A 55,830-nucleotide genomic window follows, 5' to 3' on the forward strand; every position below is an offset into this window, starting at 1 on the left:
TGGCATATGGATTTAGGGACTCAGAATACTTTTTTCTGAAAATCAAGGCGGCCTTCCCCGGAAAGCCGCGATGAACCTTTTTTTATGGCTTGCAGGCAGCGCCCTCTTGGGGCGCGCCGGGATCAATGCTCGGCCAGCAGGGGCTCTCCCTCCTGGCGTTTGTCGTGGATGGCAAAGCGATCGACCAGGGTGGCACTGGCGTCGTTCAGGCCGATGACCGCCACCTCTTTCCCCTCACGGCGGAACTTGATGACCACCTTGTCGAGGGCCGTGATGGCGGTGATGTCCCAGAAGTGGGCGTGCGTCAGGTCGATGACCACCTTCTCCACTTCCTCCCTGAAATCGAAACCGGCCAGGAACTGCTCGGCGCTGGCAAAGAAGATCTGGCCCCGCACCAGATAGGTACGCACGGCGCCGCTGCGCTCGCTGTCGCTCTTGACCAGCATGACGCGGGCAACCTTGTGGGCGAAGAAGAGGGAGGCGAGCAGCACCCCCACGAAGACCCCGAGTGCCAGGTTGTGGGTCGCGACCACCACGGCGACGGTGGTTACCATCACCAGGTTGGTGGAGAGGGGGTGGCTCTTCAGGTTGCGTACCGACTCCCAGGAAAACGTGCCGATGGAAACCATGATCATCACGGCCACCAGGGCTGCCATGGGGATCTGACGGATCCACTCATCCATGAAGACCACCATCAGGATGAGCAGGGTCCCCGCCACGAAGGTGGAGAGGCGGCCGCGGCCACCGGATTTGATGTTGATGACGGACTGGCCAATCATGGCGCACCCCGCCATGCCTCCCAGCAGACCGGCGCCGATGTTGGCGATCCCCTGACCCTTGCACTCGCGGTTGCGATCGCTTGGGGTGTCGGTCATCTCGTCGACGATGGCTGCCGTCATCATGGACTCGAGCAGTCCCACCACCGCCAGCCCCGCTGAATAGGGGAAGATGATGGCCAGGGTCTCCAGATTGAGGGGCACGTCGGGCCAGAGGAAGACCGGCAGGGTATCGGGCAGCTCGCCCATGTCGCCCACGGTACGGATGTCGATGCCCAGGGTGATGGCCACCGCCGTCAGGATGACGATGCACAGCAGGGGGGAGGGGAGCAGTTTGCCCACCACGGGAACGAGCGGGAACAGATAGATGATGCCAAGCCCGGCCGCGGTCATGGCGTAGACCTGCCAGGTGACGTTGGTGAGCTCGGGCAGCTGGGCCATGAAGATAAGGATGGCCAGGGCGTTGACGAAGCCGGTCACCACGGAGCGGGAGACGAATCGCATCAGGCTGCCGAGCCTGAGGTAGCCCGCCGCTATCTGGAAGAGGCCGGTGAGCAGGGTGGCCGCCAGCAGATACTGCAGGCCATGTTCCTTGACCAGGGTCACCATCAGGAGCGCCATCGCGCCGGTGGCGGCGGAAATCATGCCGGGACGACCGCCGACGAAGGCGATGACCACGGCGATAGAGAAGGAGGCATAAAGGCCGACCTTGGGGTCGACGCCCGCAATGATGGAGAAGGCGATGGCCTCCGGGATCAGCGCCAGGGCGACGACGATGCCCGACAGCAGATCGCCCCGTATGTTGGAGAACCACTCTTGTCTTGCACGTTCCAGCATGGGGATTTTCTCGCTCGTTGAGGATCCATGGCCACAGGCCCGCAAATCAGGGGAAATGGCGGGGATCACAGGGTTGGATTGGCTGTTGATGGCCGGGTAAACCGGCCGGTCGGCATAACCGGAGTCAGGCGGCAGAAGCCGCACAGGGCAGGGTCAGGGCGGCGTGACGGCCACCCCAGAGCACATAACAGGCATAAGGGGCGCATGTTAACAGCCGGTGCCAGGCCGGGGAAGCCCGGATTGTTTTATCTAGCACAAGAGCAGCCAACATAGACCAAGCAAGGGGGCTCTGTCGCTTTCATCGGAGTGCCCGATGTGGTTATGGCGATAGCGAGGGGGGCAACACCATGGGACCGGCCACCGTACGGGCGGCCTCGTCACCTCGCAGTACCCGTACTATCTCGAGAGCGAACTCGATAGCGGTACCCGGGCCCTGGCTGGTGATCAGGCGATGGGCTTCATCGGTCACTACCCGCGCCGTGCTCAATTGTGTCGCGGGCAGACGGGCCTGAAAGCCCGGATGGCAGGTGGTGCTCGCATCCCCCAGCAAGCCGTGATGGTGCAGTACCACGGCGGGTGCGGCGCAGATGGCGGCGCGCCAGCGGCCGAGGCCTGCCTGCTCCCGTAGCAGGTCGATGGCGAGGGGGGTGTCGCGGATCACTTCGCTGCCGGGCAGACCGCCCGGCACGACCATGGCATCGAAGTCACGGGTGGTCAGCTCGTCGAGATGGCAATCCGCCACCAGTTGCACCCCGCGAGAGGCGAGGATCTGGCGCGCTCCGGTGGGGCAACAGGAGGCCAGCACCACATCGATGCCACCCCGAACCAGGGTATCGACGATGGCAACCGTCTCTATCTCTTCCGACCCGGGGGCCACCAATACCAGTACGCTCATCTAGCACTCCTTGCTTGCCAGCTGCTCTGCTCAGCGCTTCTCTTTGACGGCCTGATAGAGGCCCTGATTGACCGGCACCGCGATACCGTGAAGGGCGGCCTTGCCCAGCAGGAAGCCGGTGATGGCTTCGATCTCGGTCTCGCGGCCTTGTTCCATGTCTTGATACATGGAAGAGTAATTGTCGGCGGTGAGCTCCACCACCATCATGACACGGCGCAACAGCTCTTCGCTGCCGGTAGGCTGACCTTCGGCCCGCATGACGTCAGCCACTTCCACGCAGATTTGCTGCAGGGCATCGGCAAAACGCGGACCGGCCAATTCGCCGTTCTTGAGCTTGTAGAGCGCGGTGAGGGGATTGATGGCGCAGTTGACGGCGAGTTTCTGCCACTGGCGTGTCAGGATCTGCTCATCCCAACCGGCCTGACCCAGGGCGCTGGCCAGCTCGTCGGCGAGGTGGGCATGGGCACGGGCCGCTTCGTTGACAGGGCCCAGCCAGGTCTCCCCCTTGCCGGTGTGGCGGAACACGAAGTGGCCGCTCTGCATGGCGCCATGGCTGGTGACGCCGGCGATCACCGGATTGTCGGGGAAGAGTGCGACCACCTGATCGGCGATCCCCATGCCGTTGTGCAGCAGCACGATGGGCACCCCTGCCGCCAGTTGCCCGACCAGGGGAGTGAGGGCCGATATCACCTGCCCCGCCTTAGTCATCACCAGCAGGCGTTTGATGCTGCCCGGCTTGTCGATGAAGGCGCGTTCGATGGCCAGGAGCTGGGTATGCCCCTCAAGGGAGGTAAAGTCGACGCCGGGGTGCAAGGTGGCACGATGGCGCTCGCGCAGCAGGAGGCGGGTTGCTTGGCCGCTTTGGGTCAACAGGGAGGCGAAGACGCCGCCCAGGGCGCCGCAGCCCAGCAAGGTCCACTCGGGAGAGACAGGGTGACCGCGTGTTTTCAGGTTGTTGTCGCGTAATCCGCTTGGCATGAAGAGGCTCGATCATGGGAAGGGCTGCCATCCTGTCAACCGCCAACCCGGGATAAGGGAAGATGTCGCTTGGTGAATACCTGGAACCGGTGCATGAGCTGGCTGTCGGGTCGTGCTCAAGGCTCATGCGCAGCCAGGGAGCCTCATGTATGCATGACCATACGGGTTCCTGGGCTGCACTTCACCGAGTGTCGGACCTCTCGCGACCGCTCCTGGACGGGTTCTAACGGGTCTCACCATTCCTGTGCGCAGGGGATTCTAGCAGAGCAATCCCATCGAAATCAGCAAATTTGCCCGTTTTCTGGTAGATTTGCCCACCTGTCAGCACAACCTGAAGTACAGCATGAGGAGCCCGGCTATGCCGTCATTCGATATTGTCTCTGAAGTCAAAATGAACGAGGTGTTGAACGCCGTTGATAACGCCAACCGTGAACTGGCGACCCGTTTCGATTTTCGTGGTGTGGAAGCCAGCTTCGAATTGAACAAGGAAGAAGTAAAGCTGGAAGCCGACGCCGATTTCCAGCTCAAGCAGATGGTCGAGATCCTGCGCGGCGCCCTGCTCAAGCGCCAGATCGAGAACAGTTCCATGGACGTGGGTGACAGCGTCCACTCCGGCAAGCGTTTCCACCTGACCGTGAAGTTCAAGCAGGGGATCGACAAGGAAGTGGCCAAGAAGCTGGTGAAGCTCATCAAGGATTCCAAGATCAAGGTGCAGGCCGCCATCCAGGGCGACGAGGTGCGGGTCACCGGCAAGAAGCGCGACGATCTGCAAGAGACCATGGCGCTGGTGCGTGGCGCCGAACTGGGCCAGCCGATGCAGTTCCAGAACTTCCGCGATTGATGGCGAACGGGGAGGGCGCGGCTCTCCCCCCACTGCCAGCATGAGGGCATAAAAAAACCGGAGCAGCTGCTCCGGTTTTTTTGTGTCCGTGTGACGAGTTCGATTAGAACTTGTAGGTCACGGAGAAGTAGTGGCTGAAGCCAGAGCTCTTCCACGGGGTACCGTCGTAGGCGGTGGAACCGTCTTTGGTGCCGTAGGCATCCATGAAGTACTTCAGGCCGTAACCGACGGCGTAGCGGTCGGAGTGCCAGTAGATACCGTGGAAGGTAGCCAGGTTGTCGCTGGTACGGTCAGCACGGTTGTGGGTGTCCAAGTCGAAGGCGTAGTCCAGGTAACCCTGATAGGAGACGAAGCTGCCGTTGCTGAAGGTGTAGAAAGGCTTGAACCAGTTCATGGCGAACCAGTAACCGTTCCACTCACCCTCTTCTTCGGTGAAGAACTGGTTTTCGGTGGCGTGACGAGCATACAGGTTCATGCCCACTTTGCCGAACCAAGGCACTTGTACATCAGCACCCAGACCGATCATGTTTTCCATCTGGTTGTCGCCGATGTTGTTCAGAGAGGCGATGTAAACCTCTTGCACCGGACCGAAGGAGAGATCTTTACCAGTCAGCGCATCCAGAGACATACGCGGCGCAAACTTCATGAACAGGTTCTGACCCTTGTGCTTGTCGCTGTGACGGGAGTCGAAGATATCGAAAACGTCGACGTAACCGTACAGGTCAAACAGGCCGGAGCGACCACCAAACTCCATTTCGAAGTAGGTGTCGTTGTAATCTTCAGCACCTGCAGTGAAAGGACGTTGGTCGATGGTGTGCATCACGTTGAACTGCATCCACTTGTAGTCATTCTTGTGGATGTCACCGCTGTAGTCAGCAGCGAAGGCCGGAGTGGCGGAGGCAGCCAGCAGACCGGCAGCGATCAGAGTCTTGGTAAATTTGGCCATTTTATTGGTCTCTTGTGCGTTAGTTGAGGTTTTCCGTAGCCTGCCCACAAGGAGCGGAAGGGATTCTAGCCAAATAAATTCAGCGGATAAACAAGCACCAGGGAACTTTGTCAGGATTTGTGAATCTAATCACCCCCTAAAATGCGCAAACGCTTGCTATTTGTGCGTTTGTGGTGACAAGGTGCTGCCTCGTTTGGCAACCATGATGATCAGGAGCATCACCGGAATGCCGAGCAGACTGGTGCCGATGAAGAAGTGGCTGTAGCCGATCTGCTCCACCACGCGACCAGAAAACCCCGCCAGCAACTTGGGCAGCAACAGCATGATGGAGCTGAACAGGGCGTACTGGGTGGCGGAGAAGGCGACGTTGGTGAGGCTCGATAGATAGGTTACAAACGCAGCCGTCGCTATGCCGGCGCTGAGGTTGTCCAGCGAGATGATCAGAGTCAGCAGCTCCAGGTTGTGGCCCACTTCGTTGAGGAGAGCGAACAGCAGATTGGTGCTGGCGGTCAGCACGGCGCCGAGGAACAGGATGCGCAGGGTGCCAAAGCGCATCACCAGCACGCCCCCGAGCGCGGCTCCCACCAGCGTCATGATGACACCATAGACCTTGGTGATGGTGGCCACTTCCGTCTTGCTGAACTGCAGATCCACATAGAAGCTGTTGGACATCACCCCCATCACCACGTCCGAGATGCGATAGCAGGCGATAAGCCCGAGGATCAGCAGGGCCGAGGAGCCGTAGCGGCGAAAGAAGTCGGCGAAGGGACACCAGATGGCCTCGTAGGTCCAGGCCCCCAGCCCGGCCAGCGTGGGTGACCAACCCCGTGCCAGCAGGGTGGCCTTGCGCGCCATCTGCTGCTCGTCCTGACTCTTGAGATCGATCTGCGGCTCGTGACTCATCAGGGTGGTGAGGATGCCAAGAGACATCAGCCCTCCCATCAGCAGATAGGTGAGCTGCCAGCCGCGATAGTCATAGCCGCTGTTGCTGCCGAGCCAGGCCGCCAGCGCCAGCGCCCCCGCTCCCGCCATGATCATGGCGAGTCGATACCCCGTCATATAAGAAGCGGCCATGGCCGCCTGCAGCCGCTCGGGAGCGGATTCGATGCGATAGGCATCGATGACGATGTCCTGGGTGGCAGAGGAGAAAGCCACCAGCAGGGCGAAGAGGGCCAGCTGGGCGAGCTGGGTCTTGGGATCGCAATAGGCCATCCCCACCAGGGAGAGGGCGATCAGCACCTGGGAGAACAGCATCCAGCTGCGTCGTCGCCCAAGCAGCCGTGACAGCAGGGGCAGGGGCAGCCGATCCACCAGAGGCGACCACAGCCACTTGAAACCGTAGGCCAGCGCTACCCAGCTCATGTAGCCGATGTCGGTCAGGCTGACATCCGCCTCGCGCAGCCAGAACGAGAGGGTGCCAAAGACCAGCAGCAAGGGCAGGCCGGAGGAGAATCCCATGGCGAACAGGATGAGTACCCGCGCTTCCAGATAGACGGCGAGGGCATCTCGCCAGCGGGTGGCGCGGCCCGGTGTGTGACTGGGCGGGCGGAGATTGTTCAACAGCCTGACTCCTCTGGGAAAAGGGGGTCATTTTGTCAGGTTCGGCAGGCGTAGCCAAGGCAAGCCGAGTGGCGGGCGGCAGGTTTCAGGGACGTGGGCCGATGCAGTGGTGCGGGCAGGGGCCCTCGTCGGCGAGAAAATTGGCGCAGGCCATGAGTTGCAGGCGCAGCGCGTCATCACAGAGGAGGCGCTGCTCATCCCACAGGTGCAGGCTGTGAAGCAGATGCCAGAACACACCTTCCTGTGCGTTGGCGGGGGTTTTGTCCATGGGGATCACGCAGAGCGCCTGCCAATGGGAGAGGAGCTGCCAGCTCAAGTCTTCCAGCTGCTGGTAGGGAATCTTGCGTGCCAGAAAATGGCGAACCGCCTGTGCCAGCGGGTCGGCGTGTTGGGTTATGTAATCATGACAGGTCACCGGCTCCTCCTTCTGGTTCTGCTCCCCGATGCGTGGCACACATCGGGGAGCAGAGTATAGAAAAAGAGACCGGTGACCCGTTCAGGGACGCGGTGGAATGTGATCCGGGCCGCGTTATTTGTCCGCGAGCAGCACCACTTTCTTCAGGATGATGGGGCTGGTGGGGACGTCGTTGGCACGCAGGATGGAGCTGTAGCCGGTCTGGACCTGGGCCAGTTTGTCCAGCACCTCCATCCCCTTCACAACCTGGCCGAACACGGTGTAACCGGCGCCGGCATTGGCGTTGAGGTTGTCGTTGTCCACCAGATTGAAATAGAACTGGCGAGTGGCGCTGTCGACCGCCTGGGTGCGGGCCATGGCGATGGTACCGCGCTTGTTGGGCAGGCCGCCTCTGGACTCGTTGACCACGGGATCGAAGGTCGGCAGGGGCTGGAACTGCTGGTTGTAGCCCCCACCCTGCACCACGAAGTTCTGGATCACCCGGTGGAACAGGCTGCCGTCATAGCTGCCGTCTGCCACGTAGCGCAGGAAGTTCTTCACGGTCTGGGGTGCCTGTTTGGGGGCCAGCTCCACGACGATGGTGCCATGGTTGGTCTCCATCTGGACTTTTTGACCGGCAAAAGCCAGGGGGGCGATTAAGGTGATCAGTAACCAGAGTTTCTTCATTTATATGTCCTCGCTCAGCTCGGCTGGCCCTTGAGATAACCGCGCAGCGCCTCGTCGGCCATGATCTGCTGCAGCACGCTGCCCAGTTGCTGGTTCAGGGTGGATTCCAGATCGGCCATGCTCGGCTCGCCCGGGCTCTCTTTGCTGGAGGACATGTTGAACTGCTTGGTCAGCTTGCTGCCCTGGAAGTCGGCAATCACCTGCAGGCTGACGCGGGACTTGGTGACATAGGTGAAGGTCTTCTCTTCCACGGTGACGGCGGCAGTGGAGATGGCCAGCGTCAGGTTGGTGGTGCCGCTGTTGCCCACTTCCAGGCCCTGGCTGCGCAGCCCTTCCGCCAGTTTTTCAGCCAGCAGGCTGTTGAGAGGCTGACTGCTGTTCACCAGCACAGGCGCCTTCTCTTTCTTCTTGATGGAGAAGACATAGGCGGCTTCACGCTTGTCCACCCCTTCCATGGTGATGCGGTTGCCGGAGTAGTACTGCTGGTTGGAGGGGATGACTTGCGGGTTGAGCAGGGCGCTCTCGGGCCAGTGAGTAGCACAACCGCCCAATACCAGAGCAGCCAGCAGCAAGAGTGACTTTTTCATCATGGGTTTCCTTTAGCTTTATCTTTAGCGTTTGATGGCTTTCAAAATAACGAATTTGCTGTTCGACGCAACGACTTGTGCGTTGCCAAACAGGCGCTTGAGTTTGTTGTGATAGTCCAGATGACGGTTGCCTACTATCCAGAGTTCGCCCCCCTGAGGCAACACCCGGTGGGCATCGCTGAACATCTGCCAGGCGATGTGATCGGTGATCGCCTGCAACTGATGGAAGGGGGGATTGCAGAGGATCCTGTCCGCTGCCCCGACGGGAACGTCATCGAGACAGTTGTTGACCATGAAGTGGGCACGGGGCAGGGCATCGGGCTGGTTGTGCTCGACGTTGAGCCGTGCGGACGCTACCGCCATCCGGGATTCGTCGATGAAGGTCACCTCCACCTCGCTGTCGCGCGCGAGCAGGGAGAGCCCGAGCACGCCGTTGCCACATCCCAGATCGATCACTCTGCGGGCACTGTGGATGGGCAGGTTGTCCAGCATGAAGCGGGCGCCGATATCCAGGCTGGTGCGCGAGAACACGTTGGCATGGTTGTGGATGAGCATGTCGGTGCCTTCCAGCGGCCAGACGGTCGGGAAGGGACTGGTCAGGGACGGGCGCTCGGCGGCCGGGGTGCAATGAATGAGGCGCGCCTTCTTCCAGGCGAGCGAGGTGCGGGTCTCCCCCAGATACTTCTCGAACAGCTTGAGGGTGGAGGTGTGGATGTCCTTGGCCTTGCCGGCAGCAATGATGCGGGTCGCGGGGGTCACGACCCCGCGCAGGGAAAGCAGTTGCTGCTCCAGCAGCGCCTGATACTTGGAGACCTTGATCACCACCAGGGCGGGGGCATCGGGCAGGGGGGCCAGCGCATCCTGCAGGGTGATGGCGTGGGGATCCAGCCCGTTTTCCGCCAGGTTGGTCAGGGTGGCCCGCTCGCTGATGTGGGAGTCGGTCACGCAGACGGGGGCGTGGGCATGCAGATAGCCGGCCAGGGCGCCGAAGCCGTCGTTCATGATGATGACGGGGCCGTCAGGTGCCTGCTGCGATTCGGCAAGGTGGCTTATCAGGTACTCGTCCGCCGCATCCCAGGCCTGCAGGGGATCCTGGCTCTGCCGCGGGTAACGATACAGGGTCAGGCGGCAGTGGGCCGTGTCGAGCAGGGTTTGCATAGGCAAGAGTCCAACGTGTGATTGATGAATGGCGACCGTCTGCCCCGTGTTGCCCGGCAGCGGTGAAAGTGGCGCTATTCTAGCGGCGGCGGAGAAATTCACCAGTCCGGTGCGGCGAGAGCGAGCGGATCCTTCGTACCTGATGCATCGGGCGCACAACCCTGGCTACAATGGCCGGATATTCAACGAGGAGTCCTTACCGTGAGCATGCAACAACAGATAGAGGCCAAGCTGGCCGCCGCGCTCTCCCCGAGCCACCTGGAAGTGATCAATGAAAGCTACATGCACAGGGTGGCACCGGGCTCCGAAAGCCACTTCAAGGTAGTCGTGGTGAGCCAGGCGTTTGAGGGACAGCGTTTGCTGGGTCGCCATCGTCAGGTGAACGGGGTGCTGGCCGACGAGCTGGCGGGAGCCATTCATGCATTGGCGCTGCATACCTATACCGAATCCGAGTGGCAGGCCCGGGAGCAGGCGCCAAAGACGCCGGGTTGCGTCAGCAAATCCCCCTTTGCGTGAGCCGTTGGACCTTCTGATGGCGCCTTCCTCGGGCCATTAACAGCGCTATCACGAATGGTGTGCAGCCAGGGATGAGGGGGAGGAGCATTATTTTTTCTAATCCTTTTCCTCATGCCTGAAAAATACCCCTATATGGTTAGTTTTGCGAAAAGTCCTTTAAAACCACGGTTTGCAAGGACGTGCGCGAAATATTCAGTGAAGGTTAATTTTGTGATAGGGCGGGGATTTTCCCCATTTGGCGTGGCGGCTAACTCGCCTAAGGTGGTAAACTCAGGCGCTTTTGAATGATCCTGTATGTTGCTGATTTGTTTATTTCTTCGACAGCTTTCCGCGATGTTGACGGGCTCATTCAACAACTCGTCGTGATGTATTTCTCGGCGCTAACCAACCTGTCTTCCCTTAACGGTAGTGCAAGTGAGTATGATTACAATTAAAAGAGGACTGGACATCCCCGTGCTGGGTGCTCCGGAGCAAGTAATCTACGATGGCCCGGCCATCACCCGTGTTGCTACACTCGGCGAAGAGTTCGTGGGGATGCGTCCTACTATGTTTGTCAAAGTAGGTGATCGCGTCATTAAAGGTCAGGAGCTCTTCGAAGATAAGAAGAATCCCGGCGTTAAATTCACGGCCCCTGCCACCGGTGTGGTTTCTGAGATCAACCGTGGTGCCAAGCGTGTTCTCCAGTCCGTCGTCATCGACATCGATGGGTCCGACGAGCAGGTGACCTTTGCGCATTTTGCCTCCGCCGAGCTGGCACAGCTCGAGCGCAGCAAGGTGCAGGAGATCCTGGTCGCATCAGGCCAATGGACCGCGCTGCGTACCCGCCCGTTCAGCAAGGTGCCGGCCGTGGGCTCCACCCCGCGCGCCATCTTCGTCACCGCCATGGACACCAACCCGCTGGCCGCCAGTGCGGAGCTGATCATCAAGGAACAGGCCCAGGCCTTCCTCGACGGTCTGGCCGTGCTGACCCGCCTGACCGATGGTACCGTCCACGTCTGCAAGGGCGAAGCCAGCCTGCCGCACTCCTCCCTGGCCCAGGTCAAGGAAGCCGTGTTCGTCGGTCCGCATCCCGCCGGTCTGCCGGGCACCCACATCCACTTCCTGGATCCGGTCGGTGCCAACAAGGTGCAGTGGCACATCAACTATCAGGACGTGATCGCTTACGGCAAGCTGTTCACCACCGGCCAGATCTTCACCGACAAGGTGATCGCCCTGGCTGGCCCGAACGTCATCAAGCCGCGTCTGCTGCGTACCCGTCTGGGTGCCAGCCTCAGCCAGCTGACCAACAACGAGCTGCGTGCGGACGAAAACCGCATCATCTCCGGTTCCCTGCTGAGCGGTGCCAAGGCCGAAGGGGTCCATGACTACCTGGGTCGCTTCCACAACCAGGTGAGCGTGCTGGGCGAAGGCCGTGAGAAAGAGTTCATGGGCTGGGTCAAACCCAGTGCCAACAAGTTCTCCATCACCCGTACCACCCTCTCTCACCTGATGAAGGGCAAACTCATCAACTTCACTACCACCACCAACGGTAGTGATCGCTCCATGGTGCCTATCGGCAACTATGAGCGCGTGATGCCGCTCGACATCCTGCCGACCCTGCTGCTGCGGGATCTGATCTCCGGTGACACCGACAGCGCGCAGGCGCTCGGCTGCCTGGAGCTGGATGAGGAAGATTTGGCGCTCTGTACCTTCGTCTGCCCCGGCAAGACAGAGTACGGCCCCGTCTTGCGTGAGTGCCTGACCAAGATCGAACTGGAAGGTTAAGCGATGAGTTTCAAGCAACTTCTTGAAAATATGGAACATCACTTCGAGCCGGGTGGCAAGTACGCCAAGTACTATGCCCTGTTCGAAGCGGCGTACACCCTGTTTTATACCCCGGGTTCCGTGACCCGCAATGCCGCCCACGTCCGTGATGCGATCGATCTGAAGCGCATGATGATCATGGTGTGGCTGGCTGTGTTCCCGGCCATGTTCTGGGGCATGTACAACGTCGGCAACCAGTCTATCGCCGCCATCGCCCACATGGGCAGCGCGGCCGGTGCCGATTCCTGGCAATACGCCCTGGCCACCCTGTTCGGTGCCTCGCTGGATCCGGCCGTCGCCGGCATCGGCAGCAAGATGCTGATCGGTGCGGCGCACTTCTTCCCGATCTACATCACCGTCTTCATCGTCGGTGGTTTCTGGGAAGTGTTGTTCGCCATGGTGCGCAAGCACGAGATCAACGAAGGCTTCTTCGTGACCTCCATCCTGTTCGCCCTGATCGTGCCGCCCGAGCTGCCCCTGTGGCAAGCTGCCCTGGGTATCACCTTCGGTGTGGTGCTGGCCAAGGAAGTGTTCGGTGGTACCGGCAAAAACTTCCTGAACCCGGCGTTGGCGGGTCGTGCCTTCCTGTTCTTCGCCTACCCGGGTCAAATCTCCGGTGATGCGGTCTGGGTTGCCGTTGACGGCTTCTCCGGCGCAACCGCACTGAGCCAGTGGGCCCAGGGCGGCCAGATGGCGCTGATCAACGGTGCCACCGGTGAAGCCATCAGCTGGATGGATGCCTTCCTTGGCAACCTGCCCGGTTCCATCGGTGAAGTTTCCACCCTGATGATCCTCATCGGCGCAGCCATGATCGTCTACATGCGCATCGCCTCCTGGCGCATCATCGCCGGCGTCATGGTCGGCATGGTCGCGACCTCCCTGCTGTTCAACGTCATCGGTTCCGATACCAACCCCATGTTCAGCATGCCGTGGCACTGGCACCTGGTGTTGGGTGGCTTCGCGTTCGGCATGGCCTTCATGGCGACCGACCCCGTTTCCGCTGCCTTCACCAACAAGGGCAAGTGGTGGTATGGCGCCCTGATCGGCGTGATGGTGGTGCTGATCCGGGTAGTGAACCCTGCATTCCCGGAAGGCATGATGCTGGCCATTCTGTTCGCCAACCTGTTTGCCCCCTTGTTTGACCATTTCGTGGCACAGGCGAACATCAAGCGGAGGATCGCACGTGGCGTTTAATAAAGACTCTACTACCGGCACTCTCGCCGTAGTGACCGGTCTGTGTCTGGTCTGCTCCATCGTGGTCTCCGTGGCTGCCGTGGGTCTGCGTCCGGCCCAGCTGGAAAACAAGGCACTGGACAAGCAAAGCAACATCCTGTCCGTCGCCGGCGTCGACATCAGCGCCGTGGCCAAGCGTGACCTGGCCCAGCTCTATGGCGACAAGATTGAAGCGCGTCTGGTGGATCTGACCAGCGGTGAGTTCGTTGACGGCGATGCCGACAACTTCGACACCAAGGTTGCCGCCAAGGATCCGGCCAAGAGCATTCGCCTGGCTCCGGCCGACGACAAGGCCGGCCTGCGTCAGATCTCCAAGCTGGTTCCCGTGTTCTTCGCCAAAGATGCCGAAGGCAAGGTCGACAACATCATCCTGCCGATCTACGGCCAGGGTCTGTGGTCCACCATGTATGCCTTCGTAGCGGTCGCGGCCGACGGTCAGACCATCAAGGGCATCACCTACTATGACCACGGTGAAACCCCGGGTCTGGGTGGCGAGATCGAGAACCCGGCCTGGCGCGAGCTGTTCGTCGGCAAGAAGCTGTTCGACCAGAACGGTCAGCCTGCGCTGCGTGTGATCAAGGGCCATGCTCCGGCTGGTTCCGAGCATGAAATCGACGGCCTGTCTGGTGCAACCCTGACCGGTAATGGTGTACAGCACACCTTCGACTTCTGGATGGGCCCCAAGGGCTTCGGTCCCTTCCTGGCCAAGGTACGTGCAGGAGAAATCAACAATGGCTGACAAGAGCGAAATGAAAAAGTTGCTGTTGACGCCTGTGCTCGGCAACAACCCCATCGCACTGCAGGTGCTGGGTGTCTGTTCCGCGCTGGCCGTTACCAGCCAGATGAAGACGGCGTTCGTGATGACGCTGGCCGTTACCGCGGTCACCGCCTTCTCCAACCTGTTCATCTCCCTGATCCGCAACCAGATCCCGAACAGCGTGCGGATCATCGCCCAGATGGCGGTGATTGCCTCGCTGGTTATCGTGGTTGACCAGGTGCTCAAGGCGTATGCCTATGACATCTCCAAGCAACTGTCGGTGTTCGTCGGCCTCATCATCACCAACTGTATCGTGATGGGTCGTGCCGAAGCCTACGCCATGAAGAGTGCCCCGCTGCCCTCCTTCCTGGACGGTATCGGCAACGGTCTGGGTTATGGCGCCGTGCTGCTGACCGTGGCCACCGTGCGCGAGATCCTGGGTTCCGGCACCTGGTTCGGCATCGAGCTGCTGCCGCTGGTGAACAATGGTGGCTGGTATGTGCCCAACGGCCTGCTGCTGCTGCCGCCGAGTGCGTTCTTCATCATTGGTCTGATCATCTGGGGCGTGCGCACCAAGGATCCCAAGCAGGTGGAGGCGAAGGATTAAGGTATGGAACACTATATCAGTCTGTTGATTCGCTCGATCTTCATCGAGAACCTGGCGCTCTCCTTCTTCCTGGGGATGTGTACCTTCCTGGCGGTGTCCAAGAAGGTCAAGACCGCCATGGGTCTGGGGATTGCCGTTATCGTGGTTCAGACCGTGGCCGTCCCGGCCAACAACCTGATCTACAACTACGTGCTCAAAGACGGTGCCCTGGTATCCGGTCTGGATCTGAGCTTCCTGAGCTTCATCACCTTCATCGGGGTGATCGCGGCCCTGGTACAGATCCTGGAGATGGCGCTGGACAAGTACTTCCCGGCCCTCTACAACGCCCTCGGTATCTTCCTGCCGCTCATCACCGTGAACTGCGCCATCTTCGGCGGCGTCTCCTTCATGGTGCAGCGTGACTACAACTTCGTTGAGTCCGTGGTCTATGGCGTGGGTTCGGGTGCAGGCTGGATGCTGGCCATCGTCGCGATGGCAGGGATCCGCGAGAAGATGAAATATTCCGATGTTCCGGAAGGCCTGCGCGGCCTCGGCATCACCTTCATCACCGCGGGTCTGATGGCGCTGGGCTTCATGTCCTTCTCTGGTATTTCCCTGTAATCGGAAAGGAAATATAGATGGAAATTATTCTGGGTGTGGTCATGTTCACCGTGATCCTGCTGGCCTTGGTGGCAGTCATTCTGTTCGCCAAGTCCAAGCTGGTGACCGCCGGTGACGTGACAATCAGCATCAACGGCGACCCGGCCAAGGCTGTGACCAGCCCGGCGGGTGGCAAGCTGCTTGGCGTGCTCGCCGGCAGTGGTATCTTCGTCTCCTCCGCCTGTGGTGGCGGTGGCTCCTGTGGTCAGTGCAAGGTGCGTGTGAAATCCGGCGGCGGCGACATCCTGCCGACCGAGCTGGATCACATCAGCAAGGGCGAAGCCCGTCATGGGGAGCGTCTGGCCTGCCAGGTCACCGTCCGTTCCGACATGGACATCGAGCTGCCGGAAGAGATCTTCGGCGTGAAGAAGTGGGACTGTACCGTCATCTCCAATGACAACAAGGCCACCTTCATCAAGGAGCTCAAGCTGCAGATCCCCGATGGCGAGAGCGTGCCGTTCCGTGCCGGTGGTTATATCCAGATCGAAGCGCCTGCCCACCACGTGCAGTACAAGAACTTCGATATTCCCGAGGAGTATCGTGGCGACTGGGATCGCTTCAAGATCTTCGAGCTGGAGTCCAAGGTCAACGAGCCGATCATCCGTGCCTACTCCATGGCGAACTATCCGGAAGAGTTCGGCATCATCATGCTGAACGTGCGGATCGCCACTCCGCCGCCCAGCAACTGGACTGCCCCTCCCGGCCAGATGTCTTCCTACATCTTCAGCCTGAAGGCTGGTGACAAGGTGACCATCTCCGGTCCGTTCGGCGAGTTCTTTGCCAAGGACACCGACGCCGAAATGGTGTTCGTCGGTGGTGGTGCGGGTATGGCGCCGATGCGCTCCCACATCTTCGACCAGCTGCGCCGTCTGAAGACCAAGCGCAAGATGAGCTTCTGGTACGGTGCCCGTTCCAAGCGCGAGATGTTCTATGTCGAAGACTTCGACATGCTGCAGGCCGAGAACGACAACTTCCAGTGGCACGTCGCCCTGTCCGATCCGCAACCGGAAGACAACTGGGATGGCTACACCGGCTTCATCCACAACGTGTTGTTCGAGAACTACCTCAAGAACCACGAGGCGCCTGAGGATTGCGAGTTCTACATGTGCGGGCCTCCCGTGATGAACGCCGCCGTCATCAACATGCTGAAAAACCTCGGTGTTGAAGACGAGAACATCCTGCTGGATGACTTCGGTGGTTAATCCATGCACAGCGTTGTAAAGACCTGGCTAGCCTTCGGGCTAGCCTTTTTCTTGACTGGGTGCGGTCAGGAAACGGTCCAATCGAAGCCGGAGATCCACATCACCGGCAGCACCATGGGTACCTACTACTCCATCAAGGTGGCAGATAGCGCCGTTCAGGATGCCGCCAGGCTGCAAGCCGAGGTCGACGTCTTGCTGGAGCGGGTCAACGATCAGATGTCGACCTATCGCCCGGATTCCGAGCTGTCACGCTTCAACCAGCACAAGAGCAATACCCCTGTGGTGGTTTCCCGCGATACCGCGCGGGTGGTGACCGAGGCCATTCACATTGGCCGCGAGAGCCGCGGGGCGCTGGACGTCACCGTCGGTCCTCTGGTCAATCTGTGGGGCTTTGGGCCGGATGCCAGACCGACCAAGGTGCCGTCCGACGAGCTGATCGCCCAGACCCGGCAGAAGACGGGCCTTGGCAATCTGCATGTGATAACCTCTGCCGATGCCGATACCCTGCAAAAGGACATCCCGGACCTCTACGTGGATCTCTCCGCCATTGCCAAGGGGTTTGGCGTGGACAAGGTGGCCGAGTACCTGGAGTCCCAGGGGGCGCGCAACTATCTGGTGGAGATAGGCGGCGAGCTGCGCATCAACGGTGTCAACGGCAAGGGGCATCCCTGGCGTGTCGCCATCGAGAAGCCGACCGTCAATGCCGGTTCAGTACAGGAGGTGATCCTGCCCGGTGACAACGGGGTGGCCACCTCGGGCGAGTACCGCAACTATTACGAGCTGGACGGCAAGCGCTTCTCCCACACCATGGATCCGCTGACGGGCAAGCCCATCCAGCACCGCCTGGTGTCGGTGACCGTCATCCACCCCTCCTGCATGACAGCAGACGGGTTGGCGACCGTGTTTATGGTCATGGGGCCGGAGAAGAGCCTGGCCTATGCCAAGGAACGGGGGCTGGCCATCTTCACCATCACCAAGACGGATGACGGGTTCGAAGAGGCTTATTCGGATGCCTTCAAACCATATCTGGTCAAGAAGTAAGGGGTAACTACATGCAGATCTTTCTGATCACCTTCGGGGTGTTTCTGATGGTCGTGGTGGCCATGGCCATCGGCTACATTTTCCAGCGCAAGTCCATCTCCGGCTCCTGTGGCGGCCTGGGTTCCATCGGGATCGAGAAGGAGTGCGACTGCCCCGAGCCTTGCGACAACCGCAAGAAGAAGATGGCCAAGGAAGAGGCCCGTCGCAAGATGCTGGTGGACAACCGCATCATCTAACGGCGGATATCGCTCTGAAGGCAGCCTTGCAACGAAACGAGCCGACCCCTGGGTCGGCTCGTTTTTTATGTGGCATGGGGTCAGTAGTCATATTGGCTGCATGCCTTTGCCTTGAACTCTTTCTTTCGCTTTGCCAGCTCCTCTCTGGTGCCCAGTTCATCCCCTTGCTGTATGGCTTTTTCCAAGGCGGCGATGCGCTGATAGAGCCAGTTGCACTCCGCAGTCGGGTGATCCTTGCTCGTGCCCGTCAGCGGCAGCAGCAGGCCCAGCAGCGGCCAGAATCTTCTCATCCTGCACCTCCCAGCCCCCGCAAATGGGAGCCCTGAGAGTCTATGCCCTAGCCCGCGCTGGCGCGCTGGCAGAAATGACAGGCTTGGGGTAGCATGGAACGTTCAACTGGTTATCCATACAGTATTTTTGTCGTTCGACACGCCTCCTCGCCGGATGCCCAGGGTCTATCCCTATGATCTGTTCGGGAGGCTGTCGACACAGCAACAGACACGGCCATGCGCAAGATCATTCACATCGACATGGACTGCTTCTTCGCCGCAGTGGAGATGCGGGACAACCCGGCCCTCAGGGAGGTGCCGCTCGCCATCGGTGGCGCTGCTGACCGACGCGGAGTCATCTCCACCTGCAACTACGTGGCGCGCCGCTTCGGGGTGCGCTCCGCCATGCCGAGCGCCCTGGCCAGAAAGCTCTGTCCGCCATTGGTGCTGATCCCCGGGCGGATGGCCGTCTACAAAGAAACTTCGCGCCAGTTGCGCGCCATCTTCCTGCGCTACACCGAGCAGGTGGAGCCGCTCTCCCTCGATGAAGCCTATCTCGACGTGACCCTGAGTCCCCGCTGCGGTGGCAGCGCCACCCTGATGGCGGCGGAGATCCGTGCCGCCATCAGCGCCGAGCTTGGGTTGACTGCCTCGGCCGGTGTGGCGCCGAACAAGTTTCTGGCCAAGCTCGCCTCCGAGCAGCGCAAGCCTGACGGCCTGTTCGTCATCCGCCCCCAGGAGGTGGACGAGTTCGTGCGTCAGCTCCCTCTTGGCAAGTTGCCCGGCATCGGCCGCAAGACGGCAGAGCGGCTGGAGTCCCTCGGGCTGTATTCGTGCGAAGATGCCCGCCAGCTCGGCAACGAGGAGCTGATCGCCCGTTTCGGCAAGCTCGGGGAGATGCTGGCCGGCCGCATCTGGGGGCATGACGATCAGCCGGTGCAGGCCCGGCGGGTACGCAAGAGCATCGGTGTGGAGACGACGCTCGCCAGCGACGTGCTGGACGAGGACGCCTGCTGGCAGGTGCTTAGCCGGCTCATTCCCGAGCTGGAGCAGCGTTTTGCCAAGGCCTGCCCTGCGGAGATGCTGATGGGGCAGGGGATCAAGCTGAAGTTTGCCGATTTTCACCAGACCACCGTTTATCGCAAGGGGAGTTATCAGGCGGCCCGCTTCCACGATCTGCTGCACGAGGGACTGCAACGGGCTCAAGGAAAGCCCATTCGCCTGCTCGGTCTGGTCGTTGGTTTGCCCGGAGCGGGTGAAATCAATCAATTAAGCCTGGATCTCTGCTGATTTAGTTAAGTTTCTGTTTCCAAATCCGATACAGTGGTTACATCTGTAGACGTTAGGAAATAGTGGCATGAGTTCTCTTTCTGTTCAGGGACGGATCACCCTGATCGCCGGTTGCTGTCTGCTGGCCAGTGCCGTCGCGCTGGTGGCTTCTTCTCTTTTCAACGCGGCCCGCATGCAGGAGCAGGTGCTCACCTCCACCACCCTGGAGGGGCAGCACGCGGCAGAAAACTGGATGCAGGCCATGGGAGCGACCCAGGCAGCCCGGGTGACCAGCTACCTCGATGAGGCTTACTTCAGGGCGACCCTGCTTGCCGAGGGTATCTTGTTCCAGCGCAAGAACGCGGCCGACAACTTCGTTCACTCCGAGGCGCTGCGCAATGCCGTCAACCAGCAGTTGCAGGATGCGGCGGAGTCGTCAGCGAACCTGCTCGGTGTCTATGCGGTATTCGAACCCAACCAGCTCGACGGGGAGGATGACAACTATCAGGGGTCGACGGCGCTCGGGGCCAACGACAAGGGGCGTTTCTCCAGCTATTGGGCCAGGGTCGATGGCAAGGTGACCCTGGAGGTGATGGACGAGGCGATACTGGCCAACGACAAGCCCTCCGGACACGGCGGCCTTGAGAACGACTGGTACAGTTGCAGCATCCGCAGCAAGGCGCTCTGTCTGCTCGAACCCTATGTGGACGAGGTGGGGACCCAGCAGGTGTTGATGACCTCGGTGACCGTGCCGCTGCTGGACCAGGGTTCCCTGCTGGGCATGGTGGGGGTCGACATCTCCCTGGGGACCCTGCAGAGCCTGGTGGAAGAGATGGGCCGGACCCTCTACAAGGGGCAGGGCAAGGTGCTTCTGCTCAGCAGTGAAGGGCGGGTGGCCGGCGTGGAAGGGTTCCCGGTCGCCCTTGGCAATCTGCTGGAGCAGCAAGGGCTGACGCAGGATCTCGAGGGGTGGCTGACCAAGGGAGATGTGGTGACGCGCTGGAGCCCGGATGGCGCACTGTTGCAGACCTTCGTGCCGGTCAGCATGCGCCGTACGGATCGCAAGTGGGGCATCTATATCGAGCTGCCCCGCGCCGTGGTGCTCGCCTCGGCCCTGCAACTGCAAGGGGAGCTTGAGGATCAGGCCCAGCGCAGCGTGGCCACCCAGCTCACCATAGGTGGCGGGATTTCGGCGCTCGCCCTGCTCTGCATCTGGCTGATGGCCCAGCGCATCGTGGCGCCCATCCGCGCCGTGGTGGCACGCCTCAAGGACATTGCCAGCGGGGAGGGGGATCTCACCCAGCGCATCGATCTGCGCAGGGATGACGAGATAGGCGAGCTGGCCAAGTGGTTCAACAAGTTCCTGGACAAGCTGCAATCCACCATCAGCCAGGTGATCGACACCGTTGCGGGCACTCGGGCCAGTGCGGCCCTGGCGGCGCAAGGGGCAGCCCGTACCAGCGCCGGCATGCAGTCCCAGTATCAGGAGGTGGATCTGGTGGCGACCGCGTTTGAAGAGTTGAGCGCTACCGCCCTGCAGGTCGCCGGCAATGCCAATGCGGCGGTGGCGGCGGCCGATGAGGCCGACACGGCGGCTCAGGAGGGCAAGTCCGTGGTGGCGCAGACCCAGGAGGCCATGTCCAGACTGATGACGGTGATAAGCGACGCCAAACCAGTGGTGGAACACCTCTCCGCCAACAGCGACAACATCAACGACATCCTGGTGGTGATTCAGGGGATTGCCGAGCAGACCAACCTGCTTGCCCTGAACGCGGCCATCGAGGCGGCCCGAGCCGGTGAGCAGGGGCGCGGTTTTGCGGTGGTCGCCGACGAGGTGCGCAACCTGGCGGGCCGAACCCAGAACGCCATCGTCGAGATCCAGAACCTCATCGGCCAGTTGCAGTCGGGGACGGAGGCGGTGGTGAAGGCGATCCTGACCGGTCATCACCAGGCGGATCTGACCCTCACCAAGGTGGAGCAGTCGGTCAGCGTGCTGGAGCAGATCATCCAGGCTGTCGGCACCATCCACCAGATGAACGAGCAGATCGCGAGGGCCGCGCAGGAGCAGAGCGGAGTAGCGGACGAGATCAATCGCAACGTCAGCAACATTCGCGATGTGAGCCATACCATTCGGGCGGAAGCGGCGACCTCCGCCGACAACGGGCGCGAGCTGTCGCAACTGGCGGACAAGCAGCAGCAGCTGGTGGGCCAGTTCCGGGTGTAGGGGAGGATAAGAAAAAAGGCGCCATCCAACCGGAGGCGCCAAACACATTCAGATGACAGACTGGGTTAAATCGACCTGATTTAGCCCTTCTTCCCGCAGAGGAAGAAACACAACACCACAATCACTGTCGACTCACTCACAAAAACCACATGTAAACCAACATGGAAGAGAAGGTGTGAGCCATATGACAACGAATTGCGTGGCGAATTATGTTTATTCACTGGTCGACCCGCAACCGACAATTTATAATGCGCCCCATTAGAAAAATTCATCGTCGGCCGATTCCATGTCTCGTCGTTTACCTCCGCTCAATGCACTGAAAGCGTTTGAAGCCGCGGCTCGTCACTTGAGCTTTACCCGCGCAGCAGAAGAGCTGTTCGTGACCCAGGCAGCCATCAGCCACCAGATCAAGGCGCTGGAGGAGTATCTCGGCATCAAGCTGTTTCGCCGCAAGAATCGCTCCCTGCTACTGACCGAGGAGGGGCAGAGCTACTTCCTCGATATCAAGGACATCTTTGCCTCCATCTCCGAGGCGACCGACAAGCTGCTGGCCCGCAGCGCCAAGGGGGCGCTCACCGTCTCCCTGCAGCCGAGCTTCGCCATCCAGTGGCTGGTGCCCCGCCTGGTCAAGTTCAGCGAACGCCACCCGGACATCGATGTGCGGATCAAGGCGGTGGACATGGACGAGGGGTCGCTGACCGACGACGTGGACGTGGCCATCTACTACGGCCGCGGCAACTGGCCGGGTCTTCGTTCGGACAAGCTGCACACCGAGTACCTGATCCCGGTCTGCTCGCCCCTGTTGCTGACCGGCCCCAAGCCCCTGCGCACCCCGGACGATCTGATCCGTCACACCCTGCTGCACGACACCTCCCGGCGCGACTGGAAGGCCTGGTTCCGCCAGCTCGACATCGATGCCCCCAATGTCAATCAGGGGCCCATCTTCAGCCACTCCACCATGGTGATCCAGGCGGCGATCCACGGTCAGGGGGTGGCGCTCGGCCACAGCGTGCTGGCCCAGCCGGAGATCGAGGCGGGTCGTCTCATCTGCCCGTTCGAGCAGGTGCTGGTGAGCAAGAACGCTTTCTATCTGGTGTGTCAGGAGCAGCAGTCCGATCAGGGCAAGATAGTGGCTTTTCGCGACTGGATGCTGGAACTGGTGGAGCAGGAAGAGGCCCGCAGGCGTGCCCGCCTTGCCGATGCCTGAGGAGTTGACCTGGTGACTGACCTGACAAGAGAGGGGGCGAGTGACGCCCCCGTTCGCATTCTGCTGGCCCACGGCGCGGGGGCGGGCATGGAGCACAGCTTCCTGGCCGAGTTGTCACGACTGCTTGCGGGGCCGGATATCGAGGTAGTGCGCTTCAACTTCCCCTACATGACCAAACGGGCTCAGGACGGCAAACGCAGGCCGCCGGACAGACAACCCGTGCTGCTGGCTCACTGGCGCGAGATGGTGCGCCAGTTTGCCCATCCCCGGCTGTTTCTGGCGGGCAAGTCCATGGGGGGAAGGATGGCGGCCGAGCTGTTTTGCGAGGGGGGCGACGAGATGGATGCTGCAGGATTGATCGTTCTCGGGTATCCTTTCCACCCCCCGGCCAAGCCCGACGCATGGCGGGGCGAGGTGCTCAAGCAGATCACGACGCCCACGCTGCTGCTGCAGGGGGAGCGCGATACCTTCGGTTCCCGCGCCGAGCTGGCCGATTTCCCCTTCTCACCCGCCGTATCGGTCCACTGGCTGACCGACGGGGATCATGGTTTCAAACCGAGAAAGGCGAGCGGCATGAGCGAGCAGGAGAACCTGCGACTGGCTGCGGAGCGGATCAAGGATTTTATCGCGGCGGTGGGCCGCTCCTGACCATCTCGAGCGGGTCGAGAGAAGAAGCGTGCAAGGAGAGAAGATGCAGATCCAACGACATTGGCTGGTGCTGGCGGGCTTCTTCGGCCTGACGGCCACCATGCTCGGGGCCTACGGCGCTCATGGGCTGGCGGCGACCGGCATTGCTCCTTCGTTGCTGGCGGCGTTCAACACCGCCGTGCAATACCAGTTTTTCCACGCCCTGGCCCTGCTGGTGCTGGGGTTGTGCGGCGTGCGCGGCAAGGTGATCACCTTCGCGGGCGCCGTCTTTGTGCTGGGGATCCTGGGATTCTCCGGCAGTATTTACGCCATGGTGCTGCTTGGCAGCAAGGGGCTGGGGCTCATCACCCCGGCCGGTGGCCTCTGTTTTATGTTGGGATGGGCGGCTCTGATGTGGGTCGGCTGTCGTCTTGGAGGAAAGAATGAATAATCTGCTGCTTTATTGCCGCCCGGGTTTTGAGAAAGAGGCGGCGGCAGAGATCACCGAGCGTGCCGGCAACATGCAGTGCTACGGCTTTGCCCGGGTCAAGGACGACAGCGGCTATGTGATCTTCGAGTTGTATGACGAGGAGCAGGCCGATCTGCTGGCGCGCAAGCTGCCGTTCCGCGAGCTCATCTTCATTCGCCAGATGCTGGTGGTGACCCACGAGCTGAAAGATCTGGAAATAAGCGATCGGGTCTCTCCCATCCTGGAGGCGGCGAGTGGCTACGCCATTTGCGGGGATCTGCGGGTGGAGACGGCCGACACCAACGAGGCGAAGGAGCTCTCCGCCTTCTGCCGCAAGTTCACCGTGCCGCTTCGCCAGGCGCTGCGCAGCAACGAGATCCTGACCAAGAAGGAGACCCCGAACCGTCCCGTGTTCCACGCCTTCTTCCTGGCCAACGACCACCTGATGCTGGGGTACTCCTACTCCTTCAACAACTCTGCCTTCCACATGGGGATCCCGCGCCTGCGATTCCCGGCCGATGCCCCGAGCCGCTCCAGCCTCAAGCTGGAAGAGGCGTTCTACGTCTTCGTGCCGAAGGAAGAGTGGGACTTGCGCCTGTGCTCCGGCCTGAAGGCCGTGGATCTTGGTGCCTGCCCGGGTGGCTGGACCTATCAGCTGGTGCGTCGCGGCATGATGGTGACGGCGGTGGACAACGGCATGATGGCCCAATCCCTGATGGACACAGGTCAGGTGAAGCACATCCGTGACGATGGTTTCGTGTGGCGGCCGAGCAAGAAGAATACCTACTGGCTGGTGTGCGACATGGTGGACAAACCGGCGCGAGTGACCCACATGGTGGCCGACTGGTTCAGGGAGAACGACTGTCAGGAAGCCATGTTCAACCTCAAGCTGCCGATGAAGAAGCGCTACGCCGAGGCGGTGCACAACATCGAGGTGTTGCGCGGACTGCTGGCCGAGATCGACAGCGGCTTCATCATTCAGGCCAAACAGCTCTATCACGATCGCGAAGAGATCACGGTGCACGTCTACAACAAGTTCTGGGTCTCCAAGTTGTCTCCCAAGTCCTGAAGCAGCATCGGGAACAGGGCATGAAAAAACCGGACGGTGACGTCCGGTTTTTTTGTGTCTGGGCCATCAGAAGCGGTAGTCCAGACGCATCATGGACTCGTCGTCGGTGATCTTCAGCTCAATTTGCAGGGGAATGGTCTTGTCACTGGGGTTGAACTGCATCTTGACGCCATCCCCGCGAAGCTTGACCGAGGTGTTGATGCCGCCAGCGTTGAACTTGATCCTGGGCTTTTGCTTTTCGAAGGAGAGGCTGACGCTCTTCTCTGCCGTGAGGTTCAGTTTCTGATAGGGGGTGATCTGCCGATTACCGTTGCTGTCGGTGGTGATATCCACCCCCAGGGAGAGCGGCTTGGGCTGTTTGAGCAGATCGTTGGTATCCAGGGTGGATTGCCAGGTCTGCTTGGCTGGCGCCTCGTGCTGGGGAGGCGGCGTCAACCAGGCATTGTCGACTGGCCTGTCTAATGCCGTGGCACTGCTGCTGACAATCAGCAAGATGAAAGTAGCACGCATGGTGGATCTCCTTATCCCTCATATCAACATAGTATTCATCTGGCGAGGGAGGTAGGGAGGCGTTGGCATAAAACAAAGGGAGCCGAAGCTCCCTTTTAAAATCATATGGTTGGATTCTATTTATAGACGGTCGATGATGGCCTGGGTGAATTCGCTGGTGGACGCTGTGCCCCCCAGGTCACGGGTCACCCGATCGCCGGACTCGATGGTCGTCCGCACGGCCTCGCGAATGCGCTCCGCCTTGTCCTGCATGCCGAGATACTCCAGCATCTGGATGGAGGCGAGGATCACCGAGGTGGGGTTGGCGATGTTCTTGCCGGCGATGTCCGGCGCAGAGCCGTGTACCGCTTCGAAGATGGCGGCCCCTTCACCGATGTTGGCGCCTGGCGCCATGCCCAGCCCCCCCACCAGACCGGCACAGAGATCCGAGAGAATGTCGCCGAACAGGTTGGTGGTGACCATCACATCGAAGCGCTCCGGGTACATCACCAGGTTCATGCAGGCGGCGTCGACGATCATCTCCTCGTTCTGGATGTCCGGGTAGCGGGCCGCGACCTGACGGGCCACTTCCAGGAACAGGCCGGAGGTGGACTTGAGGATGTTGGCCTTGTGGATGATGGTGACCTTCTTGCGTCCTTCCTGGCGCGCCAGCTCGAAGGCGAAGGTGACGATGCGCTCGGCCCCTTCCCGGGTGATGATGCTCATCGCCTCGGCGCTCTGGTTGTCATCGCTGCGCTTCTGGCCGGCACCGGAGTACATGCCTTCGGTGTTCTCGCGCACCGTGATGATGTCGATGTTGTCGTAACGGCTCTTGGTGCCCTTGAAGGAGAGGACGGGGCGCACGTTGGCGTAGAGATTGAACTTCTTGCGCAGGGAGACGTTGATGGAGGTGAAGCCGCCGCCGACCGGAGTGGTGAGCGGGCCTTTCAGGCTGACCTTGTTCTTCTCGATCAGGTCGAGGGTGGCCTGGGGCAGCAGCTCGCCATGTTTTTCCAGGGCAACCAGACCGGCGTCTGCGTATTCGTAGTCGAAGTCACAACCCGCGTGGGTCAGGATCTGGATGGCGGATTCGATGATGCTGGGGCCGATGCCGTCGCCCGGGATGACGGTAATCTTTCTTTTTGACATGAGGCGTATCCACTTCTAGGGAACAGAGGGGGAGGATTCGTCGGCTTTATACCATTTTTGCACCACATTCTCCATGTTTCTTTACATTTTACCCATTTATGTCAACAGGTACGGCCTGTCTTGGGAAATGGTGTGCTGGGGATCACGCCCCGGCATCAGGGACGGGAGGGTAGCGGATCTCCCGCAGGTTGAACCCGAGCGGGATATCGTGCTGCAGCCGGACCAGGCGTTGGGCCAGCAGGGCCTCTTCCCGGTGCTGGCGCAGCTTGAGCAGGGGTCTGGTGGCCTCCTCCCGCTCACAGGCCTCCAGCATGGCAGCCAGGTCCCCGTATTGCTGCAGCAACTGGGTGGCGGTCTTGGGGCCGATGCCGGGCACCCCCTTGATGTTGGAGCCGCCGATACCGGTCAGGGCCCAGAAGTCCACGAGCTGGGTCGGTGTAACGCCGTACTGCTGCTGGACGAAGGCGGCATCCAGCCAGCGTTTGTTGAAGTAATCCCGCACCCGGATCTGCGGGCAGATGAGCTGGCAGAACCCCTTGTCGGTGGAGATGATGGTGGCGCTGGCGCCGTGCTGGGCAATGCCGCTTGCCAGGGTGGCGATGAGATCGTCCGCCTCGTCGGTCTGGGAGAGCAGGGCATCCACACCGCACTCCCAGAAGGCGTCCTGCAGGTCGGCAAGCCCTTCTCTCAGCTCATCCGGCATGGGGGTGCGGCCCTCCTTGTAGGGGGGATAGAGCGTCTTGCGCCAGCTGTGGACCTCACCGTCAAAGACCGCGATGGCGTGGGTTGGCTCGCTGGCCGCCAGGAGCTTCTTGCAGGTGTTGATGAGGTTGGCACGGGTGGCGAGCAGAGCCTGGGCCGGGGTCAGTCCCTGCTGGCTCTGCACCGCGTGCAGTCGGCGGATGAGGTTGAGGGCATCGATGATGAGCAGGTGTGGCATGGGGCACTCCGGGCGTCGGGGAGTGCCATTGTAACAATGGTGGCGTCTCCTGCTAACCCCGTAGAAGACCAGTCAATGAAAGAGGGGCCCATGGGCCCCTCCGGTGCATTGTGGTGTCCCGGCTATTTGACTATCTCGTAGCAGGGAACGTACTGGCTGCCCGGCAGCTTCATGCGCTGCTGCTTGACGAAGCTCTCCAGCAACCTGTCCATCAGGTGCATCAGCTCCTTGTCGCCGTGCAGCTTGAAGGGACCCTTCTTCTCGATGGCCCTGATGCCCCCTTCCTTGACGTTGCCTGCGACGATGCCTGAGAAGGCGCGGCGCAGGTTGGCTGCCAGCAGCTGGGGCGGCTGGTTGCGATGCAGATCCAGGCTGGCCATGCTGGCGTGATCCGGTTCGAACGGTAGCTGGAACTCGGGCTCGATCCGCAGGGACCAGTTGAAGGAGTAGGCATCTCCCACCGACTTGCGGTATTCGCGGATCTTCGGCATCGCCTCTTTCATCACCCGGGCCACTTCCGGCGCATCGCCGACAATGATCCGGTAGAGCTTGGTCGCCGGTTCACCGAGGGTCGCCTTGATGAAATCGTCGATGGCACGGAAGTAGTCGGCACTCTCTTTCGGGCCGGTCAGGATGATGGGCATCGGCTGCCGCTCGTTGGCCGGATGCATCATGATGCCGAGCAGATAGAGCAGCTCTTCGGCGGTGCCGACCCCGCCCGGGAAGATGATGATGCCGTGACCGAGGCGCACGAAGGCTTCCAGCCGCTTCTCGATATCCGGCAGGATCACCAGCTCGTTGACGATGGGGTTGGGCGGTTCGGCGGCGATGATGGAAGGCTCCGTGAGGCCGATGTAACGGCCGTTGCGCACCCGCTGTTTGGCATGGCCGACGGCGGCCCCCTTCATCGGGCCCTCCATGGCACCCGGGCCACAGCCGGTACAGATGTTCAGCTCACGCAAGCCCAACTCGCTGCCCACGGCGCGGGTGTACTGGTATTCGATCTCGTTGATGGAGTGGCCACCCCAGCAGACGATCAGGTTGGGATCGGCGCCGGGCAGGATCACCTTGGCGTTGCGCAGGATGGCGAACACCACGTTGGAGATATGAGTGGAGTTGGTCAGATTGACCAGGCGGTTGGACTCGAGCTGATTTGAGACATAGAGAATGTCCCGCAGCACCGAGAAGAGGTGCTCCTGAATGCCGCGAATGATCTCGCCATCGACAAAGGCGTGCTCGGGGGCATTGAACAGTTCCAGCTTGACCCCGCGCTCGCGCCGGATCACGTGAATATCGAAGGATTTGAAACGTTCCAGTATCTCTTTGGAACTGTCGGTATGGCTGCCGGAGTTGAGGACCGCCAGCGAGCAGTTGCGAAACAGTTGATAGATATCGCTGGAGGCCGTCTGCTTGAGGCGATCCACCTCGAGCTGGGACAGCAGGTCCATGCTGCCCACGGGATTGATGTGTGTAATCATAATTTCCCCTTTCACTCGCTTGTTATCGTTGTGCTTTCCCTGGGGAGAAAACGGGATGCTTTGGCATCCCTCGGGTTCGATAGTAGAGGCAAGGGGGTGGGCAGGGGAATAGGGGGACTGTGCGTTTGCCGCTTTTTTAGCCGCCCCTCAAAGCGGATTCAGGCGAGATTGACCTGATCCCGGCCGGAGTGCTTGGAACTGTAAAGCGCCTTGTCGGCGCGCTCGAACGCATCCGTGGTATGGTCGCCGGTCCGAAACAGGGTGGCACCGATGGAGATGGTGATCTCGACCCTGGCATCGCGAAAGCGGAACGGGATGCTCTTGATGGTCTGACGCAGGTTCTCCAGCGGCTTCTGGTACTTGTCCGGATTGATGTTCGGCAGCAAGACCACGAACTCCTCACCGCCAAAGCGGGCGATGAAGTCGGTGTCGCGCAAGGCGTTCTGCAGGGCCTTGGCAACCACCTTCAATGCCTTGTCGCCGGCCATGTGGCCGTAGTTGTCATTGATGTGCTTGAAGTGGTCGATGTCGATGATGGCCAGGCACAGGGGGGTGCCATAGCGTAACCAGCGTTTGTATTCGAGCTCGAGCCGCTCGTCCAGGGCCGCCCGGTTGTGTACCTGGGTCAGGCTGTCGAGGAAGAGCTTGTGTTTCTGGATGCTGAGCCGCTTCTTGTACTCGGCGGTCTCGTCCTTCATCAACCTGAGCTTGGCTTCCATGTTGGAGAGGTGGGTGAGCAGGTGGCGCTCGCGGTTGGCCATCTCCTCCCGCTCCTGCTGCAGCCGGCGGATAGTGTCCAGATGCCCAGAAATGGCGCCCCTGAGTATCTGTGGCGAGTCATGGGCTGCCATGGCGCGATCGATGGCGGCGAGTTCCCGCTCCAGCGCCTGTCCGCTGAGATGGGCGGCATTTTGCAGCGCCCGCCCTTCATCCAGGGATTCGGTAAAGCTGTAATGGACCGAGGAGAGACTCTCGTTCAGGGTGCTGAGAAACGCCTGGGAGGCTTTGCGCTCTTCCCGGGTACCCTCGATGATGAGTTCGATGATCTGCAGGCAGAGTTCGGCCAGCAGGGCAGGGGTGATGCCCCCGAGCAACTGGCGGCGGATGTCTGCGAGGCTCTCGCCCACGGCGCCGGCAAAGTCGAGCTCGGTGATGAGACGCTGCAACTCGTCTGAAATCTGGGCATGTGCCTTGATGTCAAAGGAGTCGGTAGGGGCCGGGCTGGAGAGCTCGGTGGGGATCTCCGCCGAAGGGGGGATCAGCGGCTTGCGCGGCAGCAGCTGGATCTTGATCGCCTGCTGGTAGAACTCCAGCAGCCGGATCACCTTCTTCTGGTGATCGCCGATGCCGTAACTCTCCGGGCTGGCGAGAAACTCCTTGAGGGCGCGGCGGGTATCTTCCGGAAACCCCTTGATGGTTTTGAGCTGTTTGCTGCCGAGATCGATGGCTGCCCGGGTCAGGCTGATGGACTCTTCCATGGTGTGGCTGTGCTGCTGCAACAGCTTCTCGATGGCGATCAGATCGGCATCGATGGAGGTGAGCGGAGGGTTGCCTTCAAGTTTCTGCTTGAGCTTGGCGAGCCGGTTGTCGAGCTCGCGATCGTGGCCGCGACAGGCTTGCATCAACTTGCCGATGAACTGGATACTGCGGGTGCGTTCGGCATCGGAGAAGCTCGCCATGCCGTCAAGCTCCTGCTGTTTCTGCTGGAGGGATTCCCTGAGTCTTGCCAGTTGTCCTGTTACGGCAGCCATATCATTCATTCTTCAGGTCGCCCTGTTGTCATTATCGTTTTTGTTTCGTCCAGCAACAGAAAGCCAATCAAAGACCCCGTTGAGTACCTTTTTGTCACGGATTGTCCGCAACCTTCGTCCGTGAAAGCGCAAGCCAGTTAACCCATTGCTTTTCATGAGAAGAATTTACTTTTACCAGTCCCTTGTCAATTGCCATCAAGCAGCATTGCCACACATCTCCGTTAAAAAATGCGGCCTGCTGGCAATCGATGGCGGCCAGCTCAAGCCAGACGCTCTGCTGGCATTTTTCGCTGAGCTGAATGGCTCCCGAGAGGGCTAGGTAGCAGAGATCGAACAGGCCGTGGTGATCGAGGGCCATGGCCGCCTTGGGCAGGAAGGGATGGCTGACGATGCCGAGGCTGATGCGCCTGTCCAGCGGGTGCTCGCAGGGGAAGGCTGCCAGGGTGTCGAGCAGGGTCTGAGCCAGCTGATGCAACTGGGCCACGTGGCGCTGGGGCACCACATAGAGCAGGTGGCCTTCGCGCAGGTCGTAGATGCGGCCATCTTGCGGGGTCAGTTCGTTGACGTAGCGGCCGAAGGCCTGCTCTATCTCGCGGCTGACCTGATAGCCGTGTTGCTCCAGGCTGTTGATCAGGAAGGGAACCCGGAACAGCAGGTAGTGCAGCTTGTCGTCAAATTCGCTGGTGGGGCGTTCGCTCAGGTACCAGCGCTCGGATTTCTGCTGGCGCTTGGCCATCTCCCGCGGCCAGCGGCTCATCAGTCGCTGCCAGTTGGCCAGGCCGCTGCGCGGCTCTACCAGCAGGGCTTCTCCCAGCTGTTTGGCATGAAGGCGCGCGACCCGCAGTTTCAGCCAGAGGGTGAAGAACAGATAGATGAAGAGTGCCAGCAGCAGCCCGGTGCTGACGCTGGTCCAGAGGTATCGCTCCTGCTGGTGCTGGCTGGCGTCGAGTTGCTGTTCCAGCTCCTTGACCTGTTGCACCCGCTCCACCTGGGCGTAGTTGTCGCGCACCGCCTCCTGCTCCAGCGCCAGCTGTTGCTGGCGAACCAGTTCGCTGCGCTGGTGGTAATTCTTGTAGCTCTCCAGGGCCTGCTGGAGGTAACCCTTCTGCTCATAGGCGACGGAGAGCAGGCGGAAGATCTCGAATTGGCGCCGGATGTCCCCAATCCGGTTGGCCAGGGTGAGAGCGTTCTCCAACTGCAGGATGGCGATGCCCGCCTCCTGCTGCTTGAGGTGCAGCTCTCCCAGCAACAGCAGGGTGTCGATGAGCGACTCCTTGTCATCCCCCAGCTCATGGGACTGGCGTGCGGCGTTCAGGTAGTTTCGCGCCAGGTTGAGATTGCCGGTCTGCAGGTAGGTCTTGCCTATCTCGAACTTGAGATGGGCGATGCGGGTACGGTTGCTGCTCTCGTCCAGCAGGTCGAGGGCATTGAAGAAATAGACCAGCGCCATGTTCATCTCGCCCTGATCCCGGTTGAGACGGGCGAGCACGATCAGGGCGTCGCTCAGCATGGAGGAATTGCCGAGGGCATGAAAATAGTTGGCCGCCTCGCTGGCGTATTGCAGCGCTTTTTGTGGCTCCTGCTCTTCCTGATAGAGGCTGACCATCTGGTTCGAGAGCAGGCCGAGGAAGAGGGGATCCTGCAGGGGCTTGGCTTGCTGTTGTGCTTCGATGTACTCCCCCAGTGCAAGCTGGGGCTGACCCAGAGCCTGATAGAGATCCCCGCCCACGGCGCTGGTCCAGGCCCTGGCCAGAGGCTGTTTGGCGTGATCCGCCCATTTGCGGGTCTCGGCCAGCTGCTGTTTGGCGAGATCGAATTGCCGTTCCTCTATGCTGGCGTTGACGCGCAGCAAGCGGCTGTAGACCTGCAACTGGCTCTCCTTGAGGTCGGGATTGGCCAGCAGTTTGTCGAGTTTGTCGAGCAGGGGGGCCGCGGCGCCATGGGTATGCTGTTGCAGGTTGCGGCTTCTAACCAGCAGATAGAGCCCATGGGCCTGCAGCTCGAACTGCTGCTCTTTCTCGGCCATGGCGATGCCCTGCTCAAAGGACTCCTGTGCCTGGGCGAACTGCCCTAGCTGCTGCAGACACTCCCCCTTGAGCAGATAGGCGCCCGTGGTCTGGGTGGCGGTACCGTAGTTCAGCATCGGCTCGCGATAGCCGTATTCCTGACGGTTGCTGATGATCTGCTTGGGATTGTTAGCCGTGCGTTCGAGGAAGGAGGTGGCAATCTGGGCACATCTGGCGGGATCGGTCAGCACCAGGGTCTGGGCCTGCTGCAGGTCGATGGACAACTGCTCCTTGGCCAGATCCAGATCAGGAGCCGACAGGGAGGACATCATCATTGCCAGAAAAAACAGTTGATTCATTGGATTAAGAACGGCACGGAGGTGCAGGCATGTTATCCAAGCCCACCCCCGCCCGTCCAGAGTTTACTGAGGTGATGCGCAGCCGGCCGCAGCCCGCAGGATGGCGGCGCCGGTGATTACTGGCGAATGAGGCGCAGGTTCGCCGGAACCGGCTCCCAGTCGCTGCGGAAGGGGTTGATGTCCAGGCCGCCGCGGCGGGTGTAACGGGCATGGACGGTCAGTTTTTCCGGGGCGCAGAAGTGCTTGAGATCGGTAAAGATGCGCTCGATGCACTGCTCGTGGAACTCGTTGTGCTGGCGGAACGAGATGAGGTAGCGCAACAGCTTCTCCCGGTCGAGACGCGGGCCGCGATAGTGGATCACCACGGATCCCCAGTCCGGCTGGCTGGTCACCAGGCAGTTGGACTTGAGCAGGTGGCTGTGCAGGGTCTCCTCCACGATCTCGCGACCGGCGGCCCCTTGCAGCAGGGTTTCGTCAAACTCGTAGCCGTCCACCTCGATATCCAGGTTGTCGATGCACTCACCGGGCAGCTGGGCTATCTGGTGGGGGGCCTGGTCGAGGGTGAAGAGGGTGACGCTCACCGGGGCACCAGCGCAGCCACTCAGATCCTGAACCAGCAGCGCTTGCACTGCCTCCAGGGAGTCGCAGCGGGTCTGGTTGAAGGAGTTCAGGTAAAGCTTGAACGACTTGGACTCGATGAGATTCGGGCTGGTAGCAGGCACAAAGACCTCCCCGATGGCAACCACGGGCTTGCCTTTGGCATTGAGCCAGGAGAGTTCATACAGGGTCCAGACGTCGCACCCCTGGAACGGCAGTTCACCTCTCAGGCCAAGATCGTCGCGGTTCAGACTGCGTGGCACGGGCTGCAGCAGACTCGGGGTGTACTGGCTGATGTAGGCGGACTGCTGCCCCAGGCTCAGGCCTTGCAGCGCACTGGCGCCGGCGTATCTCTCTTGTTTGCTCATGCTGGTTTGCTCACGCTTGTCTGATAAGGGGTTTGATGGTGCAATGGCCCGATTTTTCGATCAGGTACTTGCGGCCATCAGAGGCCGCTATTGTGGGGAATATCGATGTCGGATCAAGTCCTGTCTGCCCTGGAGCAGTTCTTTTTACGCTGGCAGCGCGATGGTGAAGGAAGGCGGGGGCTGCCCCTGTGCGACTGGGAGGCCGACTGGCGCTCTCCTTGCGAGCTGGATGAACCCAGGGAGGGGCGGGTCGCCTGGCGTCCGTTCCAGCGGGAGCAGGCAGCCGACTTCACGGCCATGGAGAACGCCCTGGAGCTGACCCTGCATCCCAGCGCCCTTGCCCTGTTTGGCCACTGGTTCAGCCGCCCGCTCCCCTGCTGCTACAAGGGGCTGCGCATCGAACTCATACTGCCGTGGAACGAGGCGGATCTGGATCTGCTCAAGGAGAACCTCATCGGCCACCTGCTGATGCTGCGCAAGTTGAAGCGCCCCCCTTCGCTCTTCATCGCCACCACCCGCAACGAGATGACGCTGGTGTCGCTCGATAACGAGAGCGGTCAGGTGTGGCTGGAGTGGCTGGATTCCGGTCGCCGTCTGGTGCTGGCCCCCTCCCTGCCGGCCTTCCTCACACGGCTGGAGACCTTGCCGCAGTAGGCGGGCCCGTTTTCCCTCGCCCTGTATGAACAAGAAGGGCCTTGCCATCTGGCAAGGCCCTTCTTTCATGGGGGGAAGGGCGCAGGCGGAGCTAGTCCTTGAAGTCCCAGGAGAGGTTGGAGACCAGCCGGCAGGGATCGCACTTGAAGTCGAAGATCTCGTGCAATGGCGCTGCCAGTGCCCAGTCGCCGCCACAGCCTGGGCAGGAGCGTGCCAACTCCGCCGCCTTGCTCAGGCCGCCGACCCTATAGAGATAGTAGTAAGTCGGGATCCCGCAGAGCCCCTCCAGTCGTCTGGCCAGATCGCTGCCCCGGCGCTGCAGGCGGCTGCCCACCTCGCTGATTTCGTGCAGCACAGCGTGCTCGGCGATGGAGCCATTCATCTGCAACTGATCGCAGGCCTCCCAATCCTCCTGCCACTTGATGATCTGCTTGTGGTCGCCGTTGGCGATGGCGGGCAGACGGTAGAGCGGAATGGGGGCGAAATGATCGCCGCAGCGCAGGGGGGAGCAAGTGTGCACAAAGCTGGTGTAGAGCAGCATCCAGCTCGGCCGCTCGCCCTCCTGGCCGCAAGGATCCGTGCTGTCGGAGAGTAGATCCATGCCGAGCAGATGGGGCTTGGGGGCCAGCAGCCCCGCATGGTGCAGGCCCTGTTCGGCCAGCGCGACCTGCTCGCTCTGGTTGTCCGGGTGCAGGCTGTCCTGCTCCGGGCAGACCACCCGGCTGACGAAGCAACCATCCTGCATGCTGGTGGGAAACTCCCGTCCCAGGATCTGCCCCTGGTAGCGCAGCATGTCGAGGTAGTTGACGATGGCCGGCTCGGCTTCGCCGAGGGAGGTGTCACGGTAGCATTCAAAGTTGAGTTCGAGGATATACATGGCGATGGGTCAATCCGGCTTCTGGTTGAGCAGCAGGTCGGTGAGGCGATCGACCTTCTGCTCCAGCCGGGCGAGCTGTTCGCTCAGTTGCTGAAGAGTGACGCTTTCCGTGGCCAAGGGGGGCGCCTCGGGGGTACTGGTGGGGGCAGGCTCTGTCGCCGCAGGCTGGGGTTGTTGCTTCCACTGGCTCAACACCTTGAGCAGCTCGGCCATGGGCACGGGATGGCTGAGGCGGGCCTTGACCATGGCGGTAGAGGGGGTGATCCCCCTGGCACTGAGTTCGTTGGCTATCTGGATGATCTCTTGGGCTGACATCTTGGCTCCTGCACGGCCGTCTTGCTGCGGGTGGATAGTGGCACAGAGCTTAATCAAAGCCTGTCCATCAGGAAAGCGGAGCGAAGGGCGTGGGTGGCGAGAGGGAGGGGATTGGCGGCTCCGCGTCTACCCAACGCTGGCCGCCGGGAGTGCGGGGATCAGGTCCCCTGGCGCAGCATCACATCCAGCTGGTCGATGGCTTCCGCCCAGTCGGCGTCGTGGCTGAGGGCATCGCGCAGAAAGCCTGCCTGGGAAGGCGTCCAGAACGGCGCGTCGGGCAACTGGGTATGGCGATCGATGGGATGGTCGCGGATAAAACGCTGCTGGCTGATGTCGTCACTGGCCAGCCCCAGCTGGGCAAACAGGGCGGCCATGTCATGGGTGAGCAATTCCATGTCGGTACTCCTTGGAAGGGGGCTGTGGAAGAGTATAGCCAGCCCCCGTGCTCTCAAATCTAGGAGGGGAGACGATGGGGTGGCAGTTCGACACCGGCGACATGCAGCCCCTGCATGCAGAGCTGCCCCTGATAATGGCTCTCTCCGTCGCTGGAGAACTCGAACTGGTAGTAGGTGAGCAGGCGCAGGGGCTTGTGCCCCAGGGCACGGTGTGTCCGCGCCAGCGACAGCAGTTGCAGGTCGTGGTGCTGGCAGTAGCGGCGCATGTATTGCCAAGCCAACTCCGCCTGGCGGCGCTGTTGCCAGAAGGCCCAGCCAACGAGGCCGAGCAGCAAGATCCCAAGCATTTCTCCCATCAGCGGGTTCCTTCTGTGATGTGTGTGGGGCCCTGTTCACCTCAGGCAACAGGGCCGTTGTGTCGGGCCTAGGTGGCAGCGAACAGGCGACCGATGGCCAGACCCAGGGCCTCGCTGCGTTCGGGGTCACGCAGTTTTGCCAGCATATCATTGCGCAATGCCGGTAGCGTGACGAGCTCGGCAAATACCTGGTTGAAGAACTGGGTGGGTTGCAGGGCGAGCTGCTCCAGAAACAGGCCGAGCAGTTCGGGGTGTTTCAGATCGGGCCAGAGGCGGCCAGCGATGGCGAGGAGCAGGGAGGGACTTGGCCGGGTTTGCAGCAGGGTCAGCAGCTTGTTGGTGCGCAGTCCGTTGCCCAGGCAGGAGGCCAGTGCCCGGCACAGATAGGCCAGGGTTTCGGGGTCAGGCTCGGCGCACTCCTGCTCCTTGCCGATGCGCTCCAGCAATGCGCCTTGCAGGGCAGGAGGCAGGGGGGCGTTCTCCAGGCTCTGGCACAGGGCGTAAAGAGGGGCCTGCGGCAGTACGGGCAAGGCCTTGCAGACCAGTGCCAGGTTGCGTTCAACCTGCAGCCGCTCCGCGAGATCTGCAAACCCTTGCAGTCCCAGGGCCTGCCACCCCTCTTCCCCCGGCGCCGCCAGATAGTGGCAGAGGGCCTCGTAGTAAGCGGAAGGGGCTTGTTCCAGCTGGCGGGCCAGCTTGGCGTGCACACTGGCCATCTTGGCCTCGGCCGGACGGAAGGTGTAGGGGTTGTCCGCCAGACGCTGGGCCTTCTCTTCGTCCAGTTCACCGGTGAGCTTGTAGCCCAGAGTCTCTACCACCTGATCCATGAAATGCTTGGGGCCGCTGGAGATGAGCAGGCCGCGTTCATCGAGGGCGAACTTGAGGAACCAGAGGTAGTGCCTGGATTCGGTTGGCTGGAAGAAGTGCACACCGAGCCAGGCGTGCTGCTGCAACGGCCAGGGGTAGGGCTCCTGCTGCTGCTCGATGCGCACGAAGAGGTCGCTGGGGAGCGAGCGCACCTGGCGGCCCAGATCGAACAGCTGGAACTGGGTATCGGCCTGGGTCAGAAACTCGGTCAGGGTGTTGATGGAAGACATGAAGAGATCCCGCTTGAAGATAATGGGGGCGATTATAAGGGGGCTGCACCAGATAGCCAGAGGCGGTGATGCAGGGTATGAAGGTGACGGCAACATGGCAGCCATTGCGGGGTCGGTGTATAGTAGCGCCCCTTTTTGATGGCCGTATTGAGTGGGGCCCCGTCGCAGACCGGGCCCGCGATGAGGAAGTGAGCGAGATGAATCAATATCTGCTGGTTGCCGGTCTGCTGGGAGAGCTGACTGCCGAGTTGCAACGTCTGGAACGCTGGCAAGCCGACCATCCGGGGAGCGAGGCGCTGGCAAGCGAGCTGCCGTTCTGTGTCGATACCCTGAGTTTCGATCAGTGGCTGCAGTTCGTGCTGATCCCGCGCATGGAACAACTGGTGCTGCTGCAGGCTCCGCTGCCGACCAGCGTCTCCCTCTATCCCATGGCGAGTGAGGTCTATAAAGAGGAGCTGGCGGAGGTCGAGGCCCTGCTTCGTCTGATCGCCCGTTTCGATCTGCTGCTCTCCGGCAAAGTGGTCGAACAATGATGGACGAGCAGACCCGGACAGCGGATGCCTTGCAGCCGACACTGCTTTATCAGGATGACTGGCTGGTGGCGGTGAACAAACCGTCCGGTCTCCTGGTGCACCGCAGTTGGCTCGACAAGGCCGAGACCCGTTTCGCCATGCAGATGACCCGGGATCTGATCGGGGGTCGTCATGTCTACCCCGTGCACCGACTGGACAGGCCCACTTCGGGTGTGCTGCTGTTTGCTCTCGATCCTGCCGTGGCCCGCACCCTGACCGAGGCCTTTGCTGCCCGTCAGGTCCACAAGGAGTACCTGGCACTGGTGCGGGGATGGGCCCCCGAAGAGGGGCTCATCGACTATCCGCTCAAGGAGCAGCTGGACAAGATTGCCGATGCCTTCAGCGACCCGGATCGCCCCGCCCAGGAGGCGGTGACCGCGTTTCGTCGTCTGCATCAGGTCGAGTTGCCCTTCGCCGTCTCCAAGAAGCATCCCACCAGTCGCTACAGCCTGGTCCGCCTCTTTCCCAAGACGGGGCGCAAGCACCAGCTGCGCCGCCATCTGGATCACCTGTTCCACCCCATCGTTGGTGATACCACCCACGGGGATGGCCGGCACAACCGCTTCTTTCGCGAGCATTACGGGTGCGACCGCCTGCTGCTGATCGCGCACCGTCTGAGCTTCGAGCATCCGGTGCTCAAGGTGCCGATGCGGATCCAGGCGCCCCTGGGCCCCGAGGTGCTGGGTCTGTTCGCCCGTCTGGGCTGGCCTGCCAGCGAGCAAGACTACGGCGCCTGAGCCTCTTTCCATCTGTTGCCTCTGACCGGGCTGTGGCATGCTGTAGCCCAGGTACGTCAGAGGAATGACTTATGGCTCAACGAGATATCGCCTGCGCAATCGCGTGCCCCCCGCCTGTTCAGGGGGGCTCTTCCTACCCATCCCGGTCTTGCCGGGTCCAATATCTGTCCCTGAGGAGTCGCTGATGGCCGAGATCGACATCCTGGTCGGCACCGTCTACGGCTCTGCCATGCTGGTGGCCGAGACCCTCTGTGACCACCTGCAAGCCAATGGCCATGTCTGCCAGATCTTCGATGACGCGGCGTTGACCGACATCGATGCCTCACGCTTTCTGCTCATCGTGACCGCCACCACGGGGCAGGGGGATATACCGCCCAATTTGCAACCCTTTGCCAGTGCCCTGGCCGATCGTGCTCCTTATATGAAGGGATGGCGCTATGCCCTCATCGCCATGGGAGACAGCAGCTATGAACACTTCTGCGGAGCGGGGCGAACGCTGGATGCTCTGTTGCAGGAGCTGGCTGCCGAGCCACTGGTTGTGCGCCTGGAAATCGATGCGACGGTAGAAGATGAGCCTGAAGTGGCAGCGCTGGCCTGGTTGAAAACCTGGGAAAATAGACTGTAGCCAGACCCTTCTCCCCGAGAATAAATTCACCTCCGTGAGTGTGCTGACGGGGGTGTTTTATTTTTGGGGCGTCACGCCTCAGCCCCCAAATATATCCTCTCTTTCGTCCGGTTATTTTTCTCGCCAATGATGATAACCGGTTGGCCATATTCATCATCACCCACGACAAATTGAAAAATTAAAAGTTCCGCATTGAAAGCGATTTCAGTCATGTTTTTGCTACTGCGACACGGATTTATCACTTAACTCTCGTCGCGAATTAATATTTGAAAGCGCTTTCTTTGGTTGTTGTTTTTATTTTTTGTGCTTTTAATGGGTGATTTGAACCAACAAATGCAAATTTATTGATATTTTGTTGCCTTGGTTGTCGGTGGCGTGCGATTTGTCATCGTTTTGTGAATCAGCTCATGTTTGCAGGGAATTTGGGTACATATAATCGACCTCGGTTATCACCAAAACGTTTTTCCGGTGATAAGAACTTGAATATCAGGATCACACTCCTCTCAGCGGGAATAAGGAAAATGAAAATGAAAGCAAAGTGGCTCCCGATCGCTGCAGCAGTAACCGCAGCCCTGGCTTCCCAAGCCGCCTTCGCCGTTGATTTCCACGGCTACTTCCGTTCCGGTGTCGGTGTTTCCGGTGACGGGGACATGGTCAAATACAACGTCAACAAGGTTGGTCGTCTGGGTAACGAAAATGATACCTACGGCGAAGTCCAGCTGGGTCAGGAAGTCTTCAACAAAGATGGCAAGACTTTCTACGTAGACTCCATGTTCGCCATGGCGTCCAACGGCTCCAACGACTGGGAAGGTACCGGCACCGTCTGTAACTTCGATGCCAAGCAGTGCAACGGCGACTCCGACTTCGCCCTGCGTCAGTTCAACGTGCAAGCCAAGGGGCTGCTGGGCTTCGCGCCGGAAGCCACCCTGTGGGCCGGTAAGCGTTTCTACCAACGTCACGACATCCACATCTCTGACTTCTACTACTGGAACATCTCCGGTGCCGGCGCCGGTATCGAAGGCATCCAGGCTGGTCCTGGCAAGCTCTCCCTGGCCTGGGTCCGAAACGACCGCAGCGCGGGTGATGTCTTCGGTCAGTACACCCAGACTGGTGTAGATGGCAACGGTGATCCGGTTTACCAGAAGAACGAAGATCTGAACGTCAACACCCTGGACGTGCGTTATGCCGGCATCCCGCTGTGGCAGGACGGCTCTCTGGAAGTGGGCGCCATGTATGCCCTGGTCAATGAGACCGACGCCCAGAAAGATCTGAAGAACGACAACATGAAGAACGGCGTCATGCTGACCGCCGAACTGACTCAAGGCATCTTCGGTGGCTTCAACAAGACCGTGCTGCAGTACGGTACCGAAGGCTACTCCAAGACCATGGCCTACTACGGTGATGGCTCCTGGTACGGTGCCGAAGCCAAAGCCGGTGCCGATGGCTACCGTATCATCAACTGGGGCGTCATCCCGATGGGCAACTCCTGGGAGATGGGTCACCAGCTGGTCTACGGGGTAGGCAACGAGATGTGGGATACCAACGACAAGACCGAAACCATGTCTGTCGTAGTTCGCCCGATGTACAAGTGGGATGACTTCAACAAGACCATCTTCGAAGGCGGTTACTTCAAGGACAAGACCAGCTATAACAATGGCGCTGCCGATGACAAGGATGCTGGCTACAAGCTGACCCTGGCTCAGGCCTGGTCTGCCGGCTCCAGCTTCTGGGCCCGTCCGGAAATCCGTGTATTCGCTTCCTATCTGGCGAATGATGAAGACAAGGAAGTGTTTGAAGGCAACACCTCCAAAGACACCTATCAGGTTGGCGTACAAGCAGAAGCCTGGTGGTAAGCAATATCTTCAGTTAAGTTAGTCACTGCCCCCTTATGGGGGCAGTTTTGTTTCGCATGATGTGGCAACCGGGTTATGGAGATAAGAAGAATGAAACTGGTAAAGATGTCTATCGCGGCCATGGTTACCGCGCTGCTGGCCGGTTGTTCCGGTAGCATGGTGGTGCCCGTGCAGGAGCACGCCTCCATTCTGAGTAATGCCGATCAGGCCAAGCAGGCGCTCTCCCAGGCAACCAGTTGTTGCACAGGGTTCAACGAATTCAATTATGTCTCCCTGCCGGAAGGCGAGACGCTGCTGGCCATCGACGGCAAGCAGCCCAGTTATCAGTTTGACGAGGGCATGAGCTATTTTGCCGCCTATCGTCTGCCGGCCAATACCGGCAATCTGGCCATCACCCTGGCCTCCCAGGTCAGCAAGACGGTACTGGTTCCCAAGGTGATCATGCTGGATGCCCAGTTCAAGGTGACTCGCGTGCTGGGTGAGTCGGTCTTTGCCTATCAACCAGCCCACCTGCTCGACAACGACAGGATTGAGGGGCGTGTGTTTGTGGACCGCAGTATGCCGGGCAATCCCGCCACTGAAACCTATATGGTGGTCTATGCGCCGGCCAACGAGACGGCGGGCAGCACCACCATCTTGCACCCCGCGAAGGCCTTTGCTCGTGCCAACGGCACGGTCGAGCCGGATATCAAGGACCCCGTGATCCCCCATTCGCCCTGGGGTCTGGTACAGATAAAGGTCACGGACATGGCCAAGGGACAAGGCCTGGAAGCCGTGTTCAAGCCTGAATACGCCGACAAGGTGGCGATGAGCCAGGCCAAGCCTGCTACCACTGCCGTGGCTGCGACGGCGGCCACCACGGCAGCCGTTGCCGCAGCGCCGAGCAAACCGGCTCCCGCCATGCTGAGTGAGACCGAGAGCTTCTACAACGCCCAGATCGAGAAAGCGGTGAAGGTCGGTGATATCGACAAGGCGATGCAGCTCGTGAATGAAGCCGAGCGTGCCGGTTCAACCAAGGCGAAATCGGTCTTTATTGATGCAGTGAAACGTTCACAGAAGAACTAAATATCTCGGTTTATTAAAATCGATATTTATTGGAGGCCTCCCTTGTTGGAGGCCTTTTTAATCGGTAGACTGGATAATATAAATCCGCAATAAGTTACATTTGGTTACAGTGAGTATCACTGAGTATTATTTGGTTTCTTTGTGATTTGTTTTGAAGTGGTTTATTTCTTTTTGCGGCGAAGCTATAACAATACGAAATAATATTCAAGATAGCCCCCTCTCTGCTTATTTATTATCTTGTGATCTCTCCTCCAAATTTATTATTCCCTTGTTTCCGACAGAGGCATTTCCACCCCCGCTGGGTTATATTCTGCTGGTCAAAATAAGCAACCCGGAAAACGCATTTGGCGCAGTGACTGATGAAGCACATCGTCATCAATAAACTGCCCTGAGTCGTTGTCGGAAAAAAAATCCATTCAGGAGCGCACACATGTTAAAAAATGCTTTCTCTAATCTGCAAAAGGTCGGTAAGGCGCTGATGCTGCCCGTATCGGTCTTGCCCGTTGCAGGTATTCTGCTGGGGGTGGGGGCTGCCCACTTCAGCTGGTTGCCGGAAATCGTCTCCCAACTGATGGAGCAGGCCGGTGGTTCAGTGTTTGGCCAGATGGCGCTGCTGTTCGCCGTGGGCGTCGCCCTTGGCTTCACCAATAACGACGGTGTTTCCGGCCTGTCCGCCATCGTCGGCTACGGCATCATGACCGCCACCCTGACTGTGATGGCGCCTGTGATGGGTGTCGAGAAGATCGATACCGGTGTGCTGGGTGGTATCCTCGCCGGTGGCGTGGCTGCCTGGGCGTTCAACCGCTTCTACAAGATCCAGCTGCCAGAGTACCTCGGCTTCTTCGCTGGCAAGCGCGCCGTGCCCATCATCACCGGTTTTGTTTCCATCGGTCTGGGTGTCGTGCTCTCCTTCATCTGGCCGCCGATTGGTGGTGCCATCGGTGCCTTCTCCGACTGGGCTGCCAACCAGAACCCGGTCCTGGCCTTCGGTATCTACGGCGTGGTTGAGCGCTCCCTGATCCCGTTCGGTCTGCACCACATCTGGAACGTGCCGTTCTTCTATCAGGCTGGTACCTGCGTCAACGCCGCCGGTGAAACCGTACACGGCATCATGACCTGCTTCCTGACTGCTGATGACGCTTCCCGTGCTGCCGGCAACGGCTTCGGTCAGCTGGCGGGTGGCTACCTGTTCAAGATGTTCGGTCTGCCTGCTGCCGCGTTTGCCATTGCGCACTCCGCCAAGCCGGAAAACCGCGCCAAGATCGTAGGTATCATGGCTTCTGCTGCCCTGACCTCCTTCCTGACCGGTATCACCGAGCCTATCGAATTCTCCTTCCTGTTCGTGGCCCCGGTTCTGTACGCCATCCACGCCCTGCTGGCCGGTCTGGCATACGTGCTGACCAACATGCTGGGTGTCGTTCACGGTCACACCTTCTCCAACGGCTTCATCGATTTCGTGGTGCAATCCCCGCGTGCCGACAACATGCTGCTGCTGGTGGGTCTGGGTCTGGTCTACGCGGTCATCTACTACGTGGTCTTCACCGTGGTCATCCGTGCCATGAACCTGAAAACCCCGGGTCGTGAAGACGAAGCTGCCCAAGAGTCCTCTGCCGGTCAAAGCAAGGACGAGATGTCTGCTGCACTGGTCTCCGCCTTCGGTGGCAAAGAGAACATCGCCTCTCTGGACGCCTGCATCACCCGTCTGCGTGTCGGTGTGAAGGATGTGGCCAAGGTTGACCAGGCTGGTCTGAAGAAGCTGGGCGCCGCCGGTGTGGTGGTTGCCGGTTCCGGTGTACAGGCTATCTTCGGCACCAAGTCCGACAACCTGAAAACCGACATGGACATCTGGATGAAGAGCAACTGATTGTCGCTCCGATATCCGAGTTCCGAAAAGGGAGGCGCAAGCCTCCCTTTTTGCTGGGTTGCGTTTGGTGGCGGGACATGTGCGGGGGCTTTCCTAGCGGCGCCAGCATGGTGTGATCCAATGAAATAAGGCGCCCCTGGGCGCCTTTGCTGCATCAGACCGGCTTAAAGCTTTTCGAGATCCCGTTCTATCTCGCTGATCTTGTTCTGCACCACTTTTTCCAGATGACGCAAGTCGCGCAGTATTTTCTGCTTGATGTCCGGATCGGCGGAAGGCTGGCCGCCCTGGGTCAGATTGTCCAGCTCATCCACCACGTATTTGAGGTTGGCGTTGATCTCGGTGACATCTTTGTACTCATGGGTCCCCGAGTCGACCAGCATGGTCTTGCGCTGGCGAGGGTATTTGAATTTGACGCTCTTGGCGAAGAATTCACCCTTCTGCTTCTTGAAATAGATCTTGAGGATGTCGTGGTTGGCTTCCTGGCGCAGGGTGTAGCTGTCCACCGAGGTGGGTTCCTGGATCCCCAGGCTCTTGAGATTCTCGTACATCGGGCTTCCTTGGTTTGAAACGATCCTGACCCCTCTATCTTACCCGAGTCCGGGCGCCTTGCCTGTGACAGGCGCGCCAAATTCAAATTGGTGTCAAAAAGGTCTTTTTTAATCAACGAGCCAAGGGGGAGAGGTGAACGCCTTGTCAGCACTGCCATAAGCGGTATCGTCTCATGGGGGTGTGCAGTGCTGGTGGGGCAGGGGAGTTGGCGCCCACCCATGAGAGCGGGCATGAAAAAGGGCACCAGAGGTGCCCTTGATGACATCGGCGTGGATTACTCGTCGATGGAGCGCAGCAGGGCGTTGATGCCGACCTTGGCGCGGGTCTTGGCATCCACCTTCTTGACGATGACGGCGGCGTAGAGGCTGTACTTGCCGCACTTGGAGGGCAGGGAGCCGGAAACGACCACGGAGCCGGCCGGGACGCGGCCGTAGTGGATTTCACCGGTTTCGCGGTCATAGATGCGGGTGGACTGGCCGATGAAGACCCCCATGGAGATGACGGAGCCTTCCTCGACGATCACCCCTTCCACCACTTCGGAACGGGCACCGATGAAGCAGTTGTCTTCGATGATGGTCGGGTTGGCCTGCAGTGGCTCCAGTACGCCGCCGATGCCGACGCCGCCGGAGAGGTGAACGTTCTTGCCGATCTGGGCGCAGGAGCCCACGGTGGCCCAGGTGTCGACCATGGTGCCTTCATCGACGAAGGCGCCGATGTTGACGTAGGAGGGCATCAGCACTGTGTTCGGGGCGATGAAGGAGCCTTTGCGCGCGGTTGCGGGCGGCACGACGCGTACACCGGCAGCCTTGAACTGCTCTTCGGTGTAGTTGGAGAACTTCAGGGGAACCTTGTCGTAGTACTGGGCATCGTCGCCCTTGATGATGCCGTTGTCGTTGATGCGGAAGGAGAGCAGCACGGCCTTCTTCAGCCACTGGTGGACGACCCACTCGCCGGCAATCTTCTCGGCAACCCGTGCTTTGCCGGAGTCCAGCAGGTCGATGGCTTCCAGAATGGCGGCCTTGGTGGCGGCATCGACGGAGCCGGGGGTGATGGAGTCACGGCGCTCGAAGGCCGCTTCGATGGTCTGTTGCAACTGGGTCATGACAGGTTTCCTTTATAAAATTCTGTTTGTTGTATCACACTTTTCCAATCGTTTTTAAGGGCTCTCGCCGATTTCTTCAGAATCAGGGCGATTTATTGTACTTGAGTGGTCCAACCATTTGTTCTGATTGAGGAATCAATACGTCAAAAAGCCTCTTTCTAGGCTTCATCCGAGCGTGTCAGGCACTCTCGCCAACCGGTTCCTGGGGGTTGAGCTGATTGACCAGCCTCTCCTCGAGGGCTTGTTGCTCCTCCGGGTTCAGCGGCTCTCCGGCCAGGGTGGTGAGGCTGAAGAAGTCCTCCACCCGCTCACCGATGGTGGTGATCTTGGCGGCATGGAGGGAGAGGCCGCACTGTTGGAACACGGCACCGATACGGGCCAGCAGGCCCGGGGTATCCAGGGCCGTCAGCTCCAGCAGGGTGTGACGGTTTTCGCCCCTGTGGGGCAGAAACACCACCCGGGTCGGCACGCTGAACTGGCGGTGGCGCCGTGACAGGGGCTTGCTGCGCAGCACCAGCTTGCCTGGCTCCTGCAGCGCCTTCTCCAGCGCCTTCTTGATGGTGGCGGTGCGGTTGGGGCTGATGGGGTCGCCGCTTGGTTCCAGCACGATGAAGGTGTCCAGCACATAGTCGTTGCGCGAGTTCATGATCTGGGCGTCGTGGATGCTCAGGTTCTTCTGATCCAGCGCCGAGGCCACGGTGGCGAACAGGTTGGGCATGTCGCGGCAATAGATGAACACCTCGCTGCCGCCCCGGATGGGGTGCTTGCCGATGAGCACCAGGGGCGCCGGGTTGTCACCGTGGGCGATGATCTTGCGGCAGTGCCAGGCGATCTGCTCCGGGCTGTGGCGCAGGAAGTAGTCGGCCTTGAAGTCGTTCCAGAGGGCGTTGACCGCATCCAGGGATACCTCGCGCTGGGCCAGGATCTGCCTGGCCTGACGCTGGTTCTCGCGGATCTTGAGCCGCATGTCCGGCGGGTTCTCCAGACCCTGGCGCAGGGCCTTCTGGGTGGCGAAGTAGAGTTCGCGCAGCAGGGTGCCCTTCCAGTCGTTCCACAGGGTGTCGTTGGTGGCGCAGATGTCCGCCACGGTCAGGCAATAGAGCAGATCGAGGTGCAATTCGTCGCGCACCTTCTGGGCAAAGTCGGTGACCACGTCCGGATCGTAGATGTCGCGGCGCTGGGCGGTGACCGACATCAGCAGGTGGTGGCGCACCAGCCAGGCGACCAGCCGGCTCTCGTAGCGATCCAGCCCGTGCAACTGGCAGAACTCCAGCGCATCCACGGCGCCGAGTTCGGAGTGATCCCCCCGCCGCCCCTTGGCGATGTCGTGGAACAGGGCCGCGATGCTGAGCAGCTCGGGCTTGCGCAACTGGGTGAATACCTCGTGGCAGAGCGGGTGGGTCTGGCGGCTGGCTGGATTCGGGAAGCGATGGATGTTCTGGAGCAGCCTGTGGGTGTGTTCGTCCACCGTGTAGGCGTGGAACATGTCGAACTGCATCTGGCCGACGATGAGATTCCACTGGGGCAGGTAGGCTGCGAGGATCCCGTACTTGTGCATGAGCGTGAGCGGCTGGCCGATGCCGTTGGGGTGGCGCAGCAGCGCCATGAAGAGGCGGCGGCACTCGGGCAGGTCCTGCAGCCAGCAGCTCAGGGTGCGCCTGGCCTCGCGCAACTGGCGCAGGGTGGCGGAGTGGATGCCGGCGATCTCCGGGTGCTGGGCTATCTGGTAGAAGAGCCGCAGGATGGCGGCCGGATCCCGGCCGAACAGCTCGGAATCCACCGCATCGATGAGGCGACCGCGCAGCTGGAACTCGTCGCTGATGCGGCGCACGTCCATGGCGGTGTTGCCGAGGATCGCCTCGTCAAACAGTTGCAGCAGCATCTCGTTGAGCTCGGCCACCCGCCGCACCGTCTGGTAGAAGCGCTTCATCATCTGCTCGACCGGGCCGTTGCCTTCCCCCTCGAAGCCCAGCATCTGGGCCACGGTGCGCTGGCGGTCGAACAGCAGGCGGTTGTCCCCCTTGTTGATGGCCATGTGCAGGGCGAAGCGCACCTTCCAGAGGAAGTTCTGGCAGTCGAGCAGTTCGCGGTACTCGGCCCGGTTGAGGAAACCGTGGCTGGTCATCTCGAACAGTGTGGTGGCGCCGAAGTGGCGGCGGGCGACCCAGGCCAGGGTCTGGATGTCGCGAAGGCCCCCCGGGTTGTTTTTGAGATCCGGCTCCAGCTTGTAGGCGGTGCCGAGGAACTGCTGGTGGCGCAGGGCCTGCTCTTCGCGCTTGGCGCGAAAGAAAGCCTCGCTCGGCCAGAAATGCTGGGGCAGGGTGGCGGCCTGCAACTGTTCGAACCCCGCCAGGCGACCCGTGATGTAGCGCGCCTCGATGAGGTTGGTGGCGACCGTGATGTCGGCGCGCCCCTGCTCGATGCACTCGGCCACGTTGCGCACCGATTGTCCCACTTCCAGCTTGAGATCCCACAAGAGGGTGATGAACTCGCCGATGCGAAGCCCCAGCACCTCGTCCAGTTCATCTCCTTCGTAGAGGAGCAGCAGGTCGATATCGGAGTGGGGATGGAGTTCGCCGCGGCCATAGCCGCCTACCGCGATCAGGGTGAGCTCGGTCCTGTCGAAGCCGAACTTGTGCCAGAGCCTGGTCAGCAGCGCGTCCATGTATTCGGAGCGGGTGGCGACCAGTTCGATGATGTTGTCACCGGCGTCGAAGCGCTCGTGCAGCCAGGCGAGGAAGCGGCTCAGGTACTCCTTGCAGTTGTCGCGGGTGAGCTGATCGTCTGGGAGCAGATGGGGAGAAAGCAGGCTGGCATCCATGGCATGTCACACTCTCGGTCGGGCCGGGTAAAGAGCAACCCCGGCGCGCGGCCGGGGTTGAATGTCAAACGTGGCGGATAAAACGCTCGATAGTGTCGTCGGGGCGCAGGGTCAGGACCTCGCAGCCATCCTCGGTCACCAGCAGGGTGTGCTCCCACTGGGCGGAGTCGCCGCCGTCCTTGGTGGTCACGGTCCAGCCATCCTTCGGATTGACCTTGCAGTGGTACTTCTTGCTGTTGACCATGGGCTCGATGGTGAAGCACATGCCCGCTTTCAGCTCCAGCTTGCCGCCGTTGCGGTAGTGGAGGATCTGCGGCTCTTCGTGGAACTCGGCACCGATGCCATGGCCGCAGTAGTCGCGTACCACGGAGAAGCCGGCCTGCTCGACGATGGGCTGGATGACGGCGCCGATCTCGGTGATGCACATGCCCGGGCGCACCCGCTTGATGGCGGCATAGAGGCTATCCTGGGCCACCTTGCAGAGCTGGCGGCGCAGGGGGGTGGTCTGGCCCACGATGAACATGGCGGAGGTATCGCCGTGATAGCCATCCTTGATGACGGTGATGTCCAGATTGATGATGTCCCCTTCCCGCAGCTTCTTGTGGTTCGGGATGCCATGGCAGATGACATCGTTCACCGAAGTACAGATGGACTTGGGGAAACCGTGGTAATTGAGCGGCGCGGGGATGGCCTGCTGCACGTCGACGATGTAGTCGTGGCAGAGGGTATTCAGTTCGTCTGTGGTGACGCCCGCCTTGACGTGGGGGGCGATCATGACCAGCACGTCGGCGGCCAGCTGGCCGGCGACACGCATTTTTTCAATCTCTTCCGGTGTCTTGATTTTAATGGACATGGGATCTCTCTTGGGGCCTGATTGCGCATCCTGCCGATGCCCAACAACCAGGTAATGAAAAATAGATGCGTTTGCAATCAGGGCGAAATTTTATCCCCAACCCCCGTTTACTTCCAGTGTGATCGTCATCGCAACGTCATCAGGAGGTCGCACCATGGTCCGGGATCCATTTTTAGCACCCGGGCTGGTGGTGTCATGACCAAAGTTATGGTATAAAGCGCGCCGGAATGGGGAACTCGTGTCCTCATGCCATCACCCTTACTCAACAACACACACACATCGACACATATGCCGGGGTGCCTTAACGGGTCGGTTATATGGGATGTGTGGAGGCCTAACCCCAATACAGAGGTATAAAATGGCTAAAGTTTCTATGCGCGACATGCTGCAAGCCGGCGTTCACTTCGGTCACCAGACTCGTTACTGGAACCCGAAAATGAAGTCCTACATCTTCGGTGCCCGCAGCAAAGTTCACATCATCAACCTGGAAAAAACCGTTCCGATGTTTGACGATGCCATGAACTTCATCAGCTCCGTAGCTGCCAAGAAAGGCAAGGTACTGTTCGTAGGTACCAAGCGTGCCGCGTCTGAAGCCGTCAAAGAAGCCGCTGAGCGTTGCGACCAGTTCTATGTTAACCACCGCTGGCTGGGCGGCATGCTGACCAACTGGAAAACCGTTCGTCAGTCCATCAAGCGCCTGAAAGATCTGGAAACCCAGAGCGAAGACGGTACCTTCGACAAGCTGACCAAAAAAGAGGCGCTGATGCGTACTCGCGAAATGGAAAAGCTGGAGAAGAGCCTGGGTGGTATCAAGAACATGGGCGGCCTGCCTGACGTTCTGTTCGTTGTCGATGCCGACCACGAGCACATCGCTATCAAAGAAGCCAACAACCTGGGTATCCCGGTAGTTTCCATCGTTGATACCAACTCCAACCCGGACGGCGTTGACTATGTCATCCCGGGTAACGACGACGCTATCCGTGCCGTACAGCTGTACCTGAACGCTGCTGCTGACACCGTTCTGGAAGCCCGTGAGCAGGACATCGTTGTTCAAGCCGAACAAGATGGCTTCGTTGAAGCTGAGTAATTGATAAGGACTGAAAAGCCCTTATTAACCAAGCTGATGTAATTGGTTAGCAGGGGCCCTTGTGGCCCCTGTTTCTTGTCAATTCAAGACCGAGGATACTGGACATGGCAAACATTTCTGCCGCCCTGGTAAAAGAACTGCGCGAGCGCACCGCCGCTGGCATGATGGATTGCAAAAAAGCGCTGGAAGAAGCCAACGGTGATATCGAGCTGGCTATCGAGAACATGCGTAAATCCGGTCAGGCCAAGGCCGCCAAGAAAGCTGGCCGTATCGCCGCTGAAGGTGTGATCTTCGCCCGTACCGAAGGCAACGTTGCCGTCATGATCGAGCTGAACTGCGAGACTGACTTCGTTTCCAAGGATGCCGGTTTCCTGGCCATGGGTCAGAAGATCGTCGAGATCGCTGCTACCCAGAAAATCGCTGACGTTGACGCGCTGAAAGCCGCCGACTTCGGCAACGGCGAGTCCGTCGAGCTGACCATCACCAACCTGATCGCCAAGATCGGTGAGAACATGAACCTGCGTCGCGTGATGCTGGTTGAAGGTGACAACCTGGGCACCTACGTTCACGGCTCCCGCATCGGTGTTATCACCAAGCTGGTTGGCGGTACCGACGAGCTGGCCAAAGATCTGGCCATGCACGTTGCTGCCAACAGCCCGCAATTCGTCAAACCGGAAGACGTGTCTGCCGAAGTCGTTGCCAAAGAGCGCGAAATCCAGATCGACATCGCCATCAACTCCGGCAAGCCGAAAGAGATCGCCGAGAAGATGGTTGAAGGCCGCATGAAGAAGTTCACCGGTGAGGTTTCCCTGACTGGTCAACCGTTCGTGAAAGATCCTTCCATGACCGTTGCCGAGCTGCTGAAGAAAGAAGGCGCTGACGTTGTTTCCTTCACCCGTTTCGAAGTGGGCGAAGGCATCGAGAAGCAAGAGACCGACTTCGCTGCTGAAGTAGCAGCCCAGATCGCGGCCGCTCAGAAGGCCTAATCGAACCGGTTTTTCCGTTTCCCCAGACCGCGACTTATGTCGCGGTCTTTATATGACCAGGAATCAGTGACATGAGTACCAATCCCAAGCCTGCATACAGACGTGTTCTTCTGAAGTTGAGTGGTGAAGCCCTGCAAGGATCCGAGGGTTTCGGCATTGATCCGGCGGTGCTGGAACGGATGGCCCAAGAGATCAAAGAGCTGGTTGAGCTGGGTGTTCAGGTCGGTCTGGTCATCGGTGGCGGCAACCTGTTCCGTGGTGCTGGCCTTGCCAAGGCAGGCATGAATCGCGTGGTGGGTGACCACATGGGCATGCTGGCGACCGTCATGAACGGCCTGGCCATGCGTGATGCCCTGCATCGTGCTTATGTGAATGCCCGCCTGATGTCGGCCATCTCCCTGCAAGGGGTCTGCGACTCCTACAGCTGGGCCGAAGCCATCAGCCAGCTGCGTGCCGGCAAGGTGGTGATCTTCTCTGCCGGTACCGGCAACCCCTTCTTTACCACCGACTCGGCAGCCTGCCTGCGCGGTATCGAGATCGAAGCCGACGTCGTGCTGAAAGCCACCAAGGTCGATGGCGTGTTCACCGATGACCCGGTCAAGAACCCGGATGCCGTGCTCTATCAGGAACTGAGTTATGATGAAGTTCTTGAAAAAGAACTCAAAGTGATGGATCTTGCTGCTTTTACCCTGGCCCGCGACCACGATCTGCCGATCCGGGTGTTCAACATGAACAAACCGGGCGCGCTGCGCCGCGTGATCATGGGTGAGCCGGAAGGTACCCTGATCCACCAGGCCAGCAAGTAAGGCAAGTGTGAGCCCCAGGCTCGCTTGTCCATTACGCCAGTCAACAAGATAGATACGAGCCGCCTGTCGGCTCGTTCGCCAAAAGGAAAACCACTGTGATCAACGAGATTAAAAACGACGCCAAGGACCGCATGGGCAAAAGCGTAGAGTCGCTGAAGACCCAGATGTCCAAGATCCGTACCGGCCGTGCTCATCCGAGCCTGCTCGACGGCATCCAGGTGGAGTATTACGGTGCTGCCACTCCTCTGAAGCAGTTGGCCAACGTGGTGGCAGAAGATGCCCGTACTCTCTCCATCTCCATCTTCGATCGCTCCATGATACAGGCGGTGGAAAAAGCCATCCTGACCTCCGATCTGGGCCTGAACCCGTCCAGCAACGGCCAGACTCTGCGCGTACCGCTGCCGCCGCTGACCGAAGAGCGTCGCCGTGATCTGACCAAGATCGTCCGTGCCGAAGCCGAAGGTGCCCGGGTTGCCATTCGCAACATCCGTCGCGATGCCAACGCCGACCTGAAAGCCCTGCTGAAAGAGAAAGAGATCTCCGAAGACGACGACCGTCGCGCCCAGGAAGAGATCCAGAAGCTGACCGATACCTTCATCAAGCTGGTGGATGACGCCCTGGTTGTGAAGGAAAAGGAGCTAATGGAAATCTAAGCCTCCGACAGGTATATTACGAGCGCCGTGTAGTGCCCCTGCACGGCGCTTTTGTCTTTGTGGGAGAAATGAATGTCGCTTTTGGCAGCGCTAGGCGATAGCGCCAGCTCGTCCTTGCCCCGTCACGTCGCCATCATCATGGATGGCAATGGTCGCTGGGCCCAGAACCGCGGCAAGATGCGGGTTTCCGGGCACAAGGCGGGCGTGAAATCCGTGCGTGAGGCCGTGGCCTTTGCCGCCCGCGCCAAGATGGAGGCGCTGACCCTGTTTGCGTTTTCCAGCGAGAACTGGCGCCGTCCGGAAGGGGAAGTAAACGCCCTGATGGAGTTGTTCATGACGGTGCTGGGTCGCGAGGTGAGCAAGTTGCACAGCAACGGCATTCGCCTTCGGGTGATTGGCGACACTGCCCGCTTCAGCGAGCGGCTGCAGGCAAAGATTGCCAAGGCCGAGGCCCTGACCGCCAACAATCAGGGATTGACCCTCAATATCGCCGCCAACTATGGCGGTCAGTGGGACATCGCCCAGGCGGCCCGGACCCTGGCACGGGCCGTGGCGGCGGGTGAACTGGATGCCGAGGCGGTCGATGAGGCGGCATTGGGTCGTCATGTCTGCATGGCTGATCTGCCCCCCGTGGATCTGTTGATCCGCACCGGCGGGGATCATCGCATCAGCAACTTTGTCCTTTGGCAGCTCGCCTATGCCGAACTCTATTTTACCCCGGTCCTGTGGCCCGATTTTGACGAGGCCGAGTTCAGTGGGGCAGTTGCCTCCTTCGTTGCTCGCGAGCGTCGCTTCGGGTGTACGGGTGAACAGATCCGGGAATTGATCGCCGCGCAACAGACCGGCTAAACCCCGCTCCCAAGAGAGAGGTTTCTTTTGCTAAAACAACGAATTATTACCGCATTACTGTTAGTACCCCTGGTGTTGGGGGCGCTGTTTTTTCTGCCGTTGAAATTCTTTGCCCTGCTCGCCGCCCTGGTCTTTCTGCTGGCCAGCCGTGAGTGGAGTGCCTTCGTCACTGCCCAGCCGCAACAGTGGTTGCCGCTGGTGTTCTGTCTGCTGCTGGGGGCCAGCCTGTTTTGGGTGCCCGTGGAGCAACTCTGGATCCCCCAACTGCATCCGCTGGTGATGGGCGTGCTCTGGACCGCCGTCAGCTGGTGGCTGCTGGGGCTGCTGCTGGTGCTGCGTTACCCGCAAAGCGCCAGGCTGTGGCGTGAATCCATCTGGCTCAAATCCCTGTTCGGTCTGGTGACCCTGGTTCCCTTCTTCTGGTCCCTGGTGGCCATTCGCGGTTACAACTTCTACCACGACCCCATGATGGGAGCCTGGATCCTGCTGTTCGTGATGGGACTGGTCTGGGCGGCAGATTCTGGCGCGTATTTTTTCGGCAAGGCGTTCGGCAAACACAAGCTGGCACCGGCCGTGAGCCCGGGGAAAACCATCGAAGGCATGCTGGGTGGGCTGTTTACCGCCAGCCTGCTGGCCATCGGCGTGACCTGGTTCATGGGCTTTGTGCCTGCCAAGATGGGCACCGTGCTGCTCTGTTCCCTGCTGGCGGTGCTGGCCTCCGTGCTCGGCGATCTGGCCGAGAGCATGTTCAAGCGGGAAGCCGGCATCAAGGATTCCGGCACCCTGTTGCCGGGCCATGGCGGCATTCTCGATCGCATCGACAGCCTGACGGCGGCGCTGCCCGTCTTCCTGCTCAGCTACCTGTTGCTCGGTCCGGAGTTTTGATGTTTCGCGCACTGATGATCCCGGGAGCGTCCCGCTCCATCAGTCTGTTACCCAATCAGGAGTCTTGATGCAAAACCTGGTGATCCTGGGAGCGTCAGGCTCCATCGGTCAGAGCACCCTCAAGGTACTGCGCCACAACCCCGGGCGCTGGCAGGTGCTGGCGCTGACCGCTGCTCGCAGCGTGGATGCCATGCTGCGCGACTGTCTCGAATTCTCCCCCCGGTTCGCTGTCATGGTGGACGAAGGCGCCGCCAGCGATCTGGCGGGTCGGCTCAAGGCTCACGGCAGCACCACCCGGGTGTTGTCCGGTCAGGCAGCCCTGTGCGACGTGGCTGCTCACCCCGAGGCCCACAGCGTGATGGCGGCCATTGTCGGTGCGGCGGGTCTAGCACCCACCATGGCTGCCGTGCGCGCTGGCAAGCGCATTCTGCTGGCCAACAAGGAGGCGCTGGTGATGTCCGGAGCCTTCTTCATGGAGGCGGTGCGAGAGCACGGCGCCGAGCTGCTGCCCATCGACAGCGAACACAACGCCATCTTCCAGTGCCTGCCGGTCGACGTGCAGCGCCAGCCCGGTTTCTGCGATCTGGCCGGGGCGGGGATCAGCAAGATCCTGCTGACCGGCTCCGGCGGACCTTTCCGCTATGCCGATGTGGGTGAATTGCACCATGTCACCCCGGCGCAAGCCATTGCCCATCCCAACTGGTCCATGGGGGCCAAGATCTCGGTGGACTCCGCCACCATGATGAACAAGGGGCTGGAGTATATCGAGGCGCGCTGGCTGTTCAATGCGGCCCCCGAGCAGATCCAGGTGGTGATTCACCCCCAGTCCGTCATTCACTCCATGGTGCAGTACAAGGATGGCTCC

The 55,830-nt window shown here is 60.4% G+C and carries 57 protein-coding genes (1 of these 57 only partly in view); 30 read left to right on the forward strand and 27 right to left on the reverse strand.

From position 1 onward, the window contains the following. Positions 1–122: 122 nt before the first annotated feature. The 3 genes from PG896_RS02430 to PG896_RS02440 form a co-directional block, all read right to left on the reverse strand. On the reverse strand, positions 123–1,613 hold the full coding sequence (locus tag PG896_RS02430; protein WP_109421956.1) for a SulP family inorganic anion transporter: 1,491 nt from the start codon (positions 1,611–1,613) through the stop codon (positions 123–125). Positions 1,614–1,932: 319 nt separating this feature from the next. Continuing rightward, on the reverse strand, positions 1,933–2,508 hold the full coding sequence (locus tag PG896_RS02435; protein ID WP_270835341.1) for a DJ-1 family glyoxalase III: 576 nt from the start codon (positions 2,506–2,508) through the stop codon (positions 1,933–1,935). A gap of 30 nt (positions 2,509–2,538) precedes the next feature. Then, a complete protein-coding gene (locus PG896_RS02440) occupies positions 2,539–3,486 on the reverse strand; it encodes a ketopantoate reductase family protein (RefSeq protein WP_270835342.1) in 948 nt (315 codons plus the stop codon). Between the two features lie 358 nt (positions 3,487–3,844). On the opposite strand from PG896_RS02440, the gene PG896_RS02445 reads away from it, so the two are divergent. Further along, positions 3,845–4,327, forward strand: coding sequence for a YajQ family cyclic di-GMP-binding protein (locus PG896_RS02445; RefSeq protein ID WP_010673357.1), 483 nt, complete (start codon positions 3,845–3,847; stop codon positions 4,325–4,327). A 103-nt stretch (positions 4,328–4,430) separates the two neighbouring features. Here the strand turns inward: PG896_RS02445 and PG896_RS02450 are convergent, their stop codons facing one another. From PG896_RS02450 to PG896_RS02475, 6 genes are all read right to left on the reverse strand, one after another. Next, positions 4,431–5,273 (reverse strand): nucleoside-specific channel-forming Tsx family protein, encoded by an 843-nt coding sequence (locus tag PG896_RS02450; RefSeq protein WP_041211271.1) that lies wholly within the window; start codon positions 5,271–5,273, stop codon positions 4,431–4,433. 156 nt (positions 5,274–5,429) lie between these two features. Beyond that, positions 5,430–6,833, reverse strand: coding sequence for an AmpG family muropeptide MFS transporter (locus PG896_RS02455; RefSeq protein ID WP_109421957.1), 1,404 nt, complete (start codon positions 6,831–6,833; stop codon positions 5,430–5,432). A gap of 85 nt (positions 6,834–6,918) precedes the next feature. Beyond that, positions 6,919–7,248 (reverse strand): hypothetical protein, encoded by a 330-nt coding sequence (locus tag PG896_RS02460; protein ID WP_109421958.1) that lies wholly within the window; start codon positions 7,246–7,248, stop codon positions 6,919–6,921. 114 nt (positions 7,249–7,362) lie between these two features. Further along, a complete protein-coding gene (locus PG896_RS02465; RefSeq protein WP_041211273.1) occupies positions 7,363–7,914 on the reverse strand; it encodes a peptidylprolyl isomerase in 552 nt (183 codons plus the stop codon). A gap of 14 nt (positions 7,915–7,928) precedes the next feature. Next, positions 7,929–8,501 (reverse strand): YajG family lipoprotein, encoded by a 573-nt coding sequence (locus PG896_RS02470; protein ID WP_010673362.1) that lies wholly within the window; start codon positions 8,499–8,501, stop codon positions 7,929–7,931. A gap of 24 nt (positions 8,502–8,525) precedes the next feature. Continuing rightward, positions 8,526–9,659 (reverse strand): methyltransferase, encoded by a 1,134-nt coding sequence (locus PG896_RS02475; RefSeq protein ID WP_114523169.1) that lies wholly within the window; start codon positions 9,657–9,659, stop codon positions 8,526–8,528. A gap of 207 nt (positions 9,660–9,866) precedes the next feature. Between PG896_RS02475 and PG896_RS02480 the strand changes: the two genes are divergently transcribed. The 9 genes from PG896_RS02480 to nqrM all read left to right on the forward strand — a co-directional run bounded on the left by PG896_RS02480 (position 9,867) and on the right by nqrM (position 17,693). Continuing rightward, entirely contained in the window at positions 9,867–10,175 is a 309-nt protein-coding gene (locus PG896_RS02480) for a BolA family protein (RefSeq protein ID WP_010673364.1), read from the forward strand. A gap of 420 nt (positions 10,176–10,595) precedes the next feature. Continuing rightward, the gene (locus PG896_RS02485) at positions 10,596–11,939 is read left to right on the forward strand and encodes a Na(+)-translocating NADH-quinone reductase subunit A (protein WP_201871404.1); all 1,344 of its coding nucleotides are present in this window, start codon (positions 10,596–10,598) and stop codon (positions 11,937–11,939) included. A 3-nt stretch (positions 11,940–11,942) separates the two neighbouring features. Next, complete coding sequence (locus PG896_RS02490; protein ID WP_010673367.1) at positions 11,943–13,172, forward strand: NADH:ubiquinone reductase (Na(+)-transporting) subunit B; 1,230 nt, start codon at positions 11,943–11,945, stop codon at positions 13,170–13,172. Next, positions 13,162–13,950 (forward strand): Na(+)-translocating NADH-quinone reductase subunit C, encoded by a 789-nt coding sequence (locus PG896_RS02495; RefSeq protein WP_029313922.1) that lies wholly within the window; start codon positions 13,162–13,164, stop codon positions 13,948–13,950. The genes PG896_RS02490 and PG896_RS02495 overlap by 11 nt, the downstream gene beginning before the upstream one ends. Beyond that, positions 13,943–14,575, forward strand: a complete 633-nt coding sequence (locus PG896_RS02500) for an NADH:ubiquinone reductase (Na(+)-transporting) subunit D (protein WP_005303545.1) — start codon at positions 13,943–13,945, stop codon at positions 14,573–14,575. The genes PG896_RS02495 and PG896_RS02500 overlap by 8 nt, the downstream gene beginning before the upstream one ends. A gap of 3 nt (positions 14,576–14,578) precedes the next feature. After that, complete coding sequence (gene nqrE / locus PG896_RS02505; RefSeq protein WP_005303538.1) at positions 14,579–15,175, forward strand: NADH:ubiquinone reductase (Na(+)-transporting) subunit E; 597 nt, start codon at positions 14,579–14,581, stop codon at positions 15,173–15,175. 17 nt (positions 15,176–15,192) lie between these two features. Next, positions 15,193–16,416 carry an NADH:ubiquinone reductase (Na(+)-transporting) subunit F gene (gene nqrF / locus PG896_RS02510; protein WP_010673369.1) on the forward strand — a complete coding sequence of 408 codons (1,224 nt, stop codon included), beginning with the start codon at positions 15,193–15,195 and terminating at the stop codon, positions 16,414–16,416. 3 nt (positions 16,417–16,419) lie between these two features. Further along, positions 16,420–17,457, forward strand: a complete 1,038-nt coding sequence (locus PG896_RS02515) for an FAD:protein FMN transferase (protein WP_029313924.1) — start codon at positions 16,420–16,422, stop codon at positions 17,455–17,457. An 11-nt stretch (positions 17,458–17,468) separates the two neighbouring features. Next, positions 17,469–17,693 (forward strand): (Na+)-NQR maturation NqrM, encoded by a 225-nt coding sequence (nqrM, locus tag PG896_RS02520; protein WP_010673371.1) that lies wholly within the window; start codon positions 17,469–17,471, stop codon positions 17,691–17,693. Positions 17,694–17,773: 80 nt separating this feature from the next. Here nqrM and PG896_RS02525 read toward each other — a convergent pair whose 3' ends face one another. Beyond that, a complete protein-coding gene (locus PG896_RS02525) occupies positions 17,774–17,983 on the reverse strand; it encodes a hypothetical protein (RefSeq protein WP_048208185.1) in 210 nt (69 codons plus the stop codon). A 216-nt stretch (positions 17,984–18,199) separates the two neighbouring features. On the opposite strand from PG896_RS02525, the gene dinB reads away from it, so the two are divergent. The 6 genes from dinB (at position 18,200) to rlmM (ending at position 24,827) form a co-directional block, all read left to right on the forward strand. After that, the gene (gene dinB / locus PG896_RS02530; RefSeq protein WP_270835343.1) at positions 18,200–19,252 is read left to right on the forward strand and encodes a DNA polymerase IV; all 1,053 of its coding nucleotides are present in this window, start codon (positions 18,200–18,202) and stop codon (positions 19,250–19,252) included. 67 nt (positions 19,253–19,319) lie between these two features. After that, positions 19,320–21,455 carry a methyl-accepting chemotaxis protein gene (locus PG896_RS02535; protein ID WP_270835344.1) on the forward strand — a complete coding sequence of 712 codons (2,136 nt, stop codon included), beginning with the start codon at positions 19,320–19,322 and terminating at the stop codon, positions 21,453–21,455. A gap of 286 nt (positions 21,456–21,741) precedes the next feature. Continuing rightward, on the forward strand, positions 21,742–22,662 hold the full coding sequence (locus PG896_RS02540; protein ID WP_052816326.1) for a transcriptional regulator GcvA: 921 nt from the start codon (positions 21,742–21,744) through the stop codon (positions 22,660–22,662). A gap of 12 nt (positions 22,663–22,674) precedes the next feature. Beyond that, on the forward strand, positions 22,675–23,310 hold the full coding sequence (locus PG896_RS02545) for an alpha/beta fold hydrolase (protein ID WP_221365738.1): 636 nt from the start codon (positions 22,675–22,677) through the stop codon (positions 23,308–23,310). A gap of 43 nt (positions 23,311–23,353) precedes the next feature. After that, positions 23,354–23,740, forward strand: a complete 387-nt coding sequence (locus tag PG896_RS02550; protein ID WP_109112117.1) for a DUF423 domain-containing protein — start codon at positions 23,354–23,356, stop codon at positions 23,738–23,740. After that, on the forward strand, positions 23,733–24,827 hold the full coding sequence (gene rlmM / locus PG896_RS02555) for a 23S rRNA (cytidine(2498)-2'-O)-methyltransferase RlmM (protein ID WP_042864272.1): 1,095 nt from the start codon (positions 23,733–23,735) through the stop codon (positions 24,825–24,827). The genes PG896_RS02550 and rlmM overlap by 8 nt, the downstream gene beginning before the upstream one ends. Before the next feature lie 66 nt (positions 24,828–24,893). Here the strand turns inward: rlmM and PG896_RS02560 are convergent, their stop codons facing one another. From PG896_RS02560 to queF, 7 genes are all read right to left on the reverse strand, one after another. Continuing rightward, positions 24,894–25,337, reverse strand: a complete 444-nt coding sequence (locus PG896_RS02560; RefSeq protein ID WP_010673379.1) for a hypothetical protein — start codon at positions 25,335–25,337, stop codon at positions 24,894–24,896. 120 nt (positions 25,338–25,457) lie between these two features. Beyond that, positions 25,458–26,465, reverse strand: a complete 1,008-nt coding sequence (locus tag PG896_RS02565) for an isocitrate dehydrogenase (RefSeq protein ID WP_049636264.1) — start codon at positions 26,463–26,465, stop codon at positions 25,458–25,460. A gap of 142 nt (positions 26,466–26,607) precedes the next feature. Continuing rightward, entirely contained in the window at positions 26,608–27,405 is a 798-nt protein-coding gene (gene xni, locus PG896_RS02570; RefSeq protein WP_042015872.1) for a flap endonuclease Xni, read from the reverse strand. 122 nt (positions 27,406–27,527) lie between these two features. Next, entirely contained in the window at positions 27,528–28,883 is a 1,356-nt protein-coding gene (gene ppnN / locus PG896_RS02575) for a nucleotide 5'-monophosphate nucleosidase PpnN (protein WP_270835345.1), read from the reverse strand. Between the two features lie 158 nt (positions 28,884–29,041). Further along, positions 29,042–30,643 carry a GGDEF domain-containing protein gene (locus PG896_RS02580; RefSeq protein ID WP_134997578.1) on the reverse strand — a complete coding sequence of 534 codons (1,602 nt, stop codon included), beginning with the start codon at positions 30,641–30,643 and terminating at the stop codon, positions 29,042–29,044. An 85-nt stretch (positions 30,644–30,728) separates the two neighbouring features. Further along, positions 30,729–32,999: a hypothetical protein gene (locus PG896_RS02585; protein WP_103858152.1), complete on the reverse strand. Its 2,271-nt coding sequence runs from the start codon at positions 32,997–32,999 to the stop codon at positions 30,729–30,731. Between the two features lie 116 nt (positions 33,000–33,115). Beyond that, positions 33,116–33,964: an NADPH-dependent 7-cyano-7-deazaguanine reductase QueF gene (queF, locus tag PG896_RS02590; RefSeq protein WP_042015869.1), complete on the reverse strand. Its 849-nt coding sequence runs from the start codon at positions 33,962–33,964 to the stop codon at positions 33,116–33,118. Positions 33,965–34,069: 105 nt separating this feature from the next. On the opposite strand from queF, the gene syd reads away from it, so the two are divergent. After that, positions 34,070–34,618, forward strand: coding sequence for a SecY-interacting protein (syd, locus tag PG896_RS02595; RefSeq protein ID WP_270835346.1), 549 nt, complete (start codon positions 34,070–34,072; stop codon positions 34,616–34,618). Between the two features lie 91 nt (positions 34,619–34,709). Here syd and PG896_RS02600 read toward each other — a convergent pair whose 3' ends face one another. From PG896_RS02600 to PG896_RS02620, 5 genes are all read right to left on the reverse strand, one after another. Continuing rightward, the gene (locus PG896_RS02600; protein ID WP_270835347.1) at positions 34,710–35,495 is read right to left on the reverse strand and encodes a Zn-ribbon-containing protein; all 786 of its coding nucleotides are present in this window, start codon (positions 35,493–35,495) and stop codon (positions 34,710–34,712) included. 9 nt (positions 35,496–35,504) lie between these two features. Next, positions 35,505–35,810: a DNA-binding protein gene (locus PG896_RS02605; RefSeq protein ID WP_270835348.1), complete on the reverse strand. Its 306-nt coding sequence runs from the start codon at positions 35,808–35,810 to the stop codon at positions 35,505–35,507. Between the two features lie 158 nt (positions 35,811–35,968). Continuing rightward, complete coding sequence (locus tag PG896_RS02610) at positions 35,969–36,205, reverse strand: DUF2789 domain-containing protein (protein ID WP_039039420.1); 237 nt, start codon at positions 36,203–36,205, stop codon at positions 35,969–35,971. Between the two features lie 59 nt (positions 36,206–36,264). Beyond that, entirely contained in the window at positions 36,265–36,561 is a 297-nt protein-coding gene (locus PG896_RS02615; RefSeq protein ID WP_039039421.1) for a DUF3301 domain-containing protein, read from the reverse strand. Between the two features lie 68 nt (positions 36,562–36,629). Beyond that, positions 36,630–37,658, reverse strand: coding sequence for a DUF3549 family protein (locus PG896_RS02620; protein ID WP_270835349.1), 1,029 nt, complete (start codon positions 37,656–37,658; stop codon positions 36,630–36,632). A gap of 197 nt (positions 37,659–37,855) precedes the next feature. Between PG896_RS02620 and PG896_RS02625 the strand changes: the two genes are divergently transcribed. From PG896_RS02625 to PG896_RS02635, 3 genes are all read left to right on the forward strand, one after another. Then, positions 37,856–38,191 carry a YqcC family protein gene (locus PG896_RS02625; RefSeq protein ID WP_010673392.1) on the forward strand — a complete coding sequence of 112 codons (336 nt, stop codon included), beginning with the start codon at positions 37,856–37,858 and terminating at the stop codon, positions 38,189–38,191. After that, positions 38,191–38,967 carry a tRNA pseudouridine(65) synthase TruC gene (truC, locus tag PG896_RS02630; RefSeq protein WP_324046314.1) on the forward strand — a complete coding sequence of 259 codons (777 nt, stop codon included), beginning with the start codon at positions 38,191–38,193 and terminating at the stop codon, positions 38,965–38,967. The genes PG896_RS02625 and truC overlap by 1 nt, the downstream gene beginning before the upstream one ends. 184 nt (positions 38,968–39,151) lie before the next feature. After that, positions 39,152–39,592 carry a flavodoxin gene (locus PG896_RS02635; RefSeq protein WP_039039423.1) on the forward strand — a complete coding sequence of 147 codons (441 nt, stop codon included), beginning with the start codon at positions 39,152–39,154 and terminating at the stop codon, positions 39,590–39,592. Positions 39,593–39,663: 71 nt separating this feature from the next. Here the strand turns inward: PG896_RS02635 and PG896_RS02640 are convergent, their stop codons facing one another. Further along, positions 39,664–39,804: a hypothetical protein gene (locus PG896_RS02640; protein WP_010673395.1), complete on the reverse strand. Its 141-nt coding sequence runs from the start codon at positions 39,802–39,804 to the stop codon at positions 39,664–39,666. Positions 39,805–40,119: 315 nt separating this feature from the next. Here PG896_RS02640 and PG896_RS02645 point away from each other — a divergent pair, with 315 nt between their 5' ends. From PG896_RS02645 to ptsG, 3 genes are all read left to right on the forward strand, one after another. Then, the gene (locus tag PG896_RS02645; protein ID WP_048208175.1) at positions 40,120–41,445 is read left to right on the forward strand and encodes a maltoporin; all 1,326 of its coding nucleotides are present in this window, start codon (positions 40,120–40,122) and stop codon (positions 41,443–41,445) included. 90 nt (positions 41,446–41,535) lie between these two features. Further along, positions 41,536–42,510, forward strand: a complete 975-nt coding sequence (locus tag PG896_RS02650; protein ID WP_048208174.1) for a MalM family protein — start codon at positions 41,536–41,538, stop codon at positions 42,508–42,510. 430 nt (positions 42,511–42,940) lie between these two features. Beyond that, positions 42,941–44,374: a PTS glucose transporter subunit IIBC gene (ptsG, locus tag PG896_RS02655; RefSeq protein ID WP_270835350.1), complete on the forward strand. Its 1,434-nt coding sequence runs from the start codon at positions 42,941–42,943 to the stop codon at positions 44,372–44,374. 164 nt (positions 44,375–44,538) lie between these two features. Here ptsG and PG896_RS02660 read toward each other — a convergent pair whose 3' ends face one another. The 4 genes from PG896_RS02660 to map form a co-directional block, all read right to left on the reverse strand. Continuing rightward, the gene (locus tag PG896_RS02660) at positions 44,539–44,922 is read right to left on the reverse strand and encodes a DUF3461 family protein (protein ID WP_039039426.1); all 384 of its coding nucleotides are present in this window, start codon (positions 44,920–44,922) and stop codon (positions 44,539–44,541) included. Between the two features lie 275 nt (positions 44,923–45,197). Continuing rightward, positions 45,198–46,025, reverse strand: a complete 828-nt coding sequence (dapD, locus tag PG896_RS02665) for a 2,3,4,5-tetrahydropyridine-2,6-dicarboxylate N-succinyltransferase (RefSeq protein ID WP_010673400.1) — start codon at positions 46,023–46,025, stop codon at positions 45,198–45,200. Between the two features lie 178 nt (positions 46,026–46,203). Then, complete coding sequence (glnD, locus tag PG896_RS02670; protein ID WP_270835351.1) at positions 46,204–48,846, reverse strand: bifunctional uridylyltransferase/uridylyl-removing protein GlnD; 2,643 nt, start codon at positions 48,844–48,846, stop codon at positions 46,204–46,206. A gap of 64 nt (positions 48,847–48,910) precedes the next feature. Continuing rightward, positions 48,911–49,699, reverse strand: a complete 789-nt coding sequence (gene map, locus PG896_RS02675; RefSeq protein ID WP_010673402.1) for a type I methionyl aminopeptidase — start codon at positions 49,697–49,699, stop codon at positions 48,911–48,913. Between the two features lie 358 nt (positions 49,700–50,057). On the opposite strand from map, the gene rpsB reads away from it, so the two are divergent. The 7 genes from rpsB to ispC all read left to right on the forward strand — a co-directional run. Next, positions 50,058–50,786, forward strand: coding sequence for a 30S ribosomal protein S2 (rpsB, locus tag PG896_RS02680; RefSeq protein WP_010673403.1), 729 nt, complete (start codon positions 50,058–50,060; stop codon positions 50,784–50,786). 104 nt (positions 50,787–50,890) lie between these two features. Next, on the forward strand, positions 50,891–51,772 hold the full coding sequence (gene tsf, locus PG896_RS02685; RefSeq protein WP_010673404.1) for a translation elongation factor Ts: 882 nt from the start codon (positions 50,891–50,893) through the stop codon (positions 51,770–51,772). Between the two features lie 71 nt (positions 51,773–51,843). Continuing rightward, a complete protein-coding gene (gene pyrH, locus PG896_RS02690; protein WP_010673405.1) occupies positions 51,844–52,578 on the forward strand; it encodes a UMP kinase in 735 nt (244 codons plus the stop codon). 95 nt (positions 52,579–52,673) lie between these two features. Next, entirely contained in the window at positions 52,674–53,231 is a 558-nt protein-coding gene (gene frr, locus PG896_RS02695; protein ID WP_010673406.1) for a ribosome recycling factor, read from the forward strand. A 72-nt stretch (positions 53,232–53,303) separates the two neighbouring features. Beyond that, positions 53,304–54,080: a polyprenyl diphosphate synthase gene (uppS, locus tag PG896_RS02700; RefSeq protein ID WP_039039427.1), complete on the forward strand. Its 777-nt coding sequence runs from the start codon at positions 53,304–53,306 to the stop codon at positions 54,078–54,080. A gap of 27 nt (positions 54,081–54,107) precedes the next feature. Next, positions 54,108–54,965, forward strand: a complete 858-nt coding sequence (locus tag PG896_RS02705) for a phosphatidate cytidylyltransferase (protein WP_039039428.1) — start codon at positions 54,108–54,110, stop codon at positions 54,963–54,965. Between the two features lie 67 nt (positions 54,966–55,032). After that, positions 55,033–55,830, forward strand: the 5' portion of a protein-coding gene (gene ispC, locus PG896_RS02710; protein WP_052815753.1) for a 1-deoxy-D-xylulose-5-phosphate reductoisomerase. 399 nt of this gene lie beyond the right edge of the window; only the first 798 of its 1,197 coding nucleotides appear in the window; the start codon lies at positions 55,033–55,035; its stop codon lies off the right edge, out of view.

Origin of the sequence: Aeromonas sp. QDB30 (assembly GCF_027707645.1) — a bacterium.
Lineage (GTDB): Bacteria > Pseudomonadota > Gammaproteobacteria > Enterobacterales > Aeromonadaceae > Aeromonas > Aeromonas caviae.

Excerpts from the sequence above, each read along its gene's own strand:
- PG896_RS02430 (WP_109421956.1), bottom strand. The coding sequence starts at position 1,613 with ATGCTGGAACGTGCAAGACAAGAGTGGTTCTCCAACATACGGGGCGAT.
- PG896_RS02435 (WP_270835341.1), bottom strand. The coding sequence starts at position 2,508 with ATGAGCGTACTGGTATTGGTGGCCCCCGGGTCGGAAGAGATAGAGACG.
- PG896_RS02440 (WP_270835342.1), bottom strand. The coding sequence starts at position 3,486 with ATGCCAAGCGGATTACGCGACAACAACCTGAAAACACGCGGTCACCCT.
- PG896_RS02445 (WP_010673357.1), top strand. The coding sequence starts at position 3,845 with ATGCCGTCATTCGATATTGTCTCTGAAGTCAAAATGAACGAGGTGTTG.
- PG896_RS02450 (WP_041211271.1), bottom strand. The coding sequence starts at position 5,273 with ATGGCCAAATTTACCAAGACTCTGATCGCTGCCGGTCTGCTGGCTGCC.
- PG896_RS02465 (WP_041211273.1), bottom strand. The coding sequence starts at position 7,914 with ATGAAGAAACTCTGGTTACTGATCACCTTAATCGCCCCCCTGGCTTTT.
- PG896_RS02470 (WP_010673362.1), bottom strand. The coding sequence starts at position 8,501 with ATGAAAAAGTCACTCTTGCTGCTGGCTGCTCTGGTATTGGGCGGTTGT.
- PG896_RS02475 (WP_114523169.1), bottom strand. The coding sequence starts at position 9,659 with ATGCAAACCCTGCTCGACACGGCCCACTGCCGCCTGACCCTGTATCGT.
- PG896_RS02480 (WP_010673364.1), top strand. The coding sequence starts at position 9,867 with ATGCAACAACAGATAGAGGCCAAGCTGGCCGCCGCGCTCTCCCCGAGC.
- PG896_RS02485 (WP_201871404.1), top strand. The coding sequence starts at position 10,596 with ATGATTACAATTAAAAGAGGACTGGACATCCCCGTGCTGGGTGCTCCG.
- PG896_RS02490 (WP_010673367.1), top strand. The coding sequence starts at position 11,943 with ATGAGTTTCAAGCAACTTCTTGAAAATATGGAACATCACTTCGAGCCG.
- PG896_RS02500 (WP_005303545.1), top strand. The coding sequence starts at position 13,943 with ATGGCTGACAAGAGCGAAATGAAAAAGTTGCTGTTGACGCCTGTGCTC.
- nqrE (WP_005303538.1), top strand. The coding sequence starts at position 14,579 with ATGGAACACTATATCAGTCTGTTGATTCGCTCGATCTTCATCGAGAAC.
- nqrF (WP_010673369.1), top strand. The coding sequence starts at position 15,193 with ATGGAAATTATTCTGGGTGTGGTCATGTTCACCGTGATCCTGCTGGCC.
- PG896_RS02515 (WP_029313924.1), top strand. The coding sequence starts at position 16,420 with ATGCACAGCGTTGTAAAGACCTGGCTAGCCTTCGGGCTAGCCTTTTTC.
- nqrM (WP_010673371.1), top strand. The coding sequence starts at position 17,469 with ATGCAGATCTTTCTGATCACCTTCGGGGTGTTTCTGATGGTCGTGGTG.
- PG896_RS02525 (WP_048208185.1), bottom strand. The coding sequence starts at position 17,983 with ATGAGAAGATTCTGGCCGCTGCTGGGCCTGCTGCTGCCGCTGACGGGC.
- dinB (WP_270835343.1), top strand. The coding sequence starts at position 18,200 with ATGCGCAAGATCATTCACATCGACATGGACTGCTTCTTCGCCGCAGTG.
- PG896_RS02535 (WP_270835344.1), top strand. The coding sequence starts at position 19,320 with ATGAGTTCTCTTTCTGTTCAGGGACGGATCACCCTGATCGCCGGTTGC.
- PG896_RS02540 (WP_052816326.1), top strand. The coding sequence starts at position 21,742 with ATGTCTCGTCGTTTACCTCCGCTCAATGCACTGAAAGCGTTTGAAGCC.
- PG896_RS02550 (WP_109112117.1), top strand. The coding sequence starts at position 23,354 with ATGCAGATCCAACGACATTGGCTGGTGCTGGCGGGCTTCTTCGGCCTG.
- rlmM (WP_042864272.1), top strand. The coding sequence starts at position 23,733 with ATGAATAATCTGCTGCTTTATTGCCGCCCGGGTTTTGAGAAAGAGGCG.
- PG896_RS02560 (WP_010673379.1), bottom strand. The coding sequence starts at position 25,337 with ATGCGTGCTACTTTCATCTTGCTGATTGTCAGCAGCAGTGCCACGGCA.
- PG896_RS02565 (WP_049636264.1), bottom strand. The coding sequence starts at position 26,465 with ATGTCAAAAAGAAAGATTACCGTCATCCCGGGCGACGGCATCGGCCCC.
- xni (WP_042015872.1), bottom strand. The coding sequence starts at position 27,405 with ATGCCACACCTGCTCATCATCGATGCCCTCAACCTCATCCGCCGACTG.
- ppnN (WP_270835345.1), bottom strand. The coding sequence starts at position 28,883 with ATGATTACACACATCAATCCCGTGGGCAGCATGGACCTGCTGTCCCAG.
- PG896_RS02580 (WP_134997578.1), bottom strand. The coding sequence starts at position 30,643 with ATGAATGATATGGCTGCCGTAACAGGACAACTGGCAAGACTCAGGGAA.
- PG896_RS02585 (WP_103858152.1), bottom strand. The coding sequence starts at position 32,999 with ATGAATCAACTGTTTTTTCTGGCAATGATGATGTCCTCCCTGTCGGCT.
- queF (WP_042015869.1), bottom strand. The coding sequence starts at position 33,964 with ATGAGCAAACAAGAGAGATACGCCGGCGCCAGTGCGCTGCAAGGCCTG.
- syd (WP_270835346.1), top strand. The coding sequence starts at position 34,070 with ATGTCGGATCAAGTCCTGTCTGCCCTGGAGCAGTTCTTTTTACGCTGG.
- PG896_RS02600 (WP_270835347.1), bottom strand. The coding sequence starts at position 35,495 with ATGTATATCCTCGAACTCAACTTTGAATGCTACCGTGACACCTCCCTC.
- PG896_RS02605 (WP_270835348.1), bottom strand. The coding sequence starts at position 35,810 with ATGTCAGCCCAAGAGATCATCCAGATAGCCAACGAACTCAGTGCCAGG.
- PG896_RS02610 (WP_039039420.1), bottom strand. The coding sequence starts at position 36,205 with ATGGAATTGCTCACCCATGACATGGCCGCCCTGTTTGCCCAGCTGGGG.
- PG896_RS02615 (WP_039039421.1), bottom strand. The coding sequence starts at position 36,561 with ATGGGAGAAATGCTTGGGATCTTGCTGCTCGGCCTCGTTGGCTGGGCC.
- PG896_RS02620 (WP_270835349.1), bottom strand. The coding sequence starts at position 37,658 with ATGTCTTCCATCAACACCCTGACCGAGTTTCTGACCCAGGCCGATACC.
- PG896_RS02625 (WP_010673392.1), top strand. The coding sequence starts at position 37,856 with ATGAATCAATATCTGCTGGTTGCCGGTCTGCTGGGAGAGCTGACTGCC.
- truC (WP_324046314.1), top strand. The coding sequence starts at position 38,191 with ATGGACGAGCAGACCCGGACAGCGGATGCCTTGCAGCCGACACTGCTT.
- PG896_RS02635 (WP_039039423.1), top strand. The coding sequence starts at position 39,152 with ATGGCCGAGATCGACATCCTGGTCGGCACCGTCTACGGCTCTGCCATG.
- PG896_RS02640 (WP_010673395.1), bottom strand. The coding sequence starts at position 39,804 with ATGACTGAAATCGCTTTCAATGCGGAACTTTTAATTTTTCAATTTGTC.
- PG896_RS02645 (WP_048208175.1), top strand. The coding sequence starts at position 40,120 with ATGAAAGCAAAGTGGCTCCCGATCGCTGCAGCAGTAACCGCAGCCCTG.
- PG896_RS02650 (WP_048208174.1), top strand. The coding sequence starts at position 41,536 with ATGAAACTGGTAAAGATGTCTATCGCGGCCATGGTTACCGCGCTGCTG.
- ptsG (WP_270835350.1), top strand. The coding sequence starts at position 42,941 with ATGTTAAAAAATGCTTTCTCTAATCTGCAAAAGGTCGGTAAGGCGCTG.
- PG896_RS02660 (WP_039039426.1), bottom strand. The coding sequence starts at position 44,922 with ATGTACGAGAATCTCAAGAGCCTGGGGATCCAGGAACCCACCTCGGTG.
- dapD (WP_010673400.1), bottom strand. The coding sequence starts at position 46,025 with ATGACCCAGTTGCAACAGACCATCGAAGCGGCCTTCGAGCGCCGTGAC.
- glnD (WP_270835351.1), bottom strand. The coding sequence starts at position 48,846 with ATGGATGCCAGCCTGCTTTCTCCCCATCTGCTCCCAGACGATCAGCTC.
- map (WP_010673402.1), bottom strand. The coding sequence starts at position 49,699 with ATGTCCATTAAAATCAAGACACCGGAAGAGATTGAAAAAATGCGTGTC.
- rpsB (WP_010673403.1), top strand. The coding sequence starts at position 50,058 with ATGGCTAAAGTTTCTATGCGCGACATGCTGCAAGCCGGCGTTCACTTC.
- tsf (WP_010673404.1), top strand. The coding sequence starts at position 50,891 with ATGGCAAACATTTCTGCCGCCCTGGTAAAAGAACTGCGCGAGCGCACC.
- pyrH (WP_010673405.1), top strand. The coding sequence starts at position 51,844 with ATGAGTACCAATCCCAAGCCTGCATACAGACGTGTTCTTCTGAAGTTG.
- uppS (WP_039039427.1), top strand. The coding sequence starts at position 53,304 with ATGTCGCTTTTGGCAGCGCTAGGCGATAGCGCCAGCTCGTCCTTGCCC.